This window comes from Gallaecimonas xiamenensis 3-C-1, assembly GCF_000299915.1.
Lineage (GTDB): Bacteria > Pseudomonadota > Gammaproteobacteria > Enterobacterales > Gallaecimonadaceae > Gallaecimonas > Gallaecimonas xiamenensis.
Map to the genome: position 1 here is coordinate 57,672 of NZ_AMRI01000015.1, position 50,590 is coordinate 108,261.

Below are 50,590 nucleotides of genomic sequence, written 5' to 3' on the forward strand. Positions count from 1 at the left end.
GGGCCTCGACACCTTGCTGTCCGGCAATTACATCGCCATGCTGCCCGGCGACGGCAAGGGCCGGCGCCATTTTGTGGCCAGGCGCACCCCGCCCCCCGAGCCGGTGCCGGACGGCGTCTTTATGGTGGAACTGGCCCTTCGCAACCTCGGTTCCCTGTCGGAAGGCTCCCCCGTCTATTACCGGCGGGTGCCCATAGGGGAAGTGCACAGCTACCGCCTGGACAAAGAAGCGGGTGCCGTGGTGCTGCAGCTGACCTTCAATGAAAACTATGCCGACCTGGTGCGCCGGGACAGCCACTTCAAGGATGTGTCCGGCATCAAGGTTCAAGCGGATCTGTCCGGCATCAAGGTGGACAGCCAGGGCCTGGTGCCCATGTTGACCGGCGGCCTGCTGATGGACTCCCCTGGTCAGTCCCCCAAGGCCGACTACGGCCAACGCTTTGTGCTGGCCCAGGAAAGGCGTTTTAACCACCAGGTACACCTTAACCTGCAAAACCCCACTTACCTGCCCAAGGGCACCCCCATCATCGCCCGTCAGAAGGTGATAGGAGAAGTGGTAGACAGCAACGACTCAGGGGTACTTTTGGGGTTCAATGACCAACCCATGGACCCCTTCTATGCCTGGGTCGCCGAGCGTAGCCTTAAGGATCTGCAGGTCGAAACCCTGCTCCACCCCCGCTATGTGCGCCTGCTCCAAGGCATGGATGGTCGCCACCTGCTGCACAACACTCCGCCCCTGCCGGGGCCGGCGGACAGTGAACTCTTGGTCAGGGTGTTGAGTCCCCGTAAGGTGGCGGATGGCACCCCTATCCAGTACAAGGGCTTTACTGTAGGGGAAGTCATCTACAGTCACCTGGATGGGGACAAGGCCTATGCGGAGCTCAGTATCCAAAACGCCTACCGGCACCTGGTCACCAAGGATGCCCAATTCAGCTCGGCCCAGCCGTTACGGGTCGACGCCAGCTTTCAAAAGTTCAAACTGTCGGCAGAGCCTTTGGAAAACTGGTGGCAAGGCGCCATCGAGCTGAGCCCCGGGCAGCAGGAGGCAGCGCCCTATAACAGCCTTTTCGAGCTGGACAAGGACAGCAGCCAACCCATGCAGCAGCTGACCTTGACCGCCACCCCTCCCCAATCATTGCCCGCCGGCACCCCGGTACGCCGCTCAGGGTTCACCGTAGGCCAGGTGCTGGACAGCAGCTTGGACAGCGGCGGCCAGTCCTCCAGCATCCGTATTGCCGTCAGGAAAGACATCCCATTGGATGGGCGCGCCCGTTTTTACTGGCAGGCACCCCTATCGGTTAACGCCAGCCTCAAGGGCCTGTCGGTGAAGGTGCCGGATCTGGAAAGTGCCCTGGCCGGCTCCATCATCCTGGCCGATACCGGTAACAAGCAGGCCAAGGTCAGCCATGTGCTCTATCCCGACAAGGACAGCGCCCTGGTGCTGGGCCCTCTGGTGCAGCTTTGGGTGCCAGCCGACACCGAGATCCAGGCCGGTGTGCCCATCAAGTACCTGGGTTACAAGGTAGGGGAAGTCAAAACGGTCACCGACGTGGACGACGGCCGCCAATTGCAGCTGGCCTTCGATGGGGAACTGGCCAAGCGCTTTGGCCGCAAGGGTAGTCAGTTCAGCCTGGTTACCCCCAGTCTGTCCCTGGCGGGGATCTCCCACCTCGACGCCCTGTTGGGCACTTATCTGGCGGTGATGCCCGCAAAGGACAAGCAAGCCCCGGTGCAGCTGGCTTTCACACTGTCCCCGGCCCTCTACCCTCATAAGGAAGTGGTTCTGGCGGCTCCCAGTGCAGCCAGCCTGGTGCCCGGCGCCCCGGTCTGGTACCGGGATCTGCCGGTAGGAGAAGTGCTGGATATCAGCCTGATGCCGTCCGGTGACGGTGTCTTTATCCGCCTCGCCATCCGCGACCAAGCCGCCGCCTGGGTAACCAGCCGCAGCCGCTTCTGGCTCAAGGCCGGCTTTAAGGCCAGTTTTGGCTTCCTGGACGGCTTCCAGGTGGAGGCCAATACCCTGCAAAGCATCGCCCAGGGCGGTATCCAGTTCGCCACCCAAGGGGGCGGTCAGGCCATAGTCAGCCCCCTGCCTCTGGAACCCCTGGCGCCTGACGGCTGGCTGGACTGGTCTCCGGAATGGCCGGCCCAACCGGCCGCCGTCGACTAGGGCTTTTTTTGGTACAATCTCGGGCTGGAGTTCCCTGCCCGAGATTGTCCGTGCACACCAAGGTCTACCTTCCCGATGCTTTCCTGTCCGCCATGGACGCCATCATGCCCGCCTCCCTCTCCCGGGACGACTTTGTAGCGGCCTGCCAGCGCCCCCTGCGCCGGGCTATCCGCGTCAATACCTTGAAGATCTCTGTGGCCGACTTTGCCGAACAGATGGCGCAAAAAGGCTGGCAGCTGGAAACCATTCCCTGGTGCGACACCGGTTTTTGGCTGCAAAGGCCCGACGAGGATCTGCCCCTTGGCAATGAGCCAGAGCACCTGCTGGGGCTTTTTTACGTCCAGGAAGCTTCCTCCATGCTGCCGCCCCAGGCCCTGTGGCATTGCCTGAGCGAGGCTCCGGCCAAGGTACTGGACGTGGCAGCCGCCCCTGGCTCCAAGACCACCCAATTGGCTGCCTTGATGAACAACCAGGGGCTGCTGGTGGCCAACGAATATTCGGGGTCGAGGGTCAAGGTGCTCCATGCCAACCTGCAGCGCCTTGGGGTCAGCAACTGTGCCCTTTGCCATTTTGACGGCAAGGTGTTCGGCCCCGCCTTGCCCGATACCTTCGACGCCATCTTGCTGGACGCCCCTTGCGGCGGCGAAGGCACCATCCGCAAGGACCCGGACGCTCTCAAGGATTGGGCGCAAAGCCATATCGACGCCATCAGCGAAGTGCAGCAGGGGCTGATCGAGTCGGCCTTCCAGGCCCTGAAGGTGGGAGGCGTATTGGTCTACTCCACCTGCACCCTCAACACCCAGGAAAACCAGGGTGTATTGGCCTTCCTGGCGGCACGTTTTGGCGAGGCGGTGGAACGGGTGTCCCTTGAAGGGCTTTTCGACGGCGCCGAGCAGGCCCTGACCGAGCAGGGAGAGCTGCACATCTGGCCGCAGATCTACGACTCCGAAGGTTTCTTTGTGGCGGCCGTACGCAAGCTTGCCAAGGTGGATGTTCCCGAGCCCAGCTTTCGCCTGGGCAAGTTTCCCTATACCCCGGCCAAGGGTAAAGACACCCAGGCCTTTATCCAGTATTTAAAGGACCAGTTTGGTTTTGACGCCAAACTCCTCAACCTTTGGCAAAGGGACGGGGATTTTTGGCATTTTCCTGAGGAGGCCAACGATCTCATCGGCCGGGTGCGTCTGGACCGCATCGGTATCAAGGTGGCAGAACCTGCTGGCAAGGAATGGAAGCTGCACCAGGATTTCGTGCTGGCCTTCGGCAGCCAGTGCCGGCCCTTGGAGCTCGACAGTGCCCAGGCCGCCGATTACCTCACCGGCAAAGACTTGGCGGTGGACGGCCTGGCGGCTGGCGGCGAACGGGTACTGAGCTACCAAGGGCACCCGATTGGCACGGCCAAAGCATTGAAAAACAAGCTTAAAAACCGTTTTCCTCGGGAGCTGGTTAAAGACAAGTTGGCGTTCTGAGCAAGGCGAAACGCCGGGCAGCCGAGATAAATGGCGGCCCGGCGGGCAAAATAAGCGGCCTTGTTCTACCCTAAAACACAGGTTTTGCACATTTTATGCACAAGCACCGCCGAGTTTCATTAGCGCACGGCTCTCACCGAGAGCCATTCCCCTGAGCCCGAAACATGGACATAGTTTCGGGCTTTTTTTATGCGCCAAACAAGGCTTTGGCGCCGGGGAAGCAGCGGTAGAAGTTGGCGGTGGTCACCTGGGCCAATTCCTCAAGGCTGACCCCTTTGAGTTCGGCGATAAACTGGGCCACGTCGTACACATATTGGGGCTCGTTGGACTTGCCCCTGTGGGGGACCGGCGCCAGATAGGGGCTGTCGGTTTCCACCAGCAACCTGTCCAGAGGCAGGGCTTTGACCACCTCGCGCAGGGCGTCGGCGTTACGGAAGGTGACGATACCGGAGATGGAGATGTAAAAACCCAGTGCCATGGCCTGCTGGGCCATGTCTAAGTCTTCGGTAAAGCAGTGCAATACTCCCCCCACCTCGGCCGCCTTTTCCTCCCGCAATATGGCCAGGGTGTCTTCCTTGGCGTCGCGGGTATGGATGATAAGGGGCAGGCCGCGCTGGCGCGCTACCTGGATATGGTGGCGAAACGACTGCTGCTGCAAGGCTGCCGTTTCCGGGGCGTAGAAGTAATCGAGGCCGGTCTCCCCTATGGCTACCACCCTGGGGTGGCCGGCCAAGTCGTAAAGGCGATCCAGTTCCTGAGCTTCTTTTTGGTCCAGGGGGTGCACGCCGCAACTGGCGGCCACCTGCTCGAAGCCGTCGATGGCCCCCATCATGTCCCCGAAGCTGTCGAGGGTGACACAGACGCACAAAAAGCGCTCTATGCCCCGTTGCTGGGCACGGTCAAGGGCGGCGGCCAGGCTGTCGCCTTCGGCCAGTTTCAGTCTTTCCAGGTGGCAGTGTGAATCAACCAACAACGTTGTCACTCCTTCCTTCCATCAATTGCCAGGCGATATCCACCAGCAGCCATTTGCTGTTGATGGCCGGTTGTTCCAAAAGCTGCTTGCGAGAGCCGAGCACGGCCTGCCAAAGGCCGGTCAGGGCCTCTTCTCCCAGGCGCTCCTGGCGGTCCAAATGGTCATGATACAGGGGCGCCAGGCCCCGTGCCAAACGGGCCTGATCCAACAGCCGATGGGCCAACTCGTCCAGGCAGAACAGGGCCTCTTTATGCCAGCGGTCGGCAAAATTTTCAGGGTAAAGGTGGCGGGTTTCCAAGGCCACCAGATCGGCCTGAAGCTTGGCCACCTTTTCCTGGTAGCCGTCCGCCAGGGCTCGCTGTAGGGCCAGGGGCGCACCGTGAAAACGCCGCAGCAAGGCGGGGCTGGCCTGGATCCCCTGCCCTTGCAGCCAGGCCTGGGCTTGATCAGCGGGGGGCGCCGGCAGGTGCAGCTTTTGGCAGCGGGACAAGATGGTAGGCAACAGCTGCCCCGGCTGGCTGCTGGTCAGCAGCCAGTAGGTATTGGCGGGAGGCTCTTCCAGGGATTTGAGCAAGGCGTTGGCGGCGTTGAGGTTAAGCCGATCGGCCTGATGCATCAGCACCACCTTGGCACCGCCCATCAGGGCGGCGCTATAGACGGGGCCAACCAGGGCACGGATGGCGTCCACCTTGATGCTGCCGCCGTCGGGTTCGACCCTGTGCAAGTCCGGGTGGGTACCGGCCTTTACCAACTGGCAGCTGTGGCATTGGCCGCAGCCCACCTGGTTGCGACACAGCAACTGCAAGGCAAATTGCTGGGCCAGTTGGGCCTTGCCGACGCCACTGGGGCCGGTCAGCAGGTAGGCATGGGCCAGGCGCTGGCTTTGTTGCCAGCGGCCAAAATCGGCAAGATAAGGGGCCAGCCAAGGCAGCATCAGCGCCGCTCCAAGCGGCCAAGGGCGGCGTCGATGGCCTGGTGTACCTGCTCAAGGGGTTGGCCGGCGTCGATGGTGACGATGCTGTCGTCACCCTGGGCCAGGGCCTGGTAGCGGGCGCGGGTGCGCTCAAAAAAGGCCAGCTGCTCAAGCTCGATCCGGTCCAGCTCGCCCCTGGCCTTGGCCCGCTCCAGGCCCAGCTTGGGGTCGATATCCAGGTACAGGGTCAGGGCCGGCTTGAAATCCCCCAGCACCGCCTGGCGGATACTGTCGATAAGGGCGCTGTCCAACTGGCGGCCCCCCCCCTGGTAGGCGCGGCTCGACAAATCATGCCGGTCCCCCACCACCCAGTGACCCTGGGCCAGGGCCGGCTTGATGACGTTTTCCACCAGCTGCACCCGGGCGGCGTACATCAGCAGCAGCTCGGCCTGGGGGGTCAGGGGTTCTTGATGGACGGTTTTGACCAGCTCGCGCATCTTTTCGGCAAGGGGGGTGCCCCCCGGTTCACGGGTCTGCACCACGGTGGCGCCCCTTTGCTCTAAAAAGGCCCTGACCCTGGCCACCGCCGTGGACTTGCCGGCCCCTTCCAGGCCCTCTATCACCACAAAAGCCGGGTCTATCAGTGGCTTCATCCGCGTCCTCTTTGATAACGGTTCACTGCGTTGTTGTGTTCACGCAGCGTCTTGGAAAATGCATGGCTGCCGTCGCCCTTGGCCACAAAATACAGGTAGTCGGCCTTGTCCGGGTGCAGCACCGCGTCGATGGCGGCGCGGGACGGCATGGCGATGGGCCCGGGGGGCAGCCCCTTGATGACATAGGTATTGTACGCCGTTGCCTGGCGCAGGTGGGCGCGGGTGAGGTTGCCGTCAAAGTCGTCTCCCAGGCCGTAAATGACAGTGGGGTCGGTCTGCAGCCGCATGCCCTTGTTGAGGCGGTTGACGAACACCGAGGCGATCAGCGGCCGCTCGGCCGGCACCGCCGTTTCTTTCTCGACGATGGACGCCAGGGTCAGGGCCTGGGCCGGGGTGGCCAGGGGCAGCCCCGGGTCGCGGTTGGGCCAGGCCTGTTCCAGGTAGCGGCTCATGGCATCTTTGGCCTGGGTCAGCAGGCTCAGGTCGGTATCACCGCAGCGGTATTGGTAGGTGTCGGGCATCAATTGGCCTTCCACCAGGGGCAGGCCGAGGGCCTTGGCCACGGCCTGGCTGTCGGCGCCGCTTAGGCGAAAATCCAGGTGCGCCAAGGCGGCCAGCCGGGCCTGCCAGTCTTTGAAGCGCTCCCCTTCCACCAGGGTCACTTTAAAGCTTTGTTCCTTGCCGGCCGCCATGTCGGCCAGCAAGGCCTTCATGGTCATGCCCTCGTCCACGGCGTAGCAGCCGGCCTTGATCTGGCCAAGGCCAGGTTCGAGTTTAAGCAGCAGCTTGAAAGGCCAGTTCTGCTCTACCCAGCCGTCACTGCGCAGGGACTTGACCAGGCGGTAGGCATGGGTACCGGCCTTGACTTCCAGAGTTTGGGGGCCGGTCAGGGCCAGGGGCTTGGCCAGGGCCTGCTGGTATTGCCAGAGGCCATACAGCGCAGCGGCCACCGAGGCGGCCAGCAGGGCCGCCACTATCCATAACAACTTCTTCATTATCCGAGGGTATCGCGTAGTTGGAGGGTCAAACGGGGCGCCGCCAGGCGCCTTGTGCCAAAGGTATGTACCGGCACCACCCCCATCAGGGCGTTGCACAGGAAAATTTCGTCCGCCTCATCGAGGGCGGCCAGGGGCGCCTGCACCACCTGGGCCGGCTGCGCCGCCATCACCAGGGCTCGCTGGGTGCCGCTAACGCCGCTGCGGGCCAAATTGGGGGTATGGAGCACTGCACCCTTAAACCAAAAGAGGTTGGCACTGACGGCGGACACCACAAAACCGTCGTCGTCCAGCAGCACCCCTTCGTCGCTGCCGACCCGGGCCAAGGCCTCGGCGGCCAGCACCTGTTCCAGGCGGCTGCAATGCTTGAGACCGGCCAGCATCGGGCTGGTGCCCAGGGTCACCGGCAACAGGGCCAGGCTGATCCCTTGGCTGCGCCACAGGGGGTAATGGGCCGGTTCGGCAAAATGGCTGACCCACACCTGGCTCGGCCCCTCGGCGGGGCGGTATCCCCGGCCACCGGCAGCCCTTGCTACCAATACCTTGACGCCCCCCTGCCCGCGTTGGGCAGCGGCCTTCATTACTGCGTCTTCCAGGCTTTGCCAGTCAGGGGGGCTCATGGCCAGGCGGGCGCAGGCTTCTTCCAGGCGGGAGCGGTGGGCCGGCCAGTTTTGCGGTGCGCCGCCCCGCACGGCCAGGGTGGTAAAGTGGCCGTCACCGTATTGAAGGCGGTCAGGATAGGATTCGAGGCTGAGCATAGGTCAATAAAAAACGCCTGATAAGCCGTTAGGTTATCAGGCGTTTTGCCAAGTTACACCCTTTTAGATGCGGCTGAACAGCAAAGAGCCGTTGGTGCCACCGAAGCCAAAAGAGTTACAGAGCACATGGTCAACCTTGGCCTGGCGGGCCACGTGGGGCACGTAATCGAGATCACAGCCCTCGGAGGGGTTGTCCAGGTTGATGGTGGGGGGAATGGCGTTATCAAAGAGGCTCATCACCGAGATGATGGCTTCAACGGCGCCCGCCGCACCCAGCAGATGGCCGGTCATGGACTTGGTGGAGGAGACCATCAGTTTGTAGGCATGGTCGCCGAACACCGATTTGACGGCGTTGCTTTCGGCAGCATCCCCGGCCGGGGTGGAGGTGCCGTGGGCGTTGACATAGCCCACCAGGCTCGGGTCCAGCTTGGCGTCACGGATGGCGTTAAGCATGGACAGGGCGGCACCGGCACCGTCTTCCGGCGGTGAAGTCATGTGGTAAGCGTCGCCGCTCATGCCAAAGCCGGTCAGCTCGGCATAGATGCGGGCGCCTCGGGCCTTGGCGTGTTCGTAGTCTTCCAGCACCATGACACCGGCGCCGTCGCCCAGCACAAAGCCGTCGCGGTCGCGGTCCCAGGGACGGCTGGCCGCCTTGGGATCGTCATTGCGGGTAGACAGGGCGCGAGCTGCGCCAAAGCCGCCCATCCCCAGGGGGGTACAGGCCATCTCGGCACCACCGGCCAGCATGACGTCGGCATCGCCGTAGGCGATCATCCGGGCGGCATGGCCGATGTTGTGCACCCCTGTGGTACAGGCGGTGGTGATGGCGATGTTGGGGCCACGCAAGCCGTGCATGATGGACAACCAGCCGGACACCATATTGATGATGGTGCTGGGCACGAAAAACGGCGACATCTTGCGTGGACCATTGGCCAACAGGGCCTCATGGTTTTTCTCGATAAGGCCAAGGCCACCGATACCGGAACCGACGGCAACGCCGACGCGGCTCAGATCGGCTTTTTCCAGGTCAAGGCCACTGTCCTTGAGGGCCTGGATGCCTGTGGCGACGCCGTACTGGATGAACAAGTCCATCTTCTTGGCGTCTTTGCCAGACATGTACTGGGTGACGTCAAAGTCTTTGACGTTACCGGCGAAATGGGTGGTAAAGGCGCTGGTATCGAAGCAGCTGATGGTATCGATGCCACTTTGCCCTGCCAGGAGGGCTTTCCAGGAAGATTCTACGCTGTTGCCCACGGGGGACAGCATGCCCATACCGGTCACAACGACACGACGCTTGGTCACGGCGTTTGCCTCCGAAAGGAAAAAAACGAGGGTCGAGAGAGGAAACAGGCGGTCCGAGGACCGCCTGTTAGAGGATTAGTTCTGGTGAGCGGTGACGTAGTCGATGGCCGCTTGCACAGTAGTGATCTTCTCGGCTTCTTCATCCGGGATCTCAGTGTCGAACTCTTCTTCCAGCGCCATCACCAGCTCAACGGTGTCCAGAGAGTCAGCGCCGAGATCGTCGACGAAAGAAGCTTCGTTTTTCACTTCTTCTTCTTTCACGCCCAGTTGCTCGACGATGATTTTCTTAACGCGTTCTTCGATAGTGCTCATAGCTTGTTGTTTCCTTAGCAGTACGCTGTAAATAGCGAATGGGGGCTAGTGTATTCGATCCCCAAATCTTTGCAAGGGAAAGGAAAACCGCGAATATGCTGGTCAAACCACGGTGTTAGCCTGTTGTTCGCCACAGATCCGCGCATTTTCCGATCACTTACGCCATCACCATGCCGCCGTTGACGTGCAGGGTTTCACCAGTGATGTATCCAGCCTCATTAGAGGCCAAAAAGACCACGGCACTGGCAATTTCGGCAGGCGAACCCAGGCGTGCCAGCGGCACTTGCCCGAAGATCGCCGATTTTTGGTCGTCCGTCAGTTCGCGGGTCATATCGGTGTCGATAAAGCCCGGCGCTACGGCATTGACGGTAATGTTCCTTGACGCCACTTCCCGGGCCAGGGACTTGGTAAAACCCAGCAGGCCCGCCTTGGCGGCAGCGTAGTTGACCTGTCCCTGGTTCCCCATGGTGCCCACTACAGAGCCGACGGAGATGATCCGGCCGGCACGTTTTTTCATCATCGGCCGCAACACGGCCTTGGAAAGACGATAAAGGGATTTGAGGTTGGTGTCGATCACCTCGTCCCATTCTTCGTCTTTCATCCGCATCAACAGGTTATCGCGGGTGATGCCGGCATTGTTGACCAGGATGTCCAAGTCCCCTGCCCTGTCTTTGACGGTGGCAAGGACGGCATCGATGCTGTCGCTGCTGGTCACATTCAGGTTAAGGCCACGGCCTTCTCCCAGGTAGCTGCTGATGGCCTCGGCGCCCTTGTCGGACGTGGCGGTACCAAAAACGGTAGCACCTTGGGCCGCCAGGCGCTCGGCAATGGCGCGGCCAATGCCGCGACTGGCGCCGGTTACCAGGGCGATTTTTCCGGTCAATGACATGAAGTCAGACATGTTTTCCTCACTTGGCAACTGATTGCAGCTCGTCGCTACTGTGCAACGGGCCGGCATTCAGGCTCTTATCAATCCGTTTGGCAAGGCCGCAAAGCACCTTGCCAGGGCCGCATTCGTAAAGGTCGGTTACCCCTTGCTGAGCCATGGCCTGGACCGACTCGGTCCAGCGCACCGGGCTGTACAGCTGGCGCACCAGGGCGTCCCTGATGGCGTCCCCTTCACTGACGCTGGCCACGTCCACGTTGTTGATCACCGGCACCGCAGGGGCGGCGATCGTTACTTGCTTGAGGCGCTCGGCCAGTTGCTCTGCCGCCGGCTTCATCAGGGCGCAGTGGCTGGGCACCGATACGCTCAGGGGCAAGGCCCGCTTGGCGCCTTTTTCCTTGAGGACCTCACAGGCCCGGTCAACGGCTGCCTTGGAACCGGCGATCACCACCTGGCCTGGGCTATTGAAGTTGACCGCTTCCACCACGTCCCCTTGGGCCGCTTCGGCGCAGCCGGCCACCACGTCGGCGTCATCCAGGCCGATGATGGCGGCCATGGCACCGGTGCCGGCCGGAACGGCGGCCTGCATATACTGGCCACGGGCTTCCACCAGGGCCACGGCATCTTTGAAATCCAAGGCGCCGGCGCAGACCAGTGCCGAGTATTCACCCAGGCTGTGGCCGGCCATCAGGGCCGGGGCCACGCCGCCCTGGGCCAGGTAGGCCCGGTAGGTGGCAACAGAGGCGGTCAGCAACGCGGGCTGAGTACGCTCGGTAGCGTTCAGGTCCGCTTCCGGGCCGTTTTGGACCAAAGCCCACAAATCGTAGCCCAGTACCTCGGAGGCTTCCTTGAAGGTCTCCAGTACCACAGGGTAGGCGCCGGCCAGCTCGGCGAGCATGCCCACGCTTTGGGAACCTTGTCCCGGGAATATAAAGGCAGTTTTTTGCATCTTTATGGCCTTTTAATAACGAACCAGGGCCGCACCCCATGCAAAACCGGCGCCAAAGGCTTCCAGCAGCAGGAGTTGGCCACGTTGAATGCGGCCGTCCCGTACCGCCTCGTCGAGGGCGATGGGCACGGAAGCGGCAGAGGTGTTGCCGTATTTGGCCAGGTTGAGCACCACCTTATCCAGGCCCATGCCCAATTTCTTGGCGGTGGCACTGATGATGCGGTGGTTGGCCTGGTGCGGTACCAGCCAGTCCAGTTGCTGTTTGTCCAGGCCCGCCTGGTCGAGGATCTCGCTGACCACGTCCGCCAATTTAGTGACGGCGACCTTGAACACTTCGTTGCCTTTCATCTTCAGCCAGGGGTCGATGCTGGCATCGGTGCGGGAGGGCAAGGCGGCGCAGAGCAGCTCGCCGTAGTGGCCGTCGGAGTGGATGCAGCTGCCCAGCAGGCCTGGCTCTTCGCTGGCTCCCAGAACCACCGCCCCTGCCCCGTCCCCAAAGAGGATGATGGTAGAGCGGTCGCTGGGTTCGCAGACCCGGGTCAGCACGTCGGCCCCCACCACCAGCACCTTTTTGGCGCTGCCGGCACGGATGAATTGGTCGGCCACCGTCAAGGCATAGGTAAAACCTGCACAAGCCGCGCCCAGATCGAAGGCACCGATACCGGGTACGCCCAGCTCGGCCTGCAACCAGCAAGCGGCGGACGGAAAGGAATGGGGGGCGGTGGTGGTGGCGAAGATAATGAGATCGAGCTCGCTGGCCTCAAGGCCGGCCGCGTCCAGGGCGGCTTTGGCGGCCGGTACGGCCAGGCTGACAACGGTCTCTCCTTCAGCGGCGATACGACGCTCGCTGATACCGGTGCGTTCCACTATCCACTGGTCGGTGGTATCCACCATTTTTTCCAGATCGGCGTTGCTACGCACCTGGGCAGGCAGATAGCTGCCTGTACCAAGAATTTTTGAATGCATGAATAAGGCTCAGTGCTTGTCCAGTAAAACGGTTCCGATGGCACTTTCAATGCCGTCAGGCAGCTTGCGCTCGGCGCTGTGCAAAGCCTGTTCGAGGGCGTTGAAAAAAGCATCAATGCCAGCATTTCCGTGGCTTTTCACGACAATACCGCGCAATCCTACCAGACTGGCCCCGTTGTACTGGTCGGGGTTCACCCTGGCGTAAACCGCTTTGATGAAAGGACGTACCAGCCAGCCCAAAACCCGGCCCCAAAGGCTATTCCCGAAACTCTCGCGCAGCTGGGCCAGGAAGAACTGGGCAATGCCTTCACAGGTTTTGAGGGTCACATTGCCGACAAAACCGTCACAGACGATGACGTCAGCCTTATTGGTGAAGATGTCGTGCCCTTCCAGGTAGCCCACATAGTGGATGCTGGGGGCGTCTTGCAGCAAGTTGGCTGCATGACGGACCTGGTCGTTGCCCTTGACCTCTTCCTCACCGATGTTGAGCAGGGCCACCCTGGGCCTGTCTATGCCTTCAACGGTGTGAGCCATGGCCGAGCCCATGACGGCGAACTGGTAGAGGGTTTCCGAATCGCAGGCGACATTGGCGCCCAAGTCGAGCATGTAAACCCTTTTGCCGTTCACCGCCGGCATGGCGGAGACGATGGCGGGCCTATCGATACCGGGCAAGGTCTTGAGAAAATGCCGGGACAGGGCCATCAGGGCGCCGGTGTTACCGGCACTGATACAGGCTTGGGAGCGGCCTTCGGCCACGTCCTTGACCGCTTCGCCCATGGACGAATCCCGCTTGGTACGCAGGGCGCTGGACGGTCTTTCGTCCATACCGACGGTGCACTGGGCCTGGATCAGGGTTAAACGGGGGTGTTGCTGGAGTCCGGCCGCCGCCAGGTGAGCACTGATGTCACCGCAGATAAAGGCGCGAACCGATAAAGAGGGGTAAAGCAGCAGTGCCCGCGCTATGGCGGGCACTGTTACGGCGGGGCCTAGGTCCCCGCCCATGGCATCTACCGAAAGGGTAAACGCTTGCAAGTCAGTTACCGGTGATTAACCGATAACTTTCTTGCCACGGTAAAAACCGTCGGCAGTCACGTGGTGACGGCGGTGGGTTTCACCGGAGGTCTTGTCCACGGACAGGGGGGCAGCGGTCAGTGCATCGTGGGAACGACGCATGTCGCGGCGGGACCGGGACTTCTTGTTCTGTTGAACGGCCATTGACTAGTCTCCTTAAATCGTGATCACTTCTTCTTCAACTGTTCGAGAACAGCGAAGGGGTTCGGACGCTCATCAGCAGGTTCGATCTTGCCAAAACTCATCTCGGACGAAGACACTGCACACTGGTCTTGAGCATGCATTGCGACCAAGGGCAGTGCCAGGATCAGCTCGTCTTCAATGAGTTTTCGCACGTCGATCTCACCGTTTTCGTCGAGGTCGACAGGCTCATAAGCTTCCGGGAGCTCTTCTATTACGGTTTTGGCAAAAACCGGTGTGTAGGCGAAGTCTACCTCTGCGAGGAAGGACAGCGGGCCATTGCAGCGCTGGCACACCAGCTCGAGCTCCACGGCGGCTTTACCACTGGTAAAGACCAACCCCTGGGCGTCAACACCACAATGAAGTTGCACATCCACTTCGCCCTGCCGGGCTTCTGACAATTCCATCAAACGCGTCAATTCGGTGACAGGCACCATACCGTCGTAATCATCACGACGTTGGGCGGCTTTCACCGGATCGAGAGTTAAGGGCAGCTTAACTTTTCGCATAAGGCGCGCATCTTACTCGGGCACTAAGTCCCTGTCAAAAAAGCCAACAGGCCCAATGGGCCTGCAGTGATGAACAAAGCAGTCGCACCGCCCTGTTATGCCCGCGCATTTTACGGGAAAATACCCCTACAAGTGAAGATAAAAAGGCGTGCCATGCGATTGATTTTAGGTTCCAGTTCCCCATTTCGGAAAAGTCTGCTCGAAAAACTGGCAATCGACTTCGATTGTATCAGCCCGGAGCTGGACGAAAGCCCCCTGCCTGGGGAAAGCGTCACCGCCCTGGTTGAACGCCTGGCCATCGACAAGGCCAAGGCCGCTGCCGCCCTTGGGACTGGCCCGGCCCTGGTGATCGGCTCTGACCAGCTCTGCGTTATCGACGGCGAGATCTGCGGCAAGCCCCTCAATCGCGCCAATGCCATAGCCCAGCTCAGCCGCGCCGCCGGCAAGACCGTCACCTTCTATACGGGGCTGGCCCTCTATAACAGTCAAACTGGCCGCTGCCAGTCCCTGGTGGAACCCTTCGAGGTGCAGTTTCGCTCCCTGACCCTTGGCCAGATAGCAAGCTACGTAGATAAGGAAGAACCCTTCTGGTGCGCCGGGTCCTTTAAATGCGAAGGCTTGGGGATAGCCTTATTTGAACGGTTGAGCGGCCGGGACCCCAACAGCTTGATAGGTCTGCCGCTCATTGCCTTGACGGCGATGCTGGAAGAGGAAGGTGCCGGGCCCCTGGGCTAAGCCAGGGCCCATTGTTGCCAGTCGCTGATCACCCCTTGGGCGCCGGCGGCCAGCAGCTGCTCGGGGCTGTGCACCCCAAAGCCCACCCCCAGCGCCTTGACACCGGCGGCCTTGGCCATGGCCATGTCCAGTTGCGAGTCCCCTATCATCAGGGCCCGCTCGGCACTGATGCCGGTTTCGGCCAGGATCTGGGTCAGCATCTCGGGATGGGGCTTGGACTGGGCGTCGTCGGCGGTGCGGCTGGTAACAAAGTGGCCGGCAAGGCCAGTGGCGGCAAAGACCCGGTCGAGGCCGGCCCTGGCTTTGCCGGTGGCCACCGCCAGGGTTTTACCGGACGCGCCGAGCCTGGCCAGCATCGCCTCTACCCCGGGGAAAAGCGGGGTCGGGGTCGGGTCCAGCTCCACGTACTGGTCACGGTATTCGGCCAGCAAGGCCGCCCTGCTCCCCTCGTCCAGGGCCGGAAATAGCCGGTCAAAGGCCGGCATCAGGCTAAGGCCGATGATGTCGCGCACCGCCTGGTCACTGGGTACGCCGAGGTTTAGGGCCTTGGCGGTGGCCTGCATACTGGAGACGATACGTCCCACCGAGTCCATCAGGGTGCCGTCCCAGTCGAAGATCACCAGGTCGATGTCTTTCATCCGCGCTGCCCCAGGGCCTCAATCAGGGCGGCAAAGCTGCCGTCCGGCTTGGCGGTGACCGACACCGCTTCGCCGGTGTTGGGGTGGGTAAAGGACAAATGCCAGGCGTGCAGCATCAGCCGCTCCAGGCCCTGGGCCTTGAGGCGGGCGTCAAATTCCTTGTCACCGTACTTGTCGTCACCGGCGATGGGGTGCCCTGCATGCAGGGTATGGACCCGGATCTGGTGGGTACGGCCGGTCACCGGGAAGGCATTGACCAGGGTAGCCAGGCCGCCGAAACGGCGCTCCACCTTAAAACGGGTCTCGCTGGCTTTGCCTTCGGCGTCCACCCGCACCACCCGCTCACCCGATTGCAGGGTGTTTTTTAAAAGGGGCGCGCGGATGACCCGCTTGGCGCTGGGCCAGTCACCCCGCACCAGACACAGGTAGTCCTTCTGCATGGTTTTTTCACGAAGGGCTTCGTGTAAGCCGCGCAGGGCCGAGCGCTTCTTGGCGATAAGAATGCAGCCGGAGGTGTCTCTGTCCAGGCGGTGCACCAGCTCCAGGAAACGGGCATCGGGGCGCAGCGCCCGCAGCCCTTCGATAAGGCCAAAAGACAGCCCGGAACCGCCATGTACCGCCAGGCCCGCCGGTTTGTTAACCACCATCAGGCAGTCGTCTTCGTAGAGCACGCAGTCGTTCAGGCGCGATACCTGGCTGAGGTTGGCGTTGGGCAGGGCCTTTTCTTCGGCCACCCGCAGCGGCGGGATACGCACTTGGTCCCCCGCCATCAGCTTATATTCGGGCTTAACGCGCTTTTTGTTGACCCGGACCTCGCCCTTACGTAAAACACGGTAAATAAGGCTCTTCGGCACTCCCTTTAAGAAAGTCCGCAAGAAGTTGTCGATGCGTTGGCCGGCCAGATCCGGTTCAACGGCCACATACTGCACTGTGGCGGTGTTGTTGGCTGTGCTCATAGGGGGCGCATTCTAACACAGGGGAGAGTGGCGAAGTATGCTTGCCGAAATCCCAAAATCAATGGGATAATATATAAGCCTCTATTCGAACTACGATTAGCCAGGCAGTTTTGAATTTCCGGGGCACGGTCAGAATGCCGGGCCCCAATTTTGAAAAGGCACAGCTTCGCGCCTGTAGAGCGCGTCACTGGACTTGAAATACGACTGGATGCCTTTTTGGTGATAGGCCTTTGGTTTGGCGAGTACGCCGGACCCATCACCAGACATCGTTCAAACGAAAAACAAGTGGAAACGCCGAGAGCGCCCCAACCTTCACCCAGCCGGGAGGCTGCCTGTACGACCTGCACGGGGCCAGGCCCAGAGGATGCGCATCGAGAGGATGCGAGTGCTGTGACCATTACAAGGTAATGAGTCACTTATGAAAAGAATGCTAATCAACGCAACTCAGGCTGAAGAGTTGCGGGTGGCTTTGGTGGACGGCCAGAAACTCTATGATCTGGATATCGAACACCCGGGCCACGAACAAAAGAAAGCCAACATATACAAAGGTAAGATCACCCGCGTAGAACCCAGCCTGGAAGCGGCATTTGTCGACTACGGTGCTGAACGCCATGGTTTCCTCCCCTTAAAAGAGATTGCCCGCAGCTATTTTTCCGAGAATGCCAAAGGCGCTGGCCGCCCCAACATCAAGGATGTGGTCAAGGAAGGTCAGGAAGTCATAGTCCAGATCGATAAGGAAGAACGTGGTAACAAGGGCGCCGCCCTCACCACTTTCCTGAGCCTGGCCGGTTCCTACCTGGTACTGATGCCCAACAACCCCCGCGCCGGTGGTATTTCCCGCCGCATCGAGGGTGAAGAGCGCACCGAACTCAAAGAAGCCCTGTCCAGCCTGCAGCTGCCCGAGGGTATGGGCCTTATCGTCCGTACCGCCGGCGTCGGCAAGTCTGCCGAAGAGCTCAAATGGGACCTGGACGTGCTGCAACATCACTGGCAGAACATCCAGGAAGCGGCAGCCAGCCGCCCTGCCCCCTTCCTGATCCATCAGGAGTCCAACGTCATAGTCCGGGCCATCCGTGACTACCTGCGCCGTGACGTGGGCGAGATCGTCATCGACCACAACAGGGTCTTTGAAGAGGTTAAAAGCCATATCCAGACCATGCGTCCGGACTTCATTACCAAGGTCAAGCCTTATAAAGGCGAGATCCCCCTGTTCAACTATTACCAGATTGAATTGCAGATTGAATCCGCCTTCCAGCGGGAAGTGCGTCTGCCTTCCGGTGGCTCCATCGTTATCGACAGCACCGAAGCCCTGACCGCCATCGATATCAACTCTGCCCGCGCCACCAAAGGCGGCGATATCGAAGAGACGGCCCTGAACACCAACCTGGAAGCGGCCGACGAAATTGCCCGTCAGCTGCGCCTGCGCGACTTGGGCGGCCTGGTGGTGATCGACTTTATCGACATGACCCCGGCCCGCCACCAGCGGGAAGTGGAAAACCGCCTGGCCGATGCGGTGCGCGCCGACCGTGCCCGGGTCCAGTTGGGCCGTATCAGCCGCTTTGGCCTGATGGAAATGTCGCGCCAGCGTCTGCGTCCGTCCCTGGGTGACGCCTCCAACCACATCTGCCCCCGTTGTACCGGTACCGGCTATGTGCGTTCCACCGAGTCCCTGGCCCTGTCCATTCTGCGCCTGATTGAGGAAGAGTCTCTTAAAGACAACACCGCCCAGGTCGAAGCCCAGGTGCCGGTCAGCGTGGCTGCCTACCTGCTGAATGAAAAACGCGGAGCCATCCGCTTTATCGAACAGCGCCATGATGTTCGGGTCTTCATCGTGCCCAACCCGCACCTGGAAACCCCTCACTTCGAGGTGATCCGTCACCGCGAAGACGACGAGATTGAAGAGCCCTCCTACGATCTCACCAAAAAGCCCGAAGACCAGAAGCCGGTCTACGTGCCGCCGGTGGCCGCCAAGCACAAGCATGACGAGCCGGCCCTTAAAGGCCTGCAGGCACCTGCCGCCCCGGCCCCCAGTGCCCCTAAAGCCGCAGCGCCCAGCAAGCCTGTCCGTCAGGAATCCAAGGCACCGGCCAAGCCTGGTCTTATCAGCCGCATCATCAAGGCCCTGTTTGGCAGCAAGGAAGAAGAAGCGCCCAAGTCCCAGGACAACAAGCGCCAGCAACACAACCGTAAGGGCGTGGATGCCCGTCGCCAGCAAAAAGGCCGTGGTGGTCGCAACCGCGACGACCAACAGCGCCAAGGCCGCGACGACAAGCGTAGCCAGGACGGTGAGCAACGTCGCGAGCGCAACCCGCGCAACCGTGATGAGCGCCGCGACGACCGTCGTGACGAGCAACGCCAAGGCCGTGAAGACAACCGCAACCGTGACCGCGATAACCGCGCCCGTGACGAACGCGCTGCCGAGCAACGTGAAAGCCGCCGCGAGGAAGAACGCAACAAGCGCCGTCAGCGTGATGACGAGCAACGTGACACCAAGCGTCAGCAAAAAGCCCGTGAAGAGCAGCCCACTGCCGAGGCCAACGAGGCCAAGGAAGATCTGCTGGACAAGGTGCCTCAACAGCGCCGCGAGCGTCGCCAGCTGAACCAGTCGGTACGCATGAAAGACGGTGAGACCCAGGCCGCCCCTGCCGTTAAGGCCAGCAGCCCGGTGCAGGCCGAGGCCGTCAAGGTTGCCGAGAAAGCCGAGCGCCAGCAGGTTGCCGAGCCGGTCGAGGTTGTCGCCGAGGAAGTCACCGAGAGCCAAGACGAGCAAGGTGACAACCGTCAGCGTCGCCGTGGCCCCCGCCACCTGCGTGGTCATCGCCGTCAGCGCCCTGAGCGCAGCGAGCAAAGTGTTGAAGGTGCCACCGAGCAGCTCGACCTGGCTTCAGAGGCTCCCCAAACCGATCTGGTGGAAACCCAAGTAGAAGCGGCTCCGGTTAAAGAGGAGGCCCCTGTTGTTCAGGCGCCTGTAGTCGAGCCGAGCCCTGCTGTGGTCGAAGAGCCCAAGGTCGCCGAGGTGGCTGTTGCCGCTGAACCTGCCGAGCAGACGCCGGTTGAGGCTCCTGTAGCGGTAGAAGCTACTCCAGAAGTGGTAGCGGCCCCTGTGGTTGCCGAAGAGCCTAAAGCCGAGCAAGTGGTAAAAGCCAAGGCACCGAAAGCCAAGTCTGCCCCCAAAGCAGCCAAGCCCAAAGGCCGGGCCCAGGCCCCCATGGCCCGCCCTGCGGAAGTGGCCCTGGCCCCTGTGGTACGTAACCCTCAGCCGCTGGAGCGCCAAGCCGTTGCCCACAGTGGCCGAGCCGGTGGTTTGAATGACGCTGTCAGCCGCGTCTCCAGCCCCATGGCCAAGGTCTAAGGCTAGCAAGCGAAAAAGGCGCCTCAAGGGCGCCTTTTTTTATGGCCGTTCCATGCCTCAGGGGCGCAGGCTTTTCAGCAGGCCAGCCGTAGCCGCCTCCACCAGATCCAAAACCTCTTCGAAGCCCTGGCCCCCACCGTAGTATGGGTCCGGCACTTCATCCACTCCCAGTTCCGGAGCGTAGCTCAGCAGCAGCTTGACCTTGTGCCTGTGACGTTCAGGGCAGCGGCTGATAAGGTCGCCGTAGTTACGCCTGTCCATGGCCAGCAGCAGATCGAAATGGACGAAGTCGTCGCTGGTAACCTGACGGGCCAGGATCTGGGAAAAGTCATACCCCCTGGCCTCCCCGGCTTGGCGGGCACGGCGATCAGGGCTTTCTCCGGCGTGATAGCCGATGGTTCCGGCTGAGTCCACTTCCACTTCAATACCGGCATCGGCAAAGTGCTTTTCGGCTACCGCCTGGGCTGTGGGCGAACGGCAGATATTGCCCATGCACACCATCAGGATCCGGGTTTTTTGTATGGCCACGCTGCTCCCCCACAGTGACTGTTAACCCTATTACCCCTGACTTTTGAATAAAGTTCAAGCAGTTAAAGCCGGAGCTTGAGCCTGCGCTGACCCAAGCTTCGACTGTAAATGTGACCAAGGCAGGGTTTTTCCACAAAGATTTAGCTTTTGCTTATTAAAAAGTGCGGGACATCCGTTTTATAACTAATTGGTAACCTATGAATTGCCACGGGTAACACAGGGACCAAAGGACAGGTGTATGTTTCAACACAAGAAGCAGTGGTTAGCTCAGATAGGGGCGCTCAAGGACATGGTGTCGCAATACAGCGACGACCTTGGGGCTATCAAGCACCATATTGGCTACATCAGCTTTAAACCTGATGGCACCATTACCGAAGTAAACGATATCTTCTGCCAAGTGACCGGCTACCAACGGGAGACCCTGATTGGCCAACATCATCGGCTTTTTTGTAGCGATGCTCTCAGCCAATCGGCGCAGTACCAGCAGTTTTGGCGTGAGCTGGCCGCCGGTATTCCCCAGCGGGGCACGTTCAGGCGTTTAAAGAAGAATGGTGAGCCCCTTTGGCTGGAGGCCACCTACTTTCCGGTACCAGGCCAGGATGGCCAGGTGCACAAGATCATCAAGATAGCGGCCGACATCAGCAAAGACGTCCAGGCTCTTCAGGAAAAGAACGCCATCTTCGATGCGGTGAACAAATCCCAGGCGGTTATCGAGTTCACACCGGACGGCTATGTGCTGAACGCCAATGCCCTGTTCCTGGCCACTTTCGGCTATGAGCTGGAGCAGGTACAAGGCAAGCACCACAAGCTGTTTTGCAATCCCGAGTTTTACGACCGCAATCCCCATTTTTGGCAACGCCTGCAGCAAGGGGAGCATTATGCCGGCAAGTTTGAACGGTTGCGGGCCGATGGCCGGGCGGTCTGGTTGGAGGCCACCTATAACCCCGTGATCAACGAAGACGGCAAGGTCTATAAGATCATCAAGTTCGCCAGCGATATCACCGACAGGATACAACGACTGCAACAAGCCGCCGAGGTCGCAGCCAGCACCTCGGAGCAGACCTCCCAGATCACCACCAATGCCAAACACGCCCTGGACGATGCGGTCCACACCTCAGAGCATATTACCGATCAGGTGCAGGCGGCCCGCCAGACCAGCGCATCCATGCAAAAGCACTCGCTCAGCATCAGCGAAATCGTCTCCACCATCAGGGCCATTGCCGACCAAACCAACCTGTTGGCGCTCAATGCCGCTATTGAGGCGGCCAGGGCCGGCGATCAGGGCCGGGGCTTTGCGGTAGTGGCGGATGAGGTACGCAAGCTGGCCCAGCGGACCAGTATCGCCACTGAGGAAATCGCCAAGGTGGTCTCGGCCAACAGCGATCTCATCAATACCCTGGGCAGCCAGATGGAAGGGATCAACGCCGAAGCCGGACAAGGCCAACACATGATCTGCGACATCAACCAAGGGATGGAAGAAGTGGAAAAAGGCGTGTTGAATTTTTCCAGCCTGATCCACGAACTGACCACCGCCATGTAGGACTAGTCCTCAGACAGGTGGCTCTCTACCCTGCCCTGGTAGTCAAAGATGCGTTGGCCAAGCCGCCATCCCTTGTCCTTTTTCAGGAGCAAAAAACGGGGGTGGCGCAGCATCGACAGGTGCCCGGCCAGGCGTTGGTCATCAGGAAGAAAACGTACCCCGGGTGCCGGGTTAGCCTCGGCCAGGAAGCGTCGCAGTCCTTTGCTGCCGAGGCTCAGGCGTTCGGTAAAGGGCTGGCCGTCCAAGTCCCGGTACTCCAGCACCAAGGCACCCGCCTCAACGGCAGCGGCCATCTCGGCCACCCGAAACAGGTGCTGATCCCGGTTTTTCATGGCGTCGCGCAGCTGCTTGTCCACGTCCACCATACTGGCCTGGCAATGGGGGCATTGGCGCGAAGCAATGTCCGCTTCGCCGCCGCACTGGCCGCAGAGGCGAAAGCGAAAGCGAAAATCGCACTGCTGCTTGGGCCCTGTCATCCCCTGGCAGCGGCGGCCGTAGTGCTCGATGATGTCGCCGCCTTCATCCACCTTGCCCCAAAAGCTGTTGGGAAAATCGCAGACCGGGCAAGGCACGGTAACAGGCACTGTGCCGGGTGGCCTGGGCTCCCCCACCTCCGGGCTAAAAAGGTCAAAGCCCGAACCGGCGTAATCCAGCACCAGGCAGTCATTTTTGCCCTCGAAAAGCCGCAAGCCCCGCCCCACCATCTGCTGGAACAAGGACACCGACTGGGTGGGGCGCAATAGGGCGATGACATCCACATGGGGGGCGTCAAAGCCGGTGGTCAGCACCGACACATTAACCAGGTATTTGAGCGTCCTGGCCTTGAAAGCCTCAATAAGGGCCTGGCGCTCAGGGGTTGGGGTATCTCCCAAGATAAGGGCCGCCTCCTCTGCCGGTAGCCGCGCCAGAATGTCCCTGGCATGTTTGCGGCTGGCCGCGAAGATCATTACCCCCCGCCTGTCCTGGCAAAGGGACACCAGGTGGTCGACGATGGCTGGGGTCAAGGCCCCTTGCCCGGCCAAGGCGCGGTCCAGGGCCGCTTCGGTCCAGCCTTCCACGGCGCCGCTAAAGTCATAGCGAATGGCCGGGGCCGGCACCATCTGCACCGGAGTCAGGTAGCCTTCTTGTACCAGTTGGCGAAGGGGCAGCTCATAGATGCAGTATTTAAAGAGCTTGGCCTCCTGGCTGCGCACCTGGCCCTTGGCGTGGAACTGGTAAATCCAGCCACTGTCGAGGCGATAAGGAGTAGCAGTCAGCCCCAGCACCAGGCTGGTGTTGAAATGGGCCAACACCTTTTGGTACTGGCTTTCCTCGTCAGGGCCGATGCGGTGGCATTCGTCTATCACCACCAGGGAAAAGTCCGTATCAAACTGCCCCAGGTTTGGTGCCACCGATTGAATGGAGGCAAAAACCACCTTGCCCCCGGCTTCCCGGGCCTTAAGGCCGGCCGAGAAAATGCTGCCGTTGTCCGCCACCTGGGCATATTTGCTGGCGTTTTGGGCCACCAGTTCGGCCACGTGGGTCAACATCAGCACCCGCCCCTTGGCCAGCCGCGCCAGCTCGGCGATCACCAGGCTCTTGCCGGCCCCTGTGGGCAGCACCAGCACCGCCGGTTCGCGGTTTTTACGAAAATAGCTGAGGGTGGCCTTAACGGCCTCTTGCTGGTAGGGCCGAAGCTTCATGAAAAGGCCTTGGCAATGGCGTCCTTGGGTAGGGTGTCGACGTATTCTTTCAAGCTTTCCAGGCTCTGCCAACGGCCCACGGCGGCGATATCCACCAGGCTGACGCCGTTACGTACCGCCAGGGTGGCAAAGCTGCGGCGCAGGCTGTGGCAGCTGACCCCTTCAAGTCCCAGGGCCGTAGCCCTTTTTTGCAGGGCAAGGTTGAGGCCATGGGTACTCATGGCCCTTTCTTGCACCTGGCCGTGGCGGTTGATGGCCCTGAGCACCGGGCCGCTGGTAAGGCCGCTTTGTTGCTGCCAACCGGCCAGCCAGGCCCTGGGCTCAAAAGGGGCCGGCAGGGCCGGCAGCACCATCTGCTTGCCTCGCCCTGTCTGGTCGGTCTTGGAAAAACGGATCTGCAGACTAAGGCCGGCTTCGCTGTCGTCCAAGTCGGCAAAGGTCAGGGCCGCCAGTTCCGAGCGGCGCAGGGCCGCCGCCAGGCCAAGGCTTATCATCAAACCGTCCCGCCAACCCAAGAGGCCATCGTTTTGGCAACTGGCCAGCAAGGCCTCCAACTGACTGCGGCTCAAGGTACGGGCCTTGCGCTTGTCCTGGCCCTTTTGCAGCCGGGACAGGGCCTTAAGGGCCAGCACCACCTCGTCATTTACCGGGTCCATAAAACCTTGCTGGCGATGCCAGAGCTTGATGGCACTGATATGGCTGCGAAGGGTGCTGACGCTGAGGCTGGCCCCTTTCAGCCCCAGGTAGCGTTTGAGCTGGCTGGGGCTGGCCGGCAGGGTGAAACCGGCGGTAACAAACTGCTTGAGGCCTGCCTGGTATTGGCTGCGGGTACTGGGGGCCGTGGCGGCCAGTATCCAGTCTTCGGGTAGCGCCGGCAGGGTCATGGGTTACCCAGGCTCGATTTGATGGCTTCCAGTTCGCTTTTCAGCTGTTGGCGTTTTTTCACCTGTTCGGTCAAAAAGCCCAGCTCCTGGCTGAGTTCAACCAGCATCGACTGCTGCTTCTCAAATTGGGCTACCAAGTCCACCTTAGGCTGCTCGGCCAGACGCTGGTTGCTGCTGGCAAGCTCCCCTTCCAACAGGGCAATGCGCCCCTGCTGACGAGACAGCTCTGCCCGCTGGCTTTCCAGCCGTACCTTGGCCTCTTGGAAGCCGCTGACCATACCGCTTAAGTTGCGGTTTTCCTCACCCAGGCTTTGTACCTGCTCCTGAAGCTGGCGTTCCTGCTGCAGCCATTGCCAGCGAGCCTCTTCGAAAGCTTCCTGGCGCTTGCTCTGTTCGGCCTGCCAGCGCTCCTGGAAATGCTGCTGCTGGTGGAAAAGGTGGCTGACCTGGGCCCTGTTGTCTTCGGCTTCCCGTTGCCATTGGCTGGCTTGCTGGCGCAGCAGGGCCACCTGGCGTTGGCTCTCGGTGAGTAACTTCTGCTGTTGGGACTGCTCGTCCTTGGCCTGTTGCAGCTGCCGTTGGCCCTCGGCCAATTGGTTGCCCAAAGCCGCCAGCGTTTCTTTGGCCTCGGCCAACTCGTTAAGAGCCTGGTCCCGCTCGGCCTGCAGCTGGGCCACCTTGTCCAGTACCGCCTGTTCTGCGGAGTCGATGGCGGCTTTTTTTTCCCCCTCCATCTGCTGAAAGAGGGCATCCAATGACTGCTGAAGGTGTAAAGGTGTAGCCAGCCTTACACTCCTTTCTTCCTGAGATGAGGCATGCCATTCCTGCAAATAGCGGCTGATGGAACTGTTGGAACCGCCCCCCAGCCAGCTGCGCACGTTGTTCACCGACGGCTGTGAACCCTGCTCTACCAGGGCCTGGGCGGCCTTCCATACGTTGTCACGATTGGCCCTGAGCTGCTGGCCGAAGGGGTTGGTGGTCATGATGCACCTTTACGTAAAGATGTAATATTTACATTACACACAATAATAGGCACAAAAAAGATGCAGTCAAGGTTTGTTGTTAGATTTTAAAATTGATTTTTTGGTAAGTTAGAGTGGTGTTTTAGAAGGTCTAAGCCGGGAACAAAACCCGCCCTTAAGGCCAGCAAAAATGCGGTTGTGATGACCGGTCATCCTAGCGAGGCTGCTTCCACAGCTCGCCGTAGTCTTTAACCATGCCGTTATCGTCGATGGACAGTTCGGCGGTAAAGCCGGTGGCTTTATTGGTGTAACGGTACAGCTGGGGGGCCAGGTGGGCGTAGTTTTGCTCTACCACCTCGAAGTAACCCTGGGGAAAACGGTACCAGAGCACCTTAACGGTCCTGTCGTCCCCCACCACCAGCCCCAGGCGTTTGATGGGCAGCATGTTGGTGGCCAGGGTAAAGCCGAGGTCTACGTCCAGACAGCCTTGCCACTGGGGTTGAGGCTCGCCGTTGAGCAGCCAGTTGCCCTCTCCGTCCCCTGTCACCATTACCGGATCCCCTCCTTTGGGCACTACCGTGGCCTGGCGGGTGCGCCAGCAGGCGAAGCAACGGATCTCGTAGTCCAGGGCAAAGGGGCGGCCTTCGTAAAGGCCCAGCACGGTACCGTCCAGGTCATGGTCGTTGATCGTCAGGTGCTCGAGGCTTTGCCAGGGGCCTTTCCATAACATGTCCATCCGCAATGCTCCCGGTGGATGAGAAGTCTTGCTTTCAGACTAGGCAGGATTTGGCGAGCAGGCAGAAAAAAGGCCGCAGATGCGGCCTTTGGCAGGAATAAGAAGGGTTTAGGCGGCGCGCAGGGCGGCGATGCGCTTTTCGATGGGCGGGTGGCTCATCATCAGTTCGGCCAGGGAGCGTTTGCCCTGAATACCGAAGGCGGCCAGTTGGCCTTCCAGATGCGGCTCTTCATGGGCGCGGCCCAGGCGCTCGAGGGCGCTGATCATCTTCTGGCGGCCAGCCAGGGCGGCACCACCGGCGTCGGCGCGGAACTCACGCTGACGGGAGAACCAGGCGACGATAACGGACGCCAGCAGGCCAAAGATGATTTCCAGTACCATGACGGTGATGAAGTAGGCGATACCGCCCAGGCCTTGGCCTTCTTCGTCGTCACTGCGGGTGGCGTTGGAGATGACGCTGGCCACTACCCGGGCAAAGAACATCACGAAGGTGTTCAGCACGCCCTGGATCAAGGTCATGGTCACCATGTCGCCGTTGGCAATGTGGGACACTTCGTGACCCAGCACCGCTTCCACTTCGTCCCTGTCCATCTTGTACAGCAGGCCGGTGGACACCGCTACCAGGGAGTTGTTGCGGCTGGGGCCGGTGGCAAAGGCGTTCATGTCGGGGGAATCGTAGATGGCCACTTCCGGCATCTTGATGCCGGCCTTTTCGGCCTGACGGGCAACGGTCTGTACCAGCCACTGCTCCATCTGGTCTTTGGGCTGCTCGATGACATAGGCGCTGGTGGAGCGCTTAGCCATCCACTTGGACATCAGCAGAGAGATAAAGCTGCCGCCAAAGCCGAACACGGCCGCAATGACCAGGTAACCGCCGATGGAATGGTACTGGACCCCCAGTGCCGACAGCACCAGGTTAAGGACCAGGGACAACACCAGGATCACCGCCAGGTTGGTTGCCAGGAACAGGATGACGCGTTTCACGATAAGACTCCTTTGGTCAAAGACGCGTTGGTCTGATGACATAATATGTCCGCCCTTTCGCTTTTCAAGCCCACCCCCACAGAAAATTCGTTATCATTTGTGACTTTCCACTGCCCACAAGGTTTCCTGCTATGCGTGCCTTATTGCTTTCCGCATCCCGCGCCGGTGACACTCCCTACCTGACCCATGCCCTGCCCTATATCGATGCCCTGCTCAAAAGCGACGAACGGGAGCTGCTGTTTATTCCCTACGCCGGCGTGACCATCGGCTGGGACGACTACAGTGCCAAGGTCGCCGAGGCCCTGGCGCCTTTGGGCATTACCGTGACCGGTATTCACAGCGCAGAAGACCCGCTGGCGGCAGTGCGCCAGGCCAAGGCCATTGCCGTGGGCGGCGGCAATACGTTTCGTCTGCTGAGCGAGCTCTACAGCCAGGGCCTGGTAGGCGCCGTTGCCGAGCAGGTGGCCAAGGGCCTGCCCTATATCGGCTGGAGCGCAGGGTCTAACGTGGCCGGCAAAAGTATCCGTACCACCAACGACATGCCCATCATCTACCCCCCGAGCTTCGACGCCCTGGGCCTGCTGCCCTTCCAAATAAACCCCCACTTCACCGACTATGTGCAGCCGGGCCACAACGGTGAGACCCGCAGCGAGCGCCTGACCGAGTTCTTGACCCTCAATCCCCAAGAGCAAGTGGCCTGCCTACCGGAAGGTACGGTCCTGCACCTGGACGGGAACAAGCTCGCGTTGCTGGGGGATAAAACCGCTTATTTAATGCGCTTTGGGCAAACCGATGAGGTGCAGGCCGGCAGCAGTCTGAGCCACTGGCTCTGAGCCGGGATGCGAACCGCCGGGGGCTTTGCTACTATCCCCCTTCTTTTAAGCCAAGCACAGTGAGTGACAAGATGGCCGAGTACCAAACCACAGAACAGAAAGCCAGCTACGGCGTTGGCCGCCAGATGGGCGACCAACTGGCCCAGCAAGCCTTCGACGGCCTGGACATTGCCGCCGTTCAACAAGGGCTGGCCGATGCCCTGCGCGGTGAAGAGTTCGCCGTGTCCCCCGACGACATCAATGCCGCCTTCGACGTGATCCGCACCCAGTTGGAAGACGCCGCCAAGGCCCAGCACGCCGCCTTCACCAAGGCCAACGACGCCTTCTTGGCCGACAACGCCAAGAAAGACGGCGTTATCGTCACCGATTCCGGCCTGCAGTATGAAGTGCTGGTCAAAGGCGACGGCGCTGTGCCCAGCGCTTCCGACAAGGTCAAGGTGCACTACCACGGCACCCTGACTGACGGCACCGTGTTCGACAGCTCCGTGTCCCGTGGTGAGCCCATCAGCTTCCCGGTCACCGGCGTGATCAAAGGCTGGGTTGAAGCCCTGCAACTGATGCCGGTGGGCTCCAAATGGCGCCTGACCATTCCCCACGATCTGGCCTACGGTGAGCAAGGCGCCGGCCGCGCCATTCCGCCCTTCGCCGCCCTGGTGTTCGAAGTGGAACTGCTGGGTATCGAGTAAAAACAAAGGCAGCTTCGGCTGCCTTTTTTGATGGACCTGTTGATGGAACTGCTACCCCACCTGACCCTGGAAACCGGCCCCAACCCCGACGCCGCCGTGATTTGGCTGCACGGCCTGGGAGCCGACGGTAACGACTTTGCCCCCGTTGTGCCGGAACTTGGCCTGCCCCAGGGCGCCGCCGTGCGCTTTATCTTCCCCCACGCCCCCAGCATCCCGGTCACCGTCAATGGCGGCTACATCATGCCCGCCTGGTACGACATTTTGAGCCTGGACATCGAGCGCAAGCTCGACCAAACCCAGCTGCGGGCGTCGGCGGCGGCCATCAAGGCCCTGGTAGAGGCGCAAATGGACCTGGGCATTGCCAGCAACCGTATCGTCATCGCCGGCTTTTCCCAGGGCGGGGCCGTGGCCTATGAAATGGCCCTGGCCTTCGATAAGCCCCTGGCCGGCGTGCTGGCCCTGTCCACCTACTTTGCCACCAAGGATTCTGTGGTGCCCCACCAGGCCAACCGGGACCTTGCCATCGCCATCCACCACGGTGTGCAAGACCCGGTAGTGCCGGAGGTGCTGGGCCAACAGGCCCAATCGGCCCTGACCGCCATGGGCTATCAGCCCCAGTACCGCCGCTACCCCATGGAGCACAGCCTTTGCCTGCCCCAGGTGAAGGACATAGGCGCCTGGATGACCCAGGTGCTGGGTTTGAACTCCCGCTGAAACAAGCCCTTGCCCGGCTGGGCAAGGGCTTGGCCCAATGTTAGGGTGGGCCAAATTTGCCCATGCCTTACCCATGAAAAGAGCCCTTATCAGCCTATGCCTGTTGCTTGGCGCCTGCGCCAGCCCGCCCCCTTTACCCCCTGAAGCCTCACCTGCCCCCAAGGACCCGGTGGCAGCCAAACTCCAAGACCAGTACCGCCAATGGCGGGGGGTTAAATACCGGCTGGGTGGCACCACCAAGAACGGCGTGGACTGCTCGGCCTTTACCCAGATCACCTTCCGGGACCAGTTCGCCACAGCCCTTAGCCGCACCACGGCCGCGCAGGTCAAGGAAGGACGCTGGGTAGGTCAGGGGGAGCTGTTGGCAGGGGATCTGGTGTTTTTCAAGATTGGCCGCAGCCGCCATGTGGGGATCTACCAGGGCCAGGGGCTGTTCCTGCACGCCTCCACCAGCCAGGGGGTGATGCTTTCTTCCCTCAAAGACCCCTACTGGCAGGCCCATTACTGGACCGCCAGGCGCATCTTGTAATAAAGCCGCCCCGAAGGGCGGCTTTTTTCAATGCAGGCGGCGACGGCTGGCCACCAGGATCAGGGTTGCCACCAGCAGCACCAGGCCACTGGCCAGCATCACGGCGCCAGCGCCGCTGGTGTCGACGATAACGCCGCCCATCAACGCCCCCAGGGCAATGGCCAATTGAATGGCCGAGACAATAAGGGCACCGCCACTCTCGGTCTGATCCGGAACCACTTGGGTAACCCAGGTGGACCAGCTGACCGGCGTGCCGCCAAAGGCCAGGCCCCAAAGCACTATCATCACCAGGCCCAGCAAGGCACTGCCCTGGTCCAGCAAGCCCAGCAGCAACAGGGCCATCAGCAATGCGACTGTGGCACCCAGCAATACCTTCGGCAAGTACCGCCCGATAAGGCGCCCGGCCAGCAAGGTGCCGCAGAAGTTGGCCAGGCCAAAGCCCAACAACACTAACGAAATCACCTGCAGTCCCAGTTGCTGGTGCTCCAGGTAGTCGCGCAAGTAGGTAAAACCGGCAAAATGAGCGGTAAAGATCAGGGTTACCACCCCTATCCCCAAGCCCAGCCCGGGGCGCTTAAGCACTGCCCAAAGCCCGGCCATGCTGCCCCCGGCCTGGGCTGTTAAGGGTGGCAGCAACATCCATTGGGCGGCCATGGTCAGGGCGCTCAGCAACGTCGCCATGGCAAAGACCTCACGCCACCCCCAAAGGCCTCCAAGGTAGCTACCCAGCCCGGCCGCCGTGATGGTCGCCAGTGGCACGCCGCTGAAGATAAGGGAAAGGGCCTTGGGAGCTTGCCGTTCGCTGACCAGCCGGATGGTAGTGGCCGCCGCTATGGCCCAAAAGCCCCCGAGGGCCAGGCCCAGGCCGATACGGGCCGCTAACAACACCCACAGGTTGGGGGCCAGGGCCACCGCCAGGTTGGACACCAACATCAGCCCACTCAAGGCCACCATGACCCGGCGCCGGTCAATGCCTTTGGTCAGGGGCACTATGGCCAGGCCTCCCAGCAGGGCCATCAGCGCCGTCACCGTCACGGCCTGGCCCATCTGGCCGGCACTGACCCCCAGGGCCTCCCCCATGGGAGTCAGCAGGCTGGCCGGCAGGAATTCTGCCGTCACCAGGGCAAAGACCCCCATGGCGATGGACCAGACGGCAGGCCAGCCACCTGTGCCGCTCAGGGCTGTGTCGTTGGTGGCAGTTTGGGGTCCGGACATGTTTTACCTCGATAATGACTGAAATCGAGGCCAAGAATACGGTAGGCTTTTAGGACGAACTATCACACCAAGTCCGCAATGATTGATAAATCGTCTGAGAATACTGTCACGGGCCAGGACAGGTTGAGCCAACTGCTGATGGGCATGCGCCTGTTCGGGGTCTGTTACCGCCATGTACTGGCCGATCCGCCTTTTGGCCTAAGCTACGCCCACCAGCCAGGGCGCAGCCAGCTGCACTTTGTCACCAAGGGTGAGCTGGTGCTGCGTACCGACAGCGGTTACCAGCTGCTGGCCGCCGGTGACGCCGTGCTGCTGCCTAGGGGACCTGCCCATGCCCTGCTGACCGCCAACGATCTGCCCTGTGCCGACATCCTCTCCTTGGCGGCCGATCCGGTCTGCGATCATTTTGCCTGCCTGGGTAACGATGCCAATAGCCAGCACCAGTTTTTCAGTGCCTGTATGGATATGGATCTGGGGCCCATGCAGCCGTTGGTGGCGCAGATGCCGGAGCTTATCCATGTGGGCACCCTCTTGGATAGATACCCCGAACTTGGCGCCATACTGGATGCCATGCGCCGCGAGTCGGCTTTGCAGCGGGCCGGGGCGGCGGGGATCTTGTCACGGCTGGCCGAAGTATTGGCGGCAACCCTGATCCGGGGCTGGGTAGAATGCCAGTGCACAGGCGGGGCCAGCTGGGTTCAGGCGCTCAAGGAGCCAAGGCTGGGCGCCCTGATGGCGGCGCTGCACAAAGATCCGGGGCAACAGTGGACTGTGGCCAGCATGGCGGCCCAGATCGGCATGTCCCGTTCGGTATTTGCCGAACGCTTCAAGGCCATGACCGGCTTGGCGCCACTGCAATACCTGACCGAGCTGCGCATGCAGCTGGCCAGGCAATGGCTGGAACAGGACAAGATGGCCTTGGCCGAGGTGGTGTACCGACTGGGTTATGGCTCCAGCGCCGCTTTTTCACGGGCCTTTAAGAAGGCCACCGGCCAGACGCCGGGGACCTTAAGATCGGCTCAGGCCAGCAGGGCCTGAAGCTCTTCAAGGGCCGCCACCTCATAGGTGGGGTTAACCCCTTGGGGCCGGTCCAGGCGATGGCGGTTGAACCAGCAGGTGTCCAGGCCCACATTGTTGCCTCCCACCACGTCCGCATGGGGGTTGTCCCCCACCATCAGCGCCTTTTGCGGCTTACCGCCCATTTTGTCGAAGGTAAAGGCAAAGATGGCCGGATCGGGCTTGGCGATACCGGCTTCTTCCGAGGTCACCACCAGATCGAAGACATCGCTCCAGCCGGCCTTGGCCAGGCGCCCGGGCTGCATGGAGGCAAAACCGTTGCTGATAATGCCAAGCTTCACCCGGCCCTTGAGGCTGTGCAGCAGGCTGTGGGCCCCTTCCATGGGCGGGCAATGGTCCACCATGGCGTCCAGGAACCCCTGGTTGAGCTGCTGGGGGCTGACCCCAAAGCGCTGGCCCCATTGGCTGAACCTGTCTTCTTGCAGGGTCTTGGCGTCAATCTCGCCCTTGTGGTAGCGGTCCCAGAGCACCAGGTTCTTGGCCTGGAAATCACTGAAGCAGGTGTCGGTCATGGTATGGCCGTAATCGGCCAGCAGACTTTGCAAACCACCCTTGGAATTGAAACGGAACAGGGTCTCGTCCGCGTCAAACAGCACCCATTGGTATTGCATCTTTAGCCTCCTGTGGTCAGGCCGGGCAGCCTAGCACGGATGCCAGTTCACTTCGATAGCAGCGGGGTCCGGCTGATGGCCGGCCCGGGCCAGCAGCGGCGCCCCCAGGTGGCGTTCCAGATAGGCAAGGTTTTCATCCAGCCGGTCCATGGGGCCCAGGCCACAGTTGGCCACCCAGCCGATAAGCTCAAGGCCGTCGCGGCCAATGGCCTCGGCACTCAGCAAAGCGTGGTTGACGCAGCCAAGCTTCATGCCCACCACCAGGATGACACCGCCGCCCCAGGCCTTGGCCAGATCGGCAAAGCCTTCTGTCTCATTCAGTGGCACGCGCCAGCCCCCTGCCCCTTCCATCAGCAGCCAGTCGGCCTGTTGGTGTTGCCAGGGGGCCATGGCGGCCAACACCTTGGCCACATCCAGGCTGACCCCGGCTTCGCCGGCGGCCAGGTGCGGGGCTATGGGCGGCGCAAAATAAAAGGGGTTGTGGCTGTCCAGGTGCAGCTGCAGGGTCGAGTGGCGCCACAGGCGCTCGGCATCGTCCCTGCCGCCGGAGGCGATGGGTTTTAGGCCCGCCACCTGTTGGCCCATCCGGCCAAGGTGGGCCAGGATGGCGCAGCTGATATGGGTTTTACCGGCGTCGGTGTCGGTGCCCGTTACAAAAAGGCGTTTTGCCATGACAGTAATCCAATTCGGTAGGTAAGGGGCAGGCCAAGGGCGGTACGCTGCCTTTCAAGGGCCGCCACAAATTGCCGGTAAGGGCCCTTGCCGGTCAGCCCCTGGGCCCGCTCCGGCACATGGTGGGCCCCTATGCCTTTAAGGCTTTGGCGCAGGCTCTTAAGGTCGGCAAAGTGCATCACAAAGTCCCGTACCTCAAGGTGGGCCTGGCTTGGCAGCATGGCCCTGAGCTGATGCTCTTGTGGCATGGCCAGTACATGGCCTCTGTCCCGGCCCCAGGCCTGGCTGAGCTCCTTGAGGCTACCGGCCAGGGGCAGTGCCACCAGGGCCTGGCCACCCGGCGCCAATACCCGGGCCAGTTCCCCAAGGGCAAGCTCCAAACTGGCGCACCATTGCAGGGCCAGGCTCGACACCACGAGGTCGACACTGGCCGACGCCAAAGGCAGCTGCTGGGCGTCGCCCTGAAGTAACAGCGCCCCGGGCGCCTTAGCAGCGGCCTGGGCCAGCATGTCGGCGCTGATATCCAGGCCCATCAGGGTATGGGCCTCAAGGCGCGCCAGGCAATAGCCGGTGCCGCAGCCCAGGTCCAAGGCCCGCGCCACCGGCCCCGGCACCTGGCTTAACAGCCAGTCCGCCACCTGCTGCTGCAAACCGGCGTTGCGATCGTATTGGCCGGCTGCCTGGCCAAAGGCACGGGCGACATCAGCCAGGGACATGGTGCGCCTCCAGGCAATCGAGGAGCCCGTCGAGCTGAGCCAGGCTCAGCCCGGCATTCAAGGTGATGCGAAGGCGCGCCTGGGGCACGGTCGGGGGGCGGATGGCCGGGCAAAAGTAGCCTGCGGCCAGCAACTGGCGTGACAGCGCCAAAGCCCCTTGGCTGCTGGCGCACAGCAGCGGCTGGATGGGCGTATTGGAGGCCAGTACCGGCAGCCCCCGTTTGTTGCAGCCGGCCTGGAAATGGGCCACCAGCTCGGCCAGTTTTTCCCGGCGCCAGCCTTGCTGCTGGACCTTATCGAGGTTGGCCGACACCAAGTCGAGGGTGGCAAGGGGCAAAGCCGTGGAGTAGATGTACTCGCGGCAAAAATTGTCGATGGCCTCTCCCAATACCCGGGGGCCGGCCACAAAGGCGCCTCCGGCACCCAGGGCCTTGCCGAAGGTGGCCATCAGGATATCGGGCTTGGCGCCCTGGGCTTCCATCAGGCCCCGGCCTTCAGCCCCCAACACCCCCAGGCCGTGGGCGTCGTCCACGTAGAGGGTCTGGCCCAGGGCTTTTAGCCCCGCCAGGTCGGCACAATCCCCGTCCATGGAAAAGACGCCGTCACTGACAACCAGGCTGGGCGCTCGGATCAGGCCCTTGAGCTGAGCCAGATCCAGGTGGCGATAACGGCGAAAAGCCCCGCCAACGGTCTTGGCCGGGCGGCGCAGGCTGCCGTCCAGCAAGGAGGCATGGTTGAGGCGGTCATGGAATACCGGCTGGTCGGCAAAGAGGGACAAGACGCCGCTATTGGCGGCAAAACCGGAGCAAAAGAGCCTGACCGACTCAAAGCCCAGCCAATGGGCCAGCCGGTCACACAGGGCCTGGTGTTCCTGGCTGTGCCCCGACACCAGGGGCGAGGCGCTGGCACCGCTGCCGCTGCCCTGCCCTTCGCTGGCCAAGGCCAGGTAGTCGTTACCGGCCAGGTCCAGGGCCTGTTGGCCCTGGACCCTGACCCAGCCCTGGCCCAGCCGTGCTACCGGCCGACTTTGGCGCCAGAGTCCGTCGGCCCGCGCTTTTTCCAGGCGCGGGCCTAACCATTGGTCGAGCATTTAGCGCACTTCGTAGTAGTTGGTCGGGGCGTTTTCCATGGCCACCTGGGCGGCCAGTACCGCTTCGGTGGTTTCGTCGTCGGCGTCATGGCGCTGTTCGGCATTGATGCCAAGGCGCTTGAACAACTGCAGATCGCGGTTGGCCTCAGGGTTTTTGGTGGTCAGCAGCTTGTCGCCGTAGAAGATGGAGTTGGCACCGGCGAAAAAGCACAGGGCCTGCATCTCGTCGGTCATCTTCTCGCGGCCGGCCGACAGCCGTACATGGCTCTTTGGCATCAGGATGCGGGCCACCGCTATGGTACGGACGAATTCGATGGGATCGAGATCTTCGACGTTCTCAAGGGGGGTACCCTTGACCTTGACCAGCATGTTGATGGGCACAGACTCAGGCTGCACCTCCAGGTTGGCCAGCTGCTGCAACAGGCCGGCGCGGTCGCGGGCGTTTTCGCCCAGGCCGACGATACCGCCGGAGCAGATCTTCATGCCGGCCTCACGCACATGGCCCAGGGTGTCCAGGCGGTCCTGGTAGGTGCGGGTGGTGATGATCTGGCCGTAGAACTCGGGGCTGGTGTCGAGGTTGTGGTTGTAATAGTCCAGGCCTGCATCGGCCAGGGCGCTGGCCTGATCGGCGCTCAGCATCCCCAAGGTCATGCAGGTCTCAAGGCCCAGGGCCTTGACCTCTTTGACCATGGTCATCACATAGGGCATGTCCCTTTCCTTGGGGTTTTTCCAGGCGGCGCCCATGCAAAAGCGGGTGGCGCCAATGGACTTGGCGCGGCGGGCCTCTTCCAGCACCTTTTCCACTTCCAACAGGCGCTCGCGCTCCACTTCGGTGTGGTAGTGGCCGGACTGGGGGCAGTATTTGCAGTCTTCCGGGCAGGCGCCGGTCTTGATGGACAGCAGGGTGCTGACCTGCACCTCATTGGGGTTGAAGGTTGCCCGGTGCACGGTCTGGGCACGGAACAACAGATCATTGAACGGCAGGTTGAAGAGGGCTTCTATTTCGGGAATGGTCCAATCGTTACGCAGGCTCACGGGCTGTCCTTCTTGTTCGTCTTAGCTTGGCTAGTGTAGGGATAGCCGTTAAGCTGTCAACGCCTACCAGTTGAACTGCATTTACCTTTGGTTGTTTTGTGAGCATTTCCGATTCTGATCGCCAGTTTGATCGCCACCATATCTGGCACCCCTACACCGCCCTTCGCGAGCCTCTGCCCACCTATCCGGTGACCCGTGCCGAGGGGGTCAGGCTGTACCTGGAAGACGGCCGGGCCCTGGTGGACGGCATGTCGTCCTGGTGGGCTGCCATCCACGGCTATAACCACCCTGCCCTCAACGGCGCCGTTACCGGCCAGCTGGCCAAGATGAGCCATGTGATGTTTGGCGGTATTACCCATGAGCCGGCCATTCGCCTGTGCCAGGCCCTGGTGGCCATGACCCCGGCGCCCCTGGACAAGGTGTTTTTGGCCGACTCAGGCTCCATCAGCGTGGAAGTGGCGCTGAAAATGGCGGTGCAGTACTGGCAAGGCCGAGGCAAGCCGGAAAAATGCCGCTACCTGACCCCACGCCGTGGCTACCACGGCGATACCTTCGGGGCCATGGCGGTAACGGACCCGGACTCGGGCATGCATTGGATGTTCAAGGGACTGTTGCCGGGGCATCTTTTCATGCCCATGCCCCAGGCCCCTTTTGACGGCGATGCCAGTGCCGATCTGGCCGTTGCCGAGCAGTATTTTGCCGAGCACCACCACAGCCTGGCGGCGGTGATCCTCGAGCCGGTGGTGCAAGGGGCCGGCGGCATGCGTATCTATTCCCCGGACTACGTCAAAGGGCTGAGGGCTCTTTGTGACCGCTACCAGGTGCTGCTGATCCTCGATGAGATAGCCACCGGCTTTGGCCGCACCGGCAAGCTGTTTGCCATGGAATGGGCCGGCATTTGCCCCGACATCCTCTGCCTTGGCAAGGCCCTGACCGGCGGCTACATGACCCTGGCTGCCACCCTCACCACCCAGGAAGTGGCGGACGGCATCAGTGACTCGCCGGCCGGCTGCTTTATGCACGGCCCCACCTTTATGGGCAATCCGTTGGCCTGCGCCGTGGCCTGCCAAAGCCTGGCGCTATTGAGTGAGAACCGCTGGCAAGCCCAGGTGGCCGCCATCGAAGCCCAGCTCAAGGCCCAGTTACTGCCGTTGGCCAAAGCCGAGTCGGTGGCGGCGGTGCGGGTGCTTGGGGCCATAGGGGTGGTGGAGATGAAAGACCCAGTTGACATGGCTCGCCTCCAGGCCCGCTTTGTGGAGCTGGGGGTGTGGATCCGGCCCTTTGGCCGGCTCATCTATGTGATGCCGCCCTACCTGATAACCCCGGACGACCTCACCAGGCTCACCTCGGCCATCAAAGCTGTGGTGTAAAAAAGCCGCCCTTAGGGCGGCTTTTTATCAGAAGCCTTCGCGGCTATAGACGGCGACAGTGTCGCCCAGGTACTGCACCGTTATCACCTTGTCGCCGCTCTGCCATTGGCAGGACTGGGCTTTAAGCACGGCATCACCGCAGTTGTCCGGTTTACCCAACACCGCTTCCACGTCCGCCTTTTTCATGCCGACACTGAGCTTGTCGTAGTTTTCCACCGTCACCTTGGAGCAGGCACTCAGGCTCATGACCAGAGCCAGGGGTAACAACCAACGCGTCATGGCGTCTTCTCCTTGCTTGATGTGGAGCAAGCATAATAGAGGCTACTGCAGGGCCTCCAGCCGTTTAATCCAGATTTCGTCCCGCGCTAAAGGTTCCGTTAAGGGAGCAATAACCAGGGTGCTGATCTGGGAGGTTTGGGCCCGGGGCAGATCGCCAAGGGCCAGGTGCTCTTCCCGGTGGGTTCCTATGGGCAGCTGGGCCGCTTCGTAAAGGATAACGGGATGATTGGGCGGGTAGTACTGGCTGAGCTTTTCCACCAGCAGCGCCAGCTTGGCTTGCTGGGTGTCAAAACGCTTGAGGGTCAGATCCCCGGTCAGCCCCACCTGCCACAGCAGCAGCAAGGCGCTGGGGTCAATCACCCTTTTGAAGATCAAAAACTGGGTGGCTTCCATGCTTTGTACACCACGCTGGCCCGGATCCAGGCCAAGGTCGGCATAAAGGCAGGCCTCGGCAGAGATCCCCGCTTCCATCCGGGCAACAAAACCCAGGGCCCTGGCTTCGCGAATGGCCATATGGGGCACGTCGGCAAAGACGCCGGGGTGACCGTAAAACACGGCGCAGACCTGTTTGCCCTGGTTTAGCGCCGCCAGTATGGTGTCGGTCATCTCACGGTAGGCCAGGCGCCGGGACTTATCGTCGCCGTAGCTGGGGTGCAGGGACTGCAGATCCGGGCGCTGGGTCTTCAGCCAGGCCAGGGCCATGCCATCCACCAGGGCAAAAACGGTGTCGGCACTGGCAATTTCACTCAGGCAACGTTCACTCAGATGACGGCCCAGGGTGATCCCCAGGCCAACAACCACCAGACTCATGCTGTACTTCCTTGGGCCTCGGCCACTTCAATGCTGTTAAAACCCCTTTCCTTGGCCTTTTCCAAGGCCAGGCTGGCAGCTTGGATAGCCTGCTCCAAACCCAGCTGGCCACCCGGAAGGGGCTGGATAAGGCCAAAACTCAATGTCATCAGCAGATCCAGGTTGGCATCTTCCCCGCCCGGATCGGCTCTTTGGCAGAAACGGACCCGATCCTTGGCCTCGTCCAGGTCCAGCCCCGGCAGCAGTATCAAGAATTCCGCGCCGCAGCTGCGTCCCACCAGGGTACCGGGTTCCATGGAAGAGCGCAGGCGATGGGCCATGCGCCTCAACGCCTTGTCGCCGGTGTTGAGGCCGTACTGGTGGTTGAAGTTCTTAAAGCTGTCGATGTCCGCCAGGATAATGGCCAAAGGTTCGCCTTTGGCCTGGCATTGCAGGTAAAGGGGTTTGGCCTTGTCCAGCAGGCCTTGGCGGGTCAGCAGCCCGGTCAAAGGGTCGGTCTGGGCCAACTTCATCAAGCGGCTGCGCTGGCGCTGGTTACGTACCAGCACCGCAAACAGCAGCAGGCAGATGCCGCCGGCCCCCAGCATGCCCTGGGTCACCAGCCAGAAACGCTGGCGGCCATTGCTGTCTTGCAGGTTCAAGACCTGGTTTTGCTGCTCGAGCATCTGGATACGTTGGCGTTGGTTTTCAAACTCCAGGCGGGCCTGCAAGAAAGCCAGGCGGGTTTGCTTGTCTTCCTGGACCAGGGCCTTGTTGGCCTTGACATAAAGCTTGTCAAAACGCACCAGTTCGTTGAGATCTCCCTGCTTTTGGGCCAGGGTCGACAACACCTCGTAGAGTTCACTTTGTTCGGACCACTGCTCCTCGGGGTTGACCATATCCAGGGCCCTGTTGGCCCAGTTGTAGGCCAGGGTGGTGTTGCCCTGGGCCAAAAAACTTTGGGCAATACCGATGCTGCTGCTGAGCTTGCCGGTGCGGTAATTGAGGTCGTCAAAGGCGTTTTTGGCTTCCAGATAGTAGGAAAGGGCCCGCTTGGTGTCGCCCTTTTGCAGGGCGTAGTGGCCCAGGAACATCTGGGCATCGGCAACGTAAATGGGGCCGCCGGAGACTTTGCAGAGCTCGATTTGCCGGTTGGCGGCGGCAAAGCCCTTATCCAGTTGCTCGCTGCCGGCAAAGACGGCCAGTTGCGCCTGTTGGGCTATACAGCGCTGGTAGTCGTTGCCCTTCTCGCTCAAAGACACCAGCTCCTGGGCCTTGGCTTCGGCTTCGGTGAACTCTTCGACCCGGCTATACATGTGGGCCGAGATGAAAAGGTAATCCACCTTGGCCTGCAGCTCGGTCAGTTTGGGGTAGAGGTCGGCGGCGGCCAGCATGTAATGAAAGCTTTGCTCCGAGTCGTTGCGGATCTCGGACAATTGCGCCAGCAGGTAGAGGGTGCGCATGCGCTTGTTGGGTTCTTGGACCTGGTCCATCAGGTGCAGCAGCTTCTCTTCTGCCTCCTCGTAGTGACCCACCAGTAACTCCTGGTGGGCGCGCAGCAGTTGATAGCGCTGGAACTGCTCGAGGCTGGCCTGGCCCAGGCGTTCTCCCAGTTCGGCCAGCATTTGTTGGGTACGGGGCGGGTTTTTCACCCGCAGGGATTCGGCCAGGCTGAGGTCCTCCTCGAAGGAGCCGCCCAACGCCTTGACACTGAAAAGCAAAGACAGGCCCCCTAACATCAGGAGCCTGGCCAGTCTCATTGGAGACAAAGTTATTCCTCGAAGCTGGTGATGACGATGTGGGTCATATTGACGTCCTCAGCGCCGGACAGGGCCTTGACCTTGTCCAGATCGCCGCTCAGCAGCGCGTCTTTCTCGGCCTGGCTCAGGTCGGTGTCGTTCAATACTCCCTTGGGGTTGTCCTGGTAGGCCTTGGCCAATTCGGCATCAGTGCCGAGCCTTTTCATAAAATCCAACAGCCCTGCCATGGTGTCCTCCTTGTTTTGTTAAGGTAACTTTTTGATTATCTGACTCTAATGTAACCCATTTTCTTATCTTGTAAATTGCCCCTTGCTGAGCCTTGTCTTGGCCCACCGTGCAGGTATGATGTCAGCTCCTTAACGAAGTTGAGCCAAATAAAAGGAAAAAGGCATGACGCAAGCGTCGGTAAAAGCGGTGCTGGCCGGGCAATTCCCGGTAGGTACCGAAGTGCAGGTTAACGGTTGGGTACGTACCCGCCGGGATTCCAAAGCCGGGATCTCTTTCGTGGCTGTCTATGACGGCTCCTGTTTCAATCCCCTGCAAGCCGTCGTACCCAATTCCTTGAATAATTACGAGGACGAGGTCAAGAAGCTGACGGCCGGTGTCTCCGTTACCATTACCGGCAAAGTGGTGGAATCCCCGGCCTCAGGCCAGGCCTTCGAGCTGGAAACCAGTCACCTGGACGTGCTGGGTTGGGTGGACGATCCCGACACTTACCCCATGGCCGCCAAGCGCCACAGCATCGAGTATCTGCGGGAAGTGGCCCACCTGCGCCCCCGCACCAACCTTATCGGTGCCGTGGCCCGGGTCCGTAACTGCCTGAGCCAGGCCATTCACCGCTTCTTTCACCAGAACGGCTATTTCTGGATGGCCAGCCCCATCCTGACCGCCTCCGACTGCGAAGGCGCCGGTGAAATGTTCCGGGTCTCCACCCTGGACATGGCCAACCTGCCCCGCACCGACAAAGGTGAGGTGGACTACAGCCAGGATTTCTTCGGCAAAGAAACCTTCCTGACCGTCTCTGGCCAGCTGAACGGCGAGACCTACGCCTGCGCCCTTGGCAAAATTTACACCTTCGGCCCTACCTTCCGCGCCGAAAACTCCAACACCAGCCGCCATTTGGCGGAATTCTGGATGGTGGAGCCGGAAGTGGCCTTTGCCGAGCTCAAGGACATCGCCCAGCTGTCTGAAGACATGCTCAAGTATGTCTTCCAAGCGGTGCTGAACGAGTGCCCGGACGACATGGCCTTCTTCGCCGAGCGGGTGGATAAAGACGCCGTGAACCGCCTGGAGAAGATGATCACCGCACCTTTCGTGCGTATGGATTACACCGACGCCATCGAGATCCTCAAAAACTGCGACAAGCAGTTCGAGTATCCGGTGGAATGGGGTGTGGACCTGCAATCGGAGCACGAGCGCTACCTGGCTGAAGAACACGTGGGCGCCCCGGTTATCCTGCAGAACTATCCCAAGGACATCAAAGCCTTCTACATGCGCCTCAACGACGACGGCAAGACCGTCGCGGCCATGGACGTACTGGCCCCCGGCATCGGCGAAATCATCGGTGGCTCCCAGCGCGAAGAACGCCTGGACGTGCTGGATGCGCGCCTGGATGAAATGGGCCTGTCCAAGGAAGACTACTGGTGGTACCGGGACCTGCGCCGTTACGGCACCGTGCCCCACGCCGGCTTCGGCCTGGGCTTCGAGCGCCTGGTGTCCTACGTGACCGGGGTGCAGAACATCAGGGACGTTATCCCCTTCCCCCGCGCTCCAGGCAACGCCAAGTTCTAAGACCCAAACCCCGCCCTGGCGGGGTTTTCTTTTTCCAAGCCAGCCCGCAAAATGGGCCTATTTCACGCGACCAAGGACGTATCTCGATGATAGGACTGATCATTACCCTCGTAATCATTGCCGCCCTGCTGTTTTGGGTAGCAGCCATCTACAACCAGTTGGTGGCCCTCAAAGCCCGTTTCGAAAATGCCTTCTCGCAGATCGAAGTGCAGCTCAAGCGCCGTTACGATCTCATTCCCAACCTGGTGGAAACCGCCAAAGGCTACCTCAAGCACGAAAGCGAGACCCTGACCAAGGTCACCGAAGCCCGTAACCAGGCCCTGGCTTCCCTGCAGGCGGCCAGCGGCCAGCCCGGCGACGCCGATGCCATCAAGGCCCTTGCCAGCGCCGAGAAGCAGCTGTCCACCAGCCTGGCCGGCTTCAACCTGCAGGTGGAGGCCTACCCCGACCTCAAGGCCAACCAGAACATGATGCAGCTCACCGAAGAGCTGACCACCACCGAAAACCGCGTCGCCTTTGCCCGCCAGGCCTTCAATGACGCCGTAACCAGCTATAACGTCTATCGCAAGAGCTTCCCCAACGTGATCTTTGCCGCTACTTTCGGCCACGCCAGCGACGCTTCCTTGCTGGAATTCGAAGACAGCGCCGCCATCCAAGCCGCCCCGAAAGTCAGTTTCTAATCCATGGATTTTTACAGCCATCAGGACCAGGCCAGGAGCAAGAGCTTCTGGCTGCTGGTGCTCTTTGCCATCGGCCTGCTGTTGCTCTCCACCGTCACCACCCTGCTGCTGGGCCTGGCCCTGCGCCAGGGCGCCGAGCACCCCGATCCGCAGCTGCCCCTGTTCAGCCTGACCCTGTACGGCTGGGTCAGTGGCGGGGTGTTCCTGGCCGCCTTGCTGGCCGCCGCCTTTAAGTACCTGGGTTTACACAGCGGTGGCCGCAAGGTCGCCGAATCCCTGGGCGGGCGCCGCGTCCTTGGCAGCACAACCAACCATCAGGAGCGCCAGCTGCTGAACGTGGTGGAAGAGATGGCCATCGCCGCCGGGGTGCCGGTGCCCCCTGTCTATATCCTGGGGGAAAGCGGTATCAACGCCTTTGCCGCCGGTTTTTCCATCAACGATGCGGTCATAGGGGTGACCCAGGGCGCCGTGGACCACTTCAGCCGTGACGAGCTGCAAGCGGTGATAGGCCACGAGTTCAGCCATATATTCAACGGCGACATGCGCCTTAACCTGCGGCTGGTGGCCCTGCTCTACGGCCTCTTTTTCGTGGGTAACCTGGGGCGCCTGTTGTTGCACGTGAGCGACAGCGGCTCAAGCAGCAACAAGAAGAACAACGGCGGTGTTTTGCTGGCCCTGGGCATTGGCCTGTTGATCATGGGTTATTTGGGGGGACTTTGGGCCCGTATCATGCAGTCGGCTATCAACCGCCAACGGGAATACCTGGCGGACGCCTCTGCGGTGCAGTTCACCCGCAACCCCCAAGGCCTGGCATCGGCCCTGAAAAAGGTCGGTGGCCACCAGTCCGGTTCAGTGGTCAGCCACAGCGCTACCGCCGAGTTCAGCCACCTGTTCTTCGGGCCGGCCATGACCTCCCAGTTTGCCGGCCTCTTTGCCAGCCACCCGCCCCTTCGCACCCGCATCCTGCGATTGGACCCCAGCTGGGACGGCCATTACAGCCGCTCAACCCCCAACCAGGGGCAAGAGGTCTCCAGCAAGGTCCAACCCAGTGCCACGGCGGCCTTGGCCGGCAGCGCCCAGGCGGCACTGGCCATGGCGGCGGCTTTACCAGCAGCCTTGAATGTGGCCAGCCGTGAACCCCTGGATGCCTGCTACCTTATTTTTGCCCTGTTGCTGGACGAGGACGACAACCTTCGCCAACAGCAGCTGCAAGGACTCAAGGCGCCGCAGCGGGCCCTGGCTTATTTCGAGGAACTGGGTTCCTTACAACCCGGCCAACGCCTGCCCTTGGTAGAAAAGGCCATCCCCAGCCTCAAAGCCCTGTCAGAAAGCCAATACAAGGCCTTTACCGACACCCTGATGGGGTTGGTGCAGGCCGACGGCAAAGTTAGCCTCTTTGAATGGTTGCTCTACCGGCTGGTCAGCCACCAGTTGGGGGCCCAATACAGCCCCAGGGTGGAAGCCAAGGTCAGGCCCCACAAGCTTGCCAGCCTCAGCAATGAAGTGGCCGAATTGCTCTCGGCCGTGGCTTGGCTCAGCCCCCATGAAGAAAAGGCCAAGCGCGCCTTCGGCATGGGGGCCAACAGTATGGGCCTGTATGGCATCAGCCTGTTGCCCGCCCCTGCCCCCAGCAGCCTGGGACCGGCCCTGACCCGGTTGCAGCAGGCCAGGGAGCCGGTGCGCCAGCGTTTCTTGCAAGGGGTGCTTAAAGCCATAAAGCAGGACGGCGAGATAACCGCCGAGGAAGGGGAATTTTTCCGGGTACTGGCCGTGTGCCTGGACTGCCCAGTAGCCCTACCTTGAAAAAAGCCCCGCCAAGCGGGGCTTTTTATTTACAGGTTCACCACCACAAAGCCGCCGCCGCGCAGGGCCATGAAGTAGACACCGCCGCACATCCAGTAGCGCCTGTTACCCACCCAGTACTCGCTGGCATCGGGGGGCAGCACCTGCACCACGGTGCCCACCGGCCAGATCAAGGTCGGATCCACCACCTGGTAGTAGCCGTAGCTGGGGTAGTAGCGGTAATAGCTGTCATAGGCGCTGTAAAAGGTGACGCCACCGATGATAAAGCTCACCGCCAGGCTAGGCAGCTGGCGCACATAGTAATGGTGGCGGTTGCTGTGCCAATAATGGTCATAAGGGCGTTTGACATGATAGCCCCGGCGTTCATGGCGATAGGGGGTGCTGTAGCGGTAATGCTCGCGGCCCTGCTGCCAGTGCCTGCCCTGGCCCTGATGTCTATCGCCTCTGTCCCATTGCTGGCGGTTGTCGCCACGGCGATCCTGGCGCCTCTCCCCTTTGTCCCACTGCTGGCGGTTATCGCCACGGCGTTCATGGCGGTCCTGGTAGCGGGGTGTTGCCTGGCGCGGCTGGGCGCCATGGAAACGGCCCTGCTTGCCGTCAAAGCGGTGGCGCTGCATTTCCTGGCCGCGCTGCGGCTGGTTGAGCTGCACCTGGCGCTGTTGCCATTTGGGTTCGCCTTGGCGACGCTGTTCGTCCTTACCGGCCAAGGCCGGCGAGGTTACCATGGCACCGGACAGTGCCAGGCTGATGGCGGCTTTCCACATAAGGCCCCCTACTTTGGGTTTCCCTAATAAGACCGCCAAAACCCGCCGATGAACACGCCTAGCGCCCCTTTGTTTAGGCAAAGCTCAGCTTTGTTAGATCTCGAAGCTGACCCCCACCACAAAGCCCTTGTCGGCCGGATCGCAGCGCACCACCATAGCCTCGGCCACAAAGGGCGGCAGATTCTCCATGCCCCCTTCCAGCTTGACCATGACCCGGGTACCAGGGTCGACCGCCCGGCCCAATATCAGGGCCATGCCCTTACCGCTAAGGTCGCTGCAGTGGCCTTGCAGCTGGTCTTCCTCTATCACCAGGGTAACCGGAGTGTCGATCTCCAGGCGCCGCAGACGGCGCAGTTCATCGATCTCTATCATTGCCTCTTTCCCTTAATGTGGCGCGCCCTCACCCTTGGGCATAGGGGGTGCGATAAGCGCCGGATCCAACCGCACCTCATACCAGTTAAGACGCCAATCGAGATGGGGGCCAGTGGCACGGCCGGTCGCGCCCACTTTGGCGATGGGGTCCCCGGCCTTGACCTCTTGGCCAGGGCTTACATCCAGGGCCGACAGGTGCAAAAAGGTAGAGCTGACCCCGTGGCCGTGGTCGAGGATAAGGGTACCGCCGGAAAAGTAGAGATCGGGCTCGGCCAACACCACCTTGCCGGCCCAGGGGGCCAACACCTGGGTGCCGGTAGGTGCTGCCACATCCACCCCGAAGTGAGGCGCCTTGGGGGTGCCGTTATAGATACGCTGGGACCCGTAAACACCGGTGATGGGGCCGGTCAGGGGCCAGCGCAGGGGGGCGGTGAAATCCAGGCGATTTGAGGTTTCGGCGCGGACCTTGGCCACCTTGGCCGCTTCCATGCGAATACGTGCCTGCACCGCCTCTGGCGGATTGACGGTGCGCTCCGGTACGCCATTGACCTTTTGCAGCCGGTACTGGCGGGTCTTGGGCACCAATTTTCTGTGGGCACTGTCATCCCCCAAGGCCACCGCCAACAGGTGCGGGCCCTTATCGTCCCGCCCAAAGCCCAGCACAAAGTCCCCCTGGGGGCTTGTCTTCAGGACCTTGCCGTCCAGGGTCACTTTGGCACCGGGGGCGGTCTTGCCCCTGATCAGCGCCCCTTGTTCTATGGGGCCGTCAAGGTTCAGGGGCAAGGCCAGGCTGGCCAGGGGGGCAAATAACAGGCTTAACAGGGCATAGGATTTCATTGGGGCTACCTTGGTCTGACTTGCCCCTACCTTAGCGCCAGGGCCGTGAATCGCAAGGCAACAAAAAACCGGCCTGGGCCGGTTTTTTTCAGTGTTCGCCCAGGCGGCGTTTTAGCTGGTCGCGCAGGTTGGCCGGAATGCCCTTGATGGTCAGGGTGTCGGTGGCCATATCGTAGATAACCCGTTCCCCCAGGTGTTTTTCTTCGAAGCTGATGGTGACCCCGGCGCCGGTGCCGGAAAATTTCACCAGGGCTTTGAGGGCGCTTTGCTCCACCGGGAACTTATCTTCCAGGCCGTAATCCCCTTGGGCGGCAAAGTCGGCGAAGCGGCTTTCCCCTTCCCAAGGAGGCAGGCTATCGGACAGCTCGGCAACGGTGACTTCCTCGCCGCTGGCCGCTTTTTCCTTGCAGTAACTGAATACCTGCTTACCAAGATCCTGGCGCTCTTCCCCCTCAAGGCCAGCGGCGGCGCAGTAGTCGTCTACTGCGGTCAACAGGGCCTTGCTCTGGGCCTTGGCGTCCACCCCTTCGACACAGCCAAGAAAATCCAGGAAAAAGTCGGACACCTTGCGGCCGGCCCGGCCCCGCACAAAGCTGATGTATTGGCGCCGCTCCGGCTCCACCTGCCAGGCGGTCAAATCGACACTGGCGGCCAGTTGCAGGCTTTTGAGCTCCAAAAAGCGGGTCTGGCCCAGGTCCAGGGCGTCGGTGATGGTGACCGACTCCTGGGCTTTTAGCTGCATCACCAGCAGCTTGTCCACCGCCAGGTGCTGGTAATGGGCCAGCAGCAGGTAACCGGTTTCCACCAGGCCATACTGGTTGAGCTGGGCCTGGAGCAGATCGGCGGCCTGCAGGCTAAAGGGCACAAACTCGCTCTGGCCGTCCAGGTAGTTGGCCAGGGCTTCGGCAAAAGACGAACCACTATCGTTAAAAGCGGCAAAGCCCTTGCCGGGTTTGGCCGCGTAGCTGGCGTGCAGCTCGGCGATCAGTTGGGTAACCGCTTCGGTGGCCGGCAGGGTCTGATGACGGGGGGTCACCACCAGCAGGCCTTCCTGGTTCAACTCCAGGCGATGAAGGATAAGGGCTTTGACGTTGATGCTCATAGGGTATCTGGCTGCTAAAAAGGGCGTGCTATCATAGCAGCTTTGTTGATAGACCGAGACGCATCATGCCCTTTCAATCCAAATACGATCCCGAGCGCATTACCAACCTGTCCAGCGACCTGCTGGGGCTGCTGAGCAAGGAAAAAGTGCCGGTGGATCTGGCCCTGATGGTGCTGGGCAACGTCCTTAGCAACGTGGTCAACGACAATGTGCCGGCCGGCCAACGGGCCGCCCTGGTCAAGCAGTTCGCCAAAACCTTGGAGCAAAGCGTGGTGGCCGGTCACCACTAATTGCCGGGCGGGGGCATTCAATGTGACAATGCCCCTGCCAAATCAACAACAAGCAGACAGGCAATGACGGGACAGGAAAAGGACGGGCTGGAGCCCAGACTGGCAGAGCGCATCTCCAGGCTGATCAACTGGGGACACTGGTTTACATTCTTCAATATCCTGCTGGCCATGGTGATTGGCAGCCGTTACCTCATTGAAAACGGCATGCCGGACACCGTCCTCGGCTTTATCTACACCCTGGTGACCTGGGCCGGGCACTTCGCGTTCCTGACCTTTATCCTCTTTGTCATCACCCTCTTCCCCCTGTCCATATTGATGCCCCTGCCAAGGCTTATCCGCCTTAGCGGCGCCCTGGTGGCCACCGCCGGGCAAGTGGTGCTGCTGGCCGATACCTTCGTGTTCAGCCAGTACCGTTTGCACCTCAACAGTTTTATCTGGGAGCTTATCGCCTCGGGGGAAGGCCAGATCCTCACCCGCCACTACCTGACCTGGATGGCCATGGGGGTGCTGATGATGGTGATCTTTGCCCTGGAGCTGACGGTGGGCAACTACCTGTGGAAGCGGCGCCATCGTTTCAAGGAAAAACGCCTGGGCTTTAACGTAGCCAGCTTTTTCGTGGTCTGCTTCTTTACCGCCCACAGCCTGCATATCTGGGCCGATGCTCGCCTTTATTACCCCATTTTGCGCCAAGGAGCGGTCTTCCCCCTGTCCTACCCGGCCACCGCCAAGAGCTTTTTGGCCCGCCATGGCCTGCTGGACATGGACGATTACCAAAAACGCCTGAGGGATGCCGAAGGCACGGAAAGCCTGCTCAAACTGCCCCAGAGCGCGGCCCCCTTTGGCCAGCAGGCCCCCCGTACCTTGCTGGTGGTGGTGGAAGGCTTAAGAGCCGATGCCCTGAGCCCCGAGGCCATGCCCAACCTGTGGGCCCTGAGCCAGCAAGGCCTGAACTACCAGGTGCATTTTGCCGGTTCCAACGAGCCCAAAGACGGCCTGTTCAGCCTCTTCTATGGTTTGCCGGCGGTTTACCAGGACGCCGTAAAGCTGGGGAAAGACAAGTCCTTGCTGGTGGAAAGCTATCGCCAGCAAGGGGATGCCATAGGGGTTTTTGCCTCAGACGGCCTGACCCAGAACGGCCTGGCCCAGACCGCCTTCCAGGATTTGGCCCTGCCCCAGTACAAAGGCAGTGTGGCCAGCCGTGACCAGCAGGCCTTAAGTGCCCTTCTGGACTGGACCGCCCAGCAACAGGGAGGCTACCTGGGCTACCTGCAATTAGGGGCGCCGGCCAGTTTTTCCACCCCCAAGGACGCCGTTAATCCCTTCCAGCCGGATTGGCAATTGGTGAACCTGGCGGAGCTGGATAACCAGAGTGAGGTAGCACCGGTCAAAAACCGCTACCTCAACGCCGTGCACTATACCGACAGCCTGCTGGGCCAGTTGATTGACGATCTCAAGGCCAAGGGTGAGCTGGACAAGACCCTTATCATCGTCACCTCCGACCACGGCATGGAGTTCAACGACACCCAATCCAACAGCTGGGGTTACAACACCAATTTCAGCCGTTACCAGACCCAGGTGCCTTTGGTGATCCACTGGCCAGGCATGGCGCCGGCCCAGGTGCAGCACATGACCAGCCACCAGGACCTGCTGCCGACCCTGCTGACCAGCGCCTTTGGCAGCCAGATGGCGGCCAGCCAGTACAGCTCAGGCAGCAGCCTCTTTGCCGACACCGGTCCTGGCTGGGTGATACTGGGGGATTTTCACCAGTTCGCCATCTTGCAGCACGACCGTATCCTGGTGATGGACAAGCTGGGCCAGTACAGCATCCGCGACAACGGCTACCAGCCTATCGACAGCGCCCATGTGCGGGTAGGCACCCTGATGGATGCCTTAAAGGAGCTGAAACGCTTTTACCGCTAACGGCCACAGGGCCAGGCCCCACACCAGCACCACCAGGGTCAGGGACACGAACACGGCCGCCGAGCCGATGTCTTTGGCCCGTCCCGACAGTTCATGGTGCTCGGGGCCGATGCGGTCCACCACCGCTTCAATGGCCGAGTTCAGCAGCTCCGCCAGCAGCACCACAAAAAGCGGCACCACCAAAATGGCCCGCTCCAGCCAGGTTTGCCCCAGCCACAGCCCCAGAGGCAACAGCAACAGCATCAGTAAAGACTCCTGGCGAAAGGCCTCTTCGTTGCGCCAGGCCGCCAATAGCCCCTTGATGGAATAGCCGGCCGCCGCCTTGATGCGGGCAACCCCCTTTCGACCGTGTTGCTTCATACTGATTTCCCAGAAAAAGTTGCGTCAATTATGGCGCCCCGGCCCGGCCAAAGACAATAAAACGACCCCTTGGCAGCCAAGTCGGGCAAAAAGTCAGCAAACGACAAGCTTTAATGCAAAGAGGACTTGCATGAAAAGCGCGGATGAGTAAACTTGTCGGCGTTGCAAGGCAAGTCCCCACGCTTATTGCAGCAA

General features: G+C 61.1%; 51 protein-coding genes and 2 pseudogenes (1 of these 53 running past the window's edge). 17 read left to right on the forward strand and 36 right to left on the reverse strand.

What is annotated here, in order from left to right; genetic code table 11:
* On the forward strand, positions 1-2,170 hold the 3' portion of the coding sequence (locus tag B3C1_RS11540; RefSeq protein ID WP_008484983.1) for a PqiB family protein. 362 nt of this gene lie to the left of the window's left edge; the window shows 2,170 of its 2,532 coding nt (coding positions 363-2,532); the start codon falls outside the window, past its left edge; its stop codon occupies positions 2,168-2,170.
* A 44-nt stretch (positions 2,171-2,214) separates the two neighbouring features.
* On the forward strand, positions 2,215-3,636 hold the full coding sequence (gene rsmF, locus B3C1_RS11545) for a 16S rRNA (cytosine(1407)-C(5))-methyltransferase RsmF (protein ID WP_008484984.1): 1,422 nt from the start codon (positions 2,215-2,217) through the stop codon (positions 3,634-3,636).
* 187 nt (positions 3,637-3,823) lie between these two features.
* Here rsmF and B3C1_RS11550 read toward each other — a convergent pair whose 3' ends face one another.
* The 13 genes from B3C1_RS11550 to yceD form a co-directional block, all read right to left on the reverse strand.
* Entirely contained in the window at positions 3,824-4,609 is a 786-nt protein-coding gene (locus B3C1_RS11550; RefSeq protein WP_008484985.1) for a TatD family hydrolase, read from the reverse strand.
* Positions 4,599-5,543: a DNA polymerase III subunit delta' gene (holB, locus tag B3C1_RS11555; protein WP_008484987.1), complete on the reverse strand. Its 945-nt coding sequence runs from the start codon at positions 5,541-5,543 to the stop codon at positions 4,599-4,601. Before holB ends, B3C1_RS11550 begins: the two co-directional genes overlap by 11 nt.
* Entirely contained in the window at positions 5,543-6,163 is a 621-nt protein-coding gene (tmk, locus tag B3C1_RS11560; protein WP_336391121.1) for a dTMP kinase, read from the reverse strand. Before tmk ends, holB begins: the two co-directional genes overlap by 1 nt.
* Before the next feature lie 8 nt (positions 6,164-6,171).
* Positions 6,172-7,170, reverse strand: a complete 999-nt coding sequence (gene mltG, locus B3C1_RS11565) for an endolytic transglycosylase MltG (RefSeq protein ID WP_008484989.1) — start codon at positions 7,168-7,170, stop codon at positions 6,172-6,174.
* Positions 7,170-7,928: an aminodeoxychorismate lyase gene (gene pabC, locus B3C1_RS11570; protein WP_008484990.1), complete on the reverse strand. Its 759-nt coding sequence runs from the start codon at positions 7,926-7,928 to the stop codon at positions 7,170-7,172. Before pabC ends, mltG begins: the two co-directional genes overlap by 1 nt.
* A gap of 63 nt (positions 7,929-7,991) precedes the next feature.
* Positions 7,992-9,230: a beta-ketoacyl-ACP synthase II gene (fabF, locus tag B3C1_RS11575; RefSeq protein WP_008484991.1), complete on the reverse strand. Its 1,239-nt coding sequence runs from the start codon at positions 9,228-9,230 to the stop codon at positions 7,992-7,994.
* Between the two features lie 75 nt (positions 9,231-9,305).
* Entirely contained in the window at positions 9,306-9,542 is a 237-nt protein-coding gene (gene acpP, locus B3C1_RS11580) for an acyl carrier protein (protein ID WP_008484992.1), read from the reverse strand.
* A 157-nt stretch (positions 9,543-9,699) separates the two neighbouring features.
* Positions 9,700-10,431, reverse strand: coding sequence for a 3-oxoacyl-ACP reductase FabG (fabG, locus tag B3C1_RS11585; protein ID WP_008484996.1), 732 nt, complete (start codon positions 10,429-10,431; stop codon positions 9,700-9,702).
* A 19-nt stretch (positions 10,432-10,450) separates the two neighbouring features.
* Positions 10,451-11,377: an ACP S-malonyltransferase gene (gene fabD / locus B3C1_RS11590; RefSeq protein ID WP_008484998.1), complete on the reverse strand. Its 927-nt coding sequence runs from the start codon at positions 11,375-11,377 to the stop codon at positions 10,451-10,453.
* A gap of 12 nt (positions 11,378-11,389) precedes the next feature.
* Positions 11,390-12,343 (reverse strand): beta-ketoacyl-ACP synthase III, encoded by a 954-nt coding sequence (locus B3C1_RS11595; RefSeq protein WP_008484999.1) that lies wholly within the window; start codon positions 12,341-12,343, stop codon positions 11,390-11,392.
* 9 nt (positions 12,344-12,352) lie between these two features.
* Positions 12,353-13,375, reverse strand: coding sequence for a phosphate acyltransferase PlsX (plsX, locus tag B3C1_RS11600; protein WP_035481978.1), 1,023 nt, complete (start codon positions 13,373-13,375; stop codon positions 12,353-12,355).
* A gap of 15 nt (positions 13,376-13,390) precedes the next feature.
* A complete protein-coding gene (gene rpmF, locus B3C1_RS11605) occupies positions 13,391-13,558 on the reverse strand; it encodes a 50S ribosomal protein L32 (protein ID WP_008485001.1) in 168 nt (55 codons plus the stop codon).
* Positions 13,559-13,581: 23 nt separating this feature from the next.
* Complete coding sequence (yceD, locus tag B3C1_RS11610) at positions 13,582-14,103, reverse strand: 23S rRNA accumulation protein YceD (RefSeq protein ID WP_008485002.1); 522 nt, start codon at positions 14,101-14,103, stop codon at positions 13,582-13,584.
* Positions 14,104-14,256: 153 nt separating this feature from the next.
* On the opposite strand from yceD, the gene B3C1_RS11615 reads away from it, so the two are divergent.
* Positions 14,257-14,838, forward strand: coding sequence for a Maf family protein (locus B3C1_RS11615; protein WP_035481980.1), 582 nt, complete (start codon positions 14,257-14,259; stop codon positions 14,836-14,838).
* Here the strand turns inward: B3C1_RS11615 and B3C1_RS11620 are convergent.
* Both B3C1_RS11620 and rluC read right to left on the reverse strand, forming a co-directional pair.
* Positions 14,835-15,476, reverse strand: a complete 642-nt coding sequence (locus B3C1_RS11620) for an HAD-IA family hydrolase (protein WP_008485004.1) — start codon at positions 15,474-15,476, stop codon at positions 14,835-14,837. The genes B3C1_RS11615 and B3C1_RS11620 overlap by 4 nt on opposite strands.
* Positions 15,473-16,432, reverse strand: coding sequence for a 23S rRNA pseudouridine(955/2504/2580) synthase RluC (gene rluC, locus B3C1_RS11625; RefSeq protein WP_008485005.1), 960 nt, complete (start codon positions 16,430-16,432; stop codon positions 15,473-15,475). Before rluC ends, B3C1_RS11620 begins: the two co-directional genes overlap by 4 nt.
* A gap of 418 nt (positions 16,433-16,850) precedes the next feature.
* Here rluC and rne point away from each other — a divergent pair, with 418 nt between their 5' ends.
* Positions 16,851-19,784, forward strand: a complete 2,934-nt coding sequence (gene rne, locus B3C1_RS11630; RefSeq protein WP_008485006.1) for a ribonuclease E — start codon at positions 16,851-16,853, stop codon at positions 19,782-19,784.
* A 57-nt stretch (positions 19,785-19,841) separates the two neighbouring features.
* Here rne and B3C1_RS11635 read toward each other — a convergent pair whose 3' ends face one another.
* Positions 19,842-20,312 carry a low molecular weight protein-tyrosine-phosphatase gene (locus B3C1_RS11635; RefSeq protein WP_008485007.1) on the reverse strand — a complete coding sequence of 157 codons (471 nt, stop codon included), beginning with the start codon at positions 20,310-20,312 and terminating at the stop codon, positions 19,842-19,844.
* 289 nt (positions 20,313-20,601) lie between these two features.
* Here B3C1_RS11635 and B3C1_RS20855 point away from each other — a divergent pair.
* Both B3C1_RS20855 and B3C1_RS20860 read left to right on the forward strand, forming a co-directional pair.
* A pseudogene (locus B3C1_RS20855) lies at positions 20,602-21,318 on the forward strand (PAS domain-containing protein); the annotation flags it as partial.
* A 138-nt stretch (positions 21,319-21,456) separates the two neighbouring features.
* A pseudogene (locus tag B3C1_RS20860) lies at positions 21,457-21,852 on the forward strand (methyl-accepting chemotaxis protein); the annotation flags it as partial.
* Between the two features lie 2 nt (positions 21,853-21,854).
* On the opposite strand, the gene radD reads toward B3C1_RS20860, so the two are convergent.
* The 5 genes from radD to htpX all read right to left on the reverse strand — a co-directional run bounded on the left by radD (position 21,855) and on the right by htpX (position 27,100).
* The gene (gene radD / locus B3C1_RS11645) at positions 21,855-23,534 is read right to left on the reverse strand and encodes a DNA repair helicase RadD (protein WP_008485009.1); all 1,680 of its coding nucleotides are present in this window, start codon (positions 23,532-23,534) and stop codon (positions 21,855-21,857) included.
* A complete protein-coding gene (locus B3C1_RS11650; protein ID WP_008485010.1) occupies positions 23,531-24,418 on the reverse strand; it encodes a tyrosine-type recombinase/integrase in 888 nt (295 codons plus the stop codon). The genes radD and B3C1_RS11650 overlap by 4 nt, the downstream gene beginning before the upstream one ends.
* Positions 24,415-25,401, reverse strand: coding sequence for a DNA-binding protein (locus tag B3C1_RS11655; RefSeq protein WP_008485011.1), 987 nt, complete (start codon positions 25,399-25,401; stop codon positions 24,415-24,417). Before B3C1_RS11655 ends, B3C1_RS11650 begins: the two co-directional genes overlap by 4 nt.
* A 193-nt stretch (positions 25,402-25,594) precedes the next feature.
* The gene (locus B3C1_RS11660; protein ID WP_008485014.1) at positions 25,595-26,116 is read right to left on the reverse strand and encodes a putative glycolipid-binding domain-containing protein; all 522 of its coding nucleotides are present in this window, start codon (positions 26,114-26,116) and stop codon (positions 25,595-25,597) included.
* 108 nt (positions 26,117-26,224) lie between these two features.
* Positions 26,225-27,100, reverse strand: a complete 876-nt coding sequence (gene htpX / locus B3C1_RS11665) for a protease HtpX (protein WP_008485015.1) — start codon at positions 27,098-27,100, stop codon at positions 26,225-26,227.
* A gap of 131 nt (positions 27,101-27,231) precedes the next feature.
* On the opposite strand from htpX, the gene pepE reads away from it, so the two are divergent.
* From pepE to B3C1_RS11685, 4 genes are all read left to right on the forward strand, one after another.
* Positions 27,232-27,933, forward strand: a complete 702-nt coding sequence (gene pepE / locus B3C1_RS11670) for a dipeptidase PepE (RefSeq protein WP_008485016.1) — start codon at positions 27,232-27,234, stop codon at positions 27,931-27,933.
* A 71-nt stretch (positions 27,934-28,004) separates the two neighbouring features.
* Positions 28,005-28,619, forward strand: coding sequence for a BamJ family beta-barrel-assembly machinery protein (locus tag B3C1_RS11675; RefSeq protein ID WP_008485017.1), 615 nt, complete (start codon positions 28,005-28,007; stop codon positions 28,617-28,619).
* A 42-nt stretch (positions 28,620-28,661) separates the two neighbouring features.
* Positions 28,662-29,333 carry an alpha/beta hydrolase gene (locus tag B3C1_RS11680; RefSeq protein WP_035482004.1) on the forward strand — a complete coding sequence of 224 codons (672 nt, stop codon included), beginning with the start codon at positions 28,662-28,664 and terminating at the stop codon, positions 29,331-29,333.
* A 73-nt stretch (positions 29,334-29,406) separates the two neighbouring features.
* Positions 29,407-29,862 carry an NlpC/P60 family protein gene (locus B3C1_RS11685; RefSeq protein ID WP_035482008.1) on the forward strand — a complete coding sequence of 152 codons (456 nt, stop codon included), beginning with the start codon at positions 29,407-29,409 and terminating at the stop codon, positions 29,860-29,862.
* A 27-nt stretch (positions 29,863-29,889) separates the two neighbouring features.
* Here the strand turns inward: B3C1_RS11685 and B3C1_RS11690 are convergent, their stop codons facing one another.
* Positions 29,890-31,077, reverse strand: a complete 1,188-nt coding sequence (locus tag B3C1_RS11690; RefSeq protein WP_008485021.1) for an MFS transporter — start codon at positions 31,075-31,077, stop codon at positions 29,890-29,892.
* A gap of 123 nt (positions 31,078-31,200) precedes the next feature.
* On the opposite strand from B3C1_RS11690, the gene B3C1_RS11695 reads away from it, so the two are divergent.
* A complete protein-coding gene (locus tag B3C1_RS11695; RefSeq protein WP_008485022.1) occupies positions 31,201-32,115 on the forward strand; it encodes an AraC family transcriptional regulator in 915 nt (304 codons plus the stop codon).
* Here B3C1_RS11695 and yjjG read toward each other — a convergent pair.
* Genes yjjG through bioB form a run of 5 tightly spaced genes read right to left on the reverse strand, consistent with a single transcriptional unit; the run spans position 32,097 to position 36,278 of the window.
* A complete protein-coding gene (yjjG, locus tag B3C1_RS11700; protein ID WP_008485023.1) occupies positions 32,097-32,765 on the reverse strand; it encodes a pyrimidine 5'-nucleotidase in 669 nt (222 codons plus the stop codon). The genes B3C1_RS11695 and yjjG overlap by 19 nt on opposite strands.
* 30 nt (positions 32,766-32,795) lie before the next feature.
* A complete protein-coding gene (gene bioD, locus B3C1_RS11705; protein WP_008485024.1) occupies positions 32,796-33,437 on the reverse strand; it encodes a dethiobiotin synthase in 642 nt (213 codons plus the stop codon).
* On the reverse strand, positions 33,416-34,153 hold the full coding sequence (locus tag B3C1_RS11710; protein WP_008485025.1) for a methyltransferase domain-containing protein: 738 nt from the start codon (positions 34,151-34,153) through the stop codon (positions 33,416-33,418). Before B3C1_RS11710 ends, bioD begins: the two co-directional genes overlap by 22 nt.
* Positions 34,140-35,243 carry an aminotransferase class I/II-fold pyridoxal phosphate-dependent enzyme gene (locus B3C1_RS11715; protein ID WP_008485026.1) on the reverse strand — a complete coding sequence of 368 codons (1,104 nt, stop codon included), beginning with the start codon at positions 35,241-35,243 and terminating at the stop codon, positions 34,140-34,142. The genes B3C1_RS11710 and B3C1_RS11715 overlap by 14 nt, the downstream gene beginning before the upstream one ends.
* Positions 35,244-36,278 carry a biotin synthase BioB gene (gene bioB / locus B3C1_RS11720; RefSeq protein WP_008485027.1) on the reverse strand — a complete coding sequence of 345 codons (1,035 nt, stop codon included), beginning with the start codon at positions 36,276-36,278 and terminating at the stop codon, positions 35,244-35,246.
* A gap of 104 nt (positions 36,279-36,382) precedes the next feature.
* Here bioB and bioA point away from each other — a divergent pair, with 104 nt between their 5' ends.
* Positions 36,383-37,648 (forward strand): adenosylmethionine--8-amino-7-oxononanoate transaminase, encoded by a 1,266-nt coding sequence (bioA, locus tag B3C1_RS11725; protein WP_083858323.1) that lies wholly within the window; start codon positions 36,383-36,385, stop codon positions 37,646-37,648.
* 27 nt (positions 37,649-37,675) lie between these two features.
* Here bioA and B3C1_RS11730 read toward each other — a convergent pair whose 3' ends face one another.
* Genes B3C1_RS11730 through B3C1_RS11745 form a run of 4 tightly spaced genes read right to left on the reverse strand, consistent with a single transcriptional unit; the run spans position 37,676 to position 40,703 of the window.
* Positions 37,676-37,927 (reverse strand): lipoprotein, encoded by a 252-nt coding sequence (locus B3C1_RS11730; RefSeq protein WP_008485029.1) that lies wholly within the window; start codon positions 37,925-37,927, stop codon positions 37,676-37,678.
* Between the two features lie 42 nt (positions 37,928-37,969).
* A complete protein-coding gene (locus B3C1_RS11735; protein ID WP_008485031.1) occupies positions 37,970-38,737 on the reverse strand; it encodes an SAM-dependent methyltransferase in 768 nt (255 codons plus the stop codon).
* Positions 38,734-40,455, reverse strand: a complete 1,722-nt coding sequence (locus B3C1_RS11740; RefSeq protein ID WP_035481982.1) for a tetratricopeptide repeat-containing diguanylate cyclase — start codon at positions 40,453-40,455, stop codon at positions 38,734-38,736. The genes B3C1_RS11735 and B3C1_RS11740 overlap by 4 nt, the downstream gene beginning before the upstream one ends.
* A gap of 32 nt (positions 40,456-40,487) precedes the next feature.
* Complete coding sequence (locus B3C1_RS11745) at positions 40,488-40,703, reverse strand: hypothetical protein (RefSeq protein ID WP_008485033.1); 216 nt, start codon at positions 40,701-40,703, stop codon at positions 40,488-40,490.
* Positions 40,704-40,866: 163 nt separating this feature from the next.
* Here B3C1_RS11745 and asnS point away from each other — a divergent pair, with 163 nt between their 5' ends.
* From asnS to B3C1_RS11760, 3 genes are all read left to right on the forward strand, one after another.
* Entirely contained in the window at positions 40,867-42,267 is a 1,401-nt protein-coding gene (gene asnS / locus B3C1_RS11750; protein ID WP_008485034.1) for an asparagine--tRNA ligase, read from the forward strand.
* Between the two features lie 86 nt (positions 42,268-42,353).
* The gene (locus tag B3C1_RS11755; protein WP_008485036.1) at positions 42,354-42,947 is read left to right on the forward strand and encodes a LemA family protein; all 594 of its coding nucleotides are present in this window, start codon (positions 42,354-42,356) and stop codon (positions 42,945-42,947) included.
* A gap of 3 nt (positions 42,948-42,950) precedes the next feature.
* Positions 42,951-44,750 carry a M48 family metallopeptidase gene (locus tag B3C1_RS11760; protein ID WP_008485037.1) on the forward strand — a complete coding sequence of 600 codons (1,800 nt, stop codon included), beginning with the start codon at positions 42,951-42,953 and terminating at the stop codon, positions 44,748-44,750.
* A 29-nt stretch (positions 44,751-44,779) separates the two neighbouring features.
* On the opposite strand, the gene B3C1_RS11765 is transcribed toward B3C1_RS11760, so the two are convergent.
* The 4 genes from B3C1_RS11765 to yejK all read right to left on the reverse strand — a co-directional run bounded on the left by B3C1_RS11765 (position 44,780) and on the right by yejK (position 47,825).
* Positions 44,780-45,514, reverse strand: coding sequence for a DUF6515 family protein (locus tag B3C1_RS11765; protein WP_008485038.1), 735 nt, complete (start codon positions 45,512-45,514; stop codon positions 44,780-44,782).
* Positions 45,515-45,607: 93 nt separating this feature from the next.
* Positions 45,608-45,886: a PilZ domain-containing protein gene (locus B3C1_RS11770; RefSeq protein WP_008485039.1), complete on the reverse strand. Its 279-nt coding sequence runs from the start codon at positions 45,884-45,886 to the stop codon at positions 45,608-45,610.
* 12 nt (positions 45,887-45,898) lie between these two features.
* A complete protein-coding gene (locus B3C1_RS11775) occupies positions 45,899-46,723 on the reverse strand; it encodes a M23 family metallopeptidase (protein WP_008485040.1) in 825 nt (274 codons plus the stop codon).
* 88 nt (positions 46,724-46,811) lie between these two features.
* Positions 46,812-47,825, reverse strand: coding sequence for a nucleoid-associated protein YejK (yejK, locus tag B3C1_RS11780; RefSeq protein WP_008485041.1), 1,014 nt, complete (start codon positions 47,823-47,825; stop codon positions 46,812-46,814).
* A gap of 65 nt (positions 47,826-47,890) precedes the next feature.
* Here yejK and B3C1_RS11785 point away from each other — a divergent pair, with 65 nt between their 5' ends.
* Positions 47,891-48,115 (forward strand): YejL family protein, encoded by a 225-nt coding sequence (locus tag B3C1_RS11785; RefSeq protein WP_008485042.1) that lies wholly within the window; start codon positions 47,891-47,893, stop codon positions 48,113-48,115.
* Between the two features lie 63 nt (positions 48,116-48,178).
* Entirely contained in the window at positions 48,179-50,035 is a 1,857-nt protein-coding gene (locus B3C1_RS11790; protein ID WP_008485043.1) for a DUF3413 domain-containing protein, read from the forward strand.
* Here the strand turns inward: B3C1_RS11790 and B3C1_RS11795 are convergent.
* The gene (locus B3C1_RS11795; RefSeq protein WP_008485045.1) at positions 50,006-50,395 is read right to left on the reverse strand and encodes a diacylglycerol kinase; all 390 of its coding nucleotides are present in this window, start codon (positions 50,393-50,395) and stop codon (positions 50,006-50,008) included. The two genes, B3C1_RS11790 and B3C1_RS11795, sit on opposite strands and share 30 nt — an antisense overlap.
* Positions 50,396-50,590: the final 195 nt, after the last annotated feature.

What these genes read in the sequence shown, in the direction of transcription:
- holB (WP_008484987.1), bottom strand. Translation starts at nt 5,543, where the DNA reads ATGCTGCCTTGGCTGGCCCCTTATCTTGCCGATTTTGGCCGCTGGCAA.
- mltG (WP_008484989.1), bottom strand. Translation starts at nt 7,170, where the DNA reads ATGAAGAAGTTGTTATGGATAGTGGCGGCCCTGCTGGCCGCCTCGGTG.
- pabC (WP_008484990.1), bottom strand. Translation starts at nt 7,928, where the DNA reads ATGCTCAGCCTCGAATCCTATCCTGACCGCCTTCAATACGGTGACGGC.
- acpP (WP_008484992.1), bottom strand. Translation starts at nt 9,542, where the DNA reads ATGAGCACTATCGAAGAACGCGTTAAGAAAATCATCGTCGAGCAACTG.
- fabG (WP_008484996.1), bottom strand. Translation starts at nt 10,431, where the DNA reads ATGTCATTGACCGGAAAAATCGCCCTGGTAACCGGCGCCAGTCGCGGC.
- fabD (WP_008484998.1), bottom strand. Translation starts at nt 11,377, where the DNA reads ATGCAAAAAACTGCCTTTATATTCCCGGGACAAGGTTCCCAAAGCGTG.
- B3C1_RS11595 (WP_008484999.1), bottom strand. Translation starts at nt 12,343, where the DNA reads ATGCATTCAAAAATTCTTGGTACAGGCAGCTATCTGCCTGCCCAGGTG.
- rpmF (WP_008485001.1), bottom strand. Translation starts at nt 13,558, where the DNA reads ATGGCCGTTCAACAGAACAAGAAGTCCCGGTCCCGCCGCGACATGCGT.
- yceD (WP_008485002.1), bottom strand. Translation starts at nt 14,103, where the DNA reads ATGCGAAAAGTTAAGCTGCCCTTAACTCTCGATCCGGTGAAAGCCGCC.
- B3C1_RS11615 (WP_035481980.1), top strand. Translation starts at nt 14,257, where the DNA reads ATGCGATTGATTTTAGGTTCCAGTTCCCCATTTCGGAAAAGTCTGCTC.
- B3C1_RS11620 (WP_008485004.1), bottom strand. Translation starts at nt 15,476, where the DNA reads ATGAAAGACATCGACCTGGTGATCTTCGACTGGGACGGCACCCTGATG.
- rluC (WP_008485005.1), bottom strand. Translation starts at nt 16,432, where the DNA reads ATGAGCACAGCCAACAACACCGCCACAGTGCAGTATGTGGCCGTTGAA.
- rne (WP_008485006.1), top strand. Translation starts at nt 16,851, where the DNA reads ATGAAAAGAATGCTAATCAACGCAACTCAGGCTGAAGAGTTGCGGGTG.
- radD (WP_008485009.1), bottom strand. Translation starts at nt 23,534, where the DNA reads ATGAAGCTTCGGCCCTACCAGCAAGAGGCCGTTAAGGCCACCCTCAGC.
- B3C1_RS11650 (WP_008485010.1), bottom strand. Translation starts at nt 24,418, where the DNA reads ATGACCCTGCCGGCGCTACCCGAAGACTGGATACTGGCCGCCACGGCC.
- B3C1_RS11655 (WP_008485011.1), bottom strand. Translation starts at nt 25,401, where the DNA reads ATGACCACCAACCCCTTCGGCCAGCAGCTCAGGGCCAATCGTGACAAC.
- B3C1_RS11660 (WP_008485014.1), bottom strand. Translation starts at nt 26,116, where the DNA reads ATGGACATGTTATGGAAAGGCCCCTGGCAAAGCCTCGAGCACCTGACG.
- pepE (WP_008485016.1), top strand. Translation starts at nt 27,232, where the DNA reads ATGCGTGCCTTATTGCTTTCCGCATCCCGCGCCGGTGACACTCCCTAC.
- B3C1_RS11675 (WP_008485017.1), top strand. Translation starts at nt 28,005, where the DNA reads ATGGCCGAGTACCAAACCACAGAACAGAAAGCCAGCTACGGCGTTGGC.
- B3C1_RS11680 (WP_035482004.1), top strand. Translation starts at nt 28,662, where the DNA reads ATGGAACTGCTACCCCACCTGACCCTGGAAACCGGCCCCAACCCCGAC.
- B3C1_RS11685 (WP_035482008.1), top strand. Translation starts at nt 29,407, where the DNA reads ATGAAAAGAGCCCTTATCAGCCTATGCCTGTTGCTTGGCGCCTGCGCC.
- B3C1_RS11690 (WP_008485021.1), bottom strand. Translation starts at nt 31,077, where the DNA reads ATGTCCGGACCCCAAACTGCCACCAACGACACAGCCCTGAGCGGCACA.
- yjjG (WP_008485023.1), bottom strand. Translation starts at nt 32,765, where the DNA reads ATGCAATACCAATGGGTGCTGTTTGACGCGGACGAGACCCTGTTCCGT.
- bioD (WP_008485024.1), bottom strand. Translation starts at nt 33,437, where the DNA reads ATGGCAAAACGCCTTTTTGTAACGGGCACCGACACCGACGCCGGTAAA.
- B3C1_RS11710 (WP_008485025.1), bottom strand. Translation starts at nt 34,153, where the DNA reads ATGTCCCTGGCTGATGTCGCCCGTGCCTTTGGCCAGGCAGCCGGCCAA.
- B3C1_RS11715 (WP_008485026.1), bottom strand. Translation starts at nt 35,243, where the DNA reads ATGCTCGACCAATGGTTAGGCCCGCGCCTGGAAAAAGCGCGGGCCGAC.
- B3C1_RS11730 (WP_008485029.1), bottom strand. Translation starts at nt 37,927, where the DNA reads ATGACGCGTTGGTTGTTACCCCTGGCTCTGGTCATGAGCCTGAGTGCC.
- B3C1_RS11735 (WP_008485031.1), bottom strand. Translation starts at nt 38,737, where the DNA reads ATGAGTCTGGTGGTTGTTGGCCTGGGGATCACCCTGGGCCGTCATCTG.
- B3C1_RS11740 (WP_035481982.1), bottom strand. Translation starts at nt 40,455, where the DNA reads ATGTTAGGGGGCCTGTCTTTGCTTTTCAGTGTCAAGGCGTTGGGCGGC.
- B3C1_RS11745 (WP_008485033.1), bottom strand. Translation starts at nt 40,703, where the DNA reads ATGGCAGGGCTGTTGGATTTTATGAAAAGGCTCGGCACTGATGCCGAA.
- asnS (WP_008485034.1), top strand. Translation starts at nt 40,867, where the DNA reads ATGACGCAAGCGTCGGTAAAAGCGGTGCTGGCCGGGCAATTCCCGGTA.
- B3C1_RS11755 (WP_008485036.1), top strand. Translation starts at nt 42,354, where the DNA reads ATGATAGGACTGATCATTACCCTCGTAATCATTGCCGCCCTGCTGTTT.
- B3C1_RS11760 (WP_008485037.1), top strand. Translation starts at nt 42,951, where the DNA reads ATGGATTTTTACAGCCATCAGGACCAGGCCAGGAGCAAGAGCTTCTGG.
- B3C1_RS11765 (WP_008485038.1), bottom strand. Translation starts at nt 45,514, where the DNA reads ATGTGGAAAGCCGCCATCAGCCTGGCACTGTCCGGTGCCATGGTAACC.
- B3C1_RS11770 (WP_008485039.1), bottom strand. Translation starts at nt 45,886, where the DNA reads ATGATAGAGATCGATGAACTGCGCCGTCTGCGGCGCCTGGAGATCGAC.
- B3C1_RS11775 (WP_008485040.1), bottom strand. Translation starts at nt 46,723, where the DNA reads ATGAAATCCTATGCCCTGTTAAGCCTGTTATTTGCCCCCCTGGCCAGC.
- yejK (WP_008485041.1), bottom strand. Translation starts at nt 47,825, where the DNA reads ATGAGCATCAACGTCAAAGCCCTTATCCTTCATCGCCTGGAGTTGAAC.
- B3C1_RS11785 (WP_008485042.1), top strand. Translation starts at nt 47,891, where the DNA reads ATGCCCTTTCAATCCAAATACGATCCCGAGCGCATTACCAACCTGTCC.
- B3C1_RS11790 (WP_008485043.1), top strand. Translation starts at nt 48,179, where the DNA reads ATGACGGGACAGGAAAAGGACGGGCTGGAGCCCAGACTGGCAGAGCGC.
- B3C1_RS11795 (WP_008485045.1), bottom strand. Translation starts at nt 50,395, where the DNA reads ATGAAGCAACACGGTCGAAAGGGGGTTGCCCGCATCAAGGCGGCGGCC.